The organism is Streptomyces sp. NPDC107517 (assembly GCF_055582645.1).
This window is the reverse complement of sequence record NZ_JBVJPM010000007.1, coordinates 69,397-122,744: the sequence shown is the minus strand read 5'-3', so window position 1 is coordinate 122,744 and position 53,348 is coordinate 69,397. Positions and strand designations below refer to the sequence as shown.

The following is a 53,348-nucleotide window of genomic DNA, read 5'->3' as shown; positions in this document are numbered from 1 at the left end:
CCAATTATGCGCCTGCCCCTATGATTCGGGGCTGGATGTTATCCAGTGGAGGAATGGCTTCAGCTACGAATTCATCTCACTTGCGGAGCCTGAGGCGGCTGGGCAGCGGCGCCGGGTGAGTGCCTCATCGACCTGTCGGTCGTGCCGCTCGTCCGGACCGTCCTGTGCCTGCCGCGCGATATCGTGCGGCAGGCACACAGTGCGTGTCCATCAACCGCGGAAGATGTCCTTCCCCTTCTCCTTGGCCTGGCGCGCGTCCCCCTTGGCCTTCTCCGCGCGACCCTTGGCGGTCATCTCTTCATTGCCTATCGTGCGCCCGGTCGCTTCCTTCAACTTTCCCTTCACTTGCTCCTTCTTGGCTTTGGCCTTCTCGTTCCCAGCCACAGCGCGCTCCCGTCCCAACCCCGTCAAGGCAGTTGTCCTTACTATGAACCTAACCGCCAAGTACCCCTCATAGATATTGTCAAGCCCACCGCGGCGGCTTTTGCATAAGAAATTCAATAACGGGGGCTCGTACCACTACGCTGGGCGAAAGACCGTGCGGGCGACGCGGACCGGCTGCCGCGCCGCCTTGTGCCGATTTCCCGGGATCACGGGCGAGGGTTGATGCACGGCCCAGCACGGCCGGACACCGCCGGCCACCGACGCGCACTGAGAGCTACCGCCGCACCCCATGTGCTGCGCCGCCTGACCACGAACCGGTCCGTCCCCCACGGGCGAGCCACACGTCGCGGTGTGAGACTGCACAGGTACGTATCGGCCCTGGACCAGGATCCGGACGAGGGGTGATGAGGTGACCGTTCCCGAGATCCCTGAGGTCGCCCTAGCCGAGTTCCTCGCCGATCTCGGCAACTCGACACTCGACCTCACCACCGCAATGGCGCGCTGCACCAAGGCCATGGGCCTTCAGCACTCCATCGCCTACCTGGCCGACCTGCAACAACAACAGCTGACACCGCTCAACGATCTGGTGCGGACGCTCCCCATCGACGATTCGCTCGCCGGCTGGACGTACCGCACCCAATCCTTGCGGACCGAGGAGTCCGACTCCGGAGGGATGACGGCCTGGTTGCCGCTCATGGACGGGGCGGAACGCCTCGGCGTCCTCGCGGTACGGGCCCCGGCCCTCGACCCGCTGACACTGCGGCGTGGCAGGACGCTCGCCGCCCTGTTCGCCATGATGATCACCTCCAAGCGGGCGTTCAAGGACTCCTACGTTCGCCAGACCCGTACGGAACCGATGCGGCTGGCGGCCGAGATGCTGCGCGCCTTCCTCCCGCCCCGCACTATCGGCACCACACGCGCCGTCTCGACCGCCGTCCTGGAACCGGCTTACGAGATCGGCGGGGACGCTTTCGACCACGCCCTGACCGACTCGATCCTCCACACGGCGATCCTGGACGCCATGGGACACAATCTGGCTTCGGGGCTGACATCGGTCGTGTCGCTGGCCGCCTGCCGCAACGCGCGTCGCACCGGAGCGGACCTCCCCGAACTCGTGGAGTGCGTCGACGCAGCCCTGTCCAAGTGGCTGCCGGACCAGTTCTGCACCGCGGTCGTCTCCCAACTGAACCTGATCACCGGCAAGCTGCGCTGGATCAACTGCGGACACCCTGCGCCGCTCCTCATCCGTGACCACCGCCTGGTCGCCGGAGCCCTGGACCGCGAAGCCGATCCGCCCATGGGGATGTGTGCCGTCTTCACCCCGACGCCCCGGCGCGTGCATGAGACAGCCCTCGAACCAGGTGATCGAGTGCTGATGTTCACCGATGGCGTCACGGAAGCCCGGACGGTGGACGGCGGCGAGTTCGGTCTCGAACGGTTCGCCGACTATGTCGCCCGGGCCGCCGCGGCAGGCGAACTGGCGCCGGAGACACTGCGGCGCCTCATTCAGGCGACCCTTGACGCCCAGGAAAACCGTCTCCGCGACGACGCGACGATCCTCATGTTCGAATGGCGGGACACGCCCCGGCCGGTCTAGACCAGCCATATCGCCCTTGGCCGGGCCGTCCCTGCCACGCACGGCGCCGAGCCGACGTCCCCTTCGCGATGCTCCGCGACGACACCTTCCGCCAACCACCCACGCCGCACACGTGACCAGGGCTCCGCGAGAGCCGATACTGCCGGGAGTAAGCGGTTGGGAGCGCCGTTCGTCCATCACCACAACTTCATCTGATACTCCGTCAGCAAAGTCAGCACCAGGTCAGCAACAGCCCCGTCGGAACCCGCTTCCAGCCGCCACGGACCGCCAGGATCGATAACCTTCCCAACCAGCCTTGACCAGGTAAGACACTGGTCAGAGGCTCAGATGCTGGGCCCAGTTGGAGGTACCCATGAAGATGCTCATCAACGTGGCCGAGACCGTGGTCGCCGACGCGTTGCGGGGAATGGCCGCGGCCCATCCGGAGCTGCTCGTCGATGTCGAGAACCGGGTGATCGCGCGCCGGGACGCTCCCGTCGAGGGGAAAGTCGCGATCGTCTCCGGTGGCGGGTCGGGGCACGAGCCCTTGCACGGGGGGTTCGTGGGGCACGGGATGCTGTCGGCCGCCTGTCCCGGCGAGGTGTTCACGTCGCCGGTGCCCGACCAGATGGTGCGAGCCGCGGCCGCCGTGGACAGCGGCGCCGGGGTGCTCTTCGTGGTGAAGAACTACACGGGTGACGTGCTGAACTTCGACATGGCCGCGGAACTCGCCGAGGACGAGGGGATCCAGGTCGCCAAGGTCCTCGTCAACGACGACGTGGCCGTCACCGACAGCCTGTACACCGCGGGCCGGCGCGGCACGGGCGCGACCCTGTTCATCGAGAAGATCGCGGGCGCCGCGGCCGAGGAGGGACAGCCGCTGGAGCGCGTGGAGGCGATCGCACGCCAGGTCAACGCGAACGCGCGCAGCTTCGGCGTGGCCCTGAGCGCGTGCGCCACACCCGCCAAGGGCAGCCCGACCTTCGATCTGCCGCCCGGCGAGCTGGAGTTGGGCGTCGGCATCCACGGTGAGCCCGGCCGCGAGCGGCGCGCCATGATGACGTCCCGCGAGATCGCCGACTTCTCCGTGGACGCCGTCCTCGAAGACCTGCAGCCGAGCGACCCGGTACTCGTCCTCGTCAACGGCATGGGCGCGACCCCGCTGCTCGAGCTGTACGGGTTCAACGCCGAGGTCCAGCGCGTGCTGACCGAGCGTGGTGTGCCGGTGGCGCGCACGCTCGTCGGGAACTACGTCACGTCGCTCGACATGGCCGGTGCCTCCGTCACCCTGTGCCAGGTCGACGAGGAAATGCTGCGCCTGTGGGACGCGCCCGTGAGCACGGCGGGCCTGCGCTGGGGCATGTGAGGCAGCCTGTGGTCCGAACCATCACCACCACGCAAGGAGATGACGTGCTCGACGCCGATTTCTTCCGACGCTGGCTCGACGCGGCCACCGCGGCCGTCGACCGGGAGGCGGCCCGGCTCACCGAACTCGACTCGCCGATCGGCGACGCCGACCACGGCAGCAATCTGCAGCGCGGCTTCGTCGCCGTGAGCGCGGTCCTGGAGAAGGAGGAACCGGCCACCCCAGGCGCTGTGCTCACCCTCGCCGGACGTCAGTTGATCTCGACGGTGGGCGGCGCGTCGGGCCCGCTGTACGGGACGCTCCTGCGCCGTACGGGCAAGGCGCTCGGGGACGCCCCCGAGGTGAGTGAGGCGGAGTTCGCGGCGGCGCTGCGGACCGGCGTGGACGCCGTCATGACGCTGGGCGGGGCGGCGCCGGGCGACAAGACCATGATCGACGCGCTGGTGCCCGCGATCGACGCGCTCGACACCTCCTTCGACGCGGCCGCCACCGCCGCCGAGCAGGGCGCGCTCGCGACGACGCCCATGCAGGCGCGCAAGGGGCGGGCGAGCTATCTGGGCGAGCGCAGCATCGGGCATCAGGACCCCGGCGCCACGTCGTCGGCGCTGCTGATCGGGGCCCTGGCCGAGGCGGCCCGCGATGAGTGAGCCGGGGGGCGTGGGCAGCGGGCTCAGTGGTCAGGAGAAAGCCGTCGGGATCGTGCTCGTGTCGCACAGCCGCGCCGTCGCCGAGTCGGTGGCGGAGCTTGCGCAGGAGCTGGCGGGCGGCGGCGCGGCCGTTCCCGTGGCGCCGGCGGGCGGTACCGAGGACGGCGGGCTCGGCACCAGCGCCGAGCTGATCTCCGGGGCCGCGCGGTCGGTCGACCGGGGCGCGGGCATCGCGGTGCTCGCCGATCTGGGCAGCGCGGTGCTCACCGTGAAGGCGCTGCTGGCCGAGGGCGATGAACTCCCGGACGGGGCACGCCTGGTGGACGCCCCCTTCGTCGAGGGGGCCGTGGCCGCGGTGGTCACGGCGTCGGCGGGGGCGGATCTGGACGCGGTCGAGGCGGCGGCCGTCGAGGCGTACACGTACCGGAAGGTGTGAGCGATGCGGGGCGGCGGTTGGTCCGTCGCCCCGACCCGCCACGGTCTTCCTGTCACCCAACGCGCCCTGTTCTACGGCCAGTTGGTGGCGACGGACTTCTTCGCCCGCACCTCGCCCTGACCATGCGGTCCATCGCTCCGGGGCCGGACGTGCGCGACGCTCGCGACACGGCACCTCTTGATGTGACCCCGCCACTCATGGCATACAGGTCTGTACCAATGCTTCCGAACGGAAGGCCCGCCCGTGCGACGCACCCCCGGACGCACCCCTCTGGCCTGCGCGGCCTGCGCCGCCGCGCTCCTGTTCGCCACCTCGTGCGGCCTGCTCGGCGACGACACCCGGCAGGGTCCCCCACTCACGGCCCCCGCCGGCGTCACGGCGCAGGCGGGCAGCGCCACCTCCGTGCACGTGATGTGGAGCCGCCCCGAGGGCGACGCCGACGTCAAGGGCTACACGGTGTACCGGGGCGCCACCAAAGTGAAGGAGGTGCCGGGCGGACAGCACATGGTGGACGTCGTCGGGCTGCGCCCGCGATCCGCGTACACCTTCTCCGTCCGGGCCGAGGACAGCGACGGCACGCTCGGGCCGCTCAGCGCGAAGGTGCCCGTCACCACCCCGGCCGCCGTGGCCGAGGACCGGTCGGCCCCGACCCGGCCGGGAGCGCTGCGCGGCCGGGCGGACGGCGGCCACGCGGCGTCACTGTCATGGGGTGCGTCGAAGGACGACAAGGGCGTCGTCTCGTACGACATCTACCAGGGCGCATCGAAGATCCACAGTGTCGGCGGGGGTGAGACCCGGGCACTGGTCACCGGGCTGCGGCCGGGCACCGCGTACGCGTTCACCGTGAAGGCGCGCGACGCCGCCGACAACACCTCACCCGCGGGCCCGGCCCTGAGGCTCACCACCGCGACGGGCGCCGACGAGGGTCCCGGCACCGCGCCCGCCGACTTCCGCGCCGCGTCCCGCCGGGCCGACGGGGCGTACTACATCGACCTGTCGTGGACGCCCCCGCGCACGGGCGGCACCGTGCCCGCGTACCGCATCTATCTCGACGGCCGGCAGGCGACCACGCTCGTCTGGGGCGACGCCCCGCCCAAGGGCACGGCGCGGAACAGTTTCTACGTGGGCAAGGAGGCCGGCGTCCGGCACCGGGTGCGGATCCGCGCCCAGCTGCCCGACGGGACGTGGGGCGCCTACTCCGCCGAACGGAGCGTCACCACCGGTTCCTGAACAGGGCTCTTGTGACCGCGGGAGCCGGCGGCAGCGCCTGGTGCCGGCGCCGACGTGGGGCGCACCGGCGGATCCGGGTCCGTGGCAACTCTGCGTCCAAGGCCGGGACGCGCCCTTGTCCGGTCCCCTCGAAGCGTCCTACCGTCTCCGGAGCCGCGCGGGAGCGGCCGCACCATCTACGCATCCGCCTTGGGGGCAGTGTGAGTTCGGGGCCGGTCGGTGTCGCCGTCGTCGGAGCGGGCGTCATCAGCGAGCAGTATCTGCGGACGCTGTCCGCCTTTCCCGATCTGCGGGTGGTGGGTGTCGCCGACCTCGACGCGGACCGCGCCACGGCCGTCGCGCGCGAGCACGGCGTGCCGGTCGCCGGCGATGTGGCGACGGTGCTCGCCGTTCCCGAGGTCGAGCTCGTCGTGAACCTCACCGTGCCGGCCGCCCACGCGCAGGTCGCGGCGCAGGCGCTGCGCGCCGGTAAGCACGTGTACGGCGAGAAGCCGATCGCGCTGGCCCCTGGCGAGGCGGAGAAGGTACTCGCCGAGGCGACGGAGCGGGGGCTGCTCGTGGGGAACGCGCCGGACACGTTCCTCGGCGCGGGGCTCCAGTCGGCGCTGCGGGCGGTCGGGGCCGGGCACATCGGTGAGCCGGTGGCGGCGACGACGGCGGTGCAGGGCCTCGGGCCGGAGCGTTGGCACCCCGATCCGGCGTTCTTCTACCAGCCGGGCGCGGGCCCGCTGTTCGATCTCGGGCCCTACTACCTGACGTCCCTGGTGGCGCTGTTCGGCGGGGTGTCGCGGGTCGCGGCCTCGGCGGCACGCGCGCGCGAGGAGCGCGTCGTCGGCTCGGGGCCGAAGGAGGGGCAGGTGTTCCCGGTGGCGGTGCCGACGCATGTGTCGGCGCTCGTCGAGTTCGCGTCGGGGGTGCGGGCGACGTCGGTGTTCAGCTTCGACTCGGCGCTGGGGCGCATCCAGTTCGAGGTCACCGGCACGGAAGGGGTTCTCGCGGTGCCGGACCCCAACACGTTCGGCGGGCCGCTGAGGGTGCGGGCCAACGGTGCGGACGACTGGCGCGAGCTGCCGGTCGCGGGGCGCACCGACGGGCGGGGGCTCGGCGTGCTCGACCTGGCGCGGTCGATCCGCCGGGGCGGTGCGCCGCGTGCGTCGGGGACGCTGGCCCTGCATGTCCTGCAGACGATGACGGCGATCACGCGCTCGGCCGAACACGCCGAGTTCACCCACGTCGCCACCTGTCCCTCGGCGCCGGCGCCCGTACCGGCCGACTGGGACCCGGAGGCGGCGACGCTCGCCTAGACGAAGAGCTCTAGGACGGGTCGAGGCCGAGTTCCTCCAGGGTCTGTTCGAGCCAGCGGGCCCAGCACGTCTCCAGGTCGATGCCCGCGCGCAGCACGACGTGTTGCAGCCGGTCCTCGACGGCGTCGAGGCCGGGCGGGAAGTCGCGCCTCTCGATCTCCTCGTACTGCGCCAACTGCCGCCGGTGCAGTTCGAGATGGCGGCGCAGGTCGGCCTCGATGCCGTCCGTGCCGACGACGGCGGCGGCGCGCAGGCGCAGGAGAAGCGGGTCGCGCAGCGGTTTCGGGTCCTGGCTCGCGGCGGTCCAGCGGGCCAGTTCGGCGCGGCCCTCGGGCAGGACCTCGTACTCCTTCTTCTGGCCGCGCGCGGGCGTCGGCGCGGGCAGGGCCCTGATGTACCCCTCGCGTTCCAGGCGGCCCAGCTCGCGGTAGATCTGCTGGTGCGTGGCCGACCAGAAGTAGCCGATCGACTTGTCGAAGCGGCGCGTCAGTTCGAGGCCCGACGACGGCTTCTCCAGGAGGGCCGTGAGGATCGCGTGCGGGAGTGACATGGCTGCACCTTATGCGGAGGCGGTCACGCGGCCGGCGGGCCCGGCCACGTGACCGCCGGTCTCACAGCGCCGCGGCCAGTTCGGTGCCCTGGCGGATGGCGCGCTTGGCGTCCAGCTCGGCGGCCACGTCGGCGCCGCCGATCAGGTGCGCCTCGCGGCCGGCGGCGAGCAGGTCGTCGTAGAGACCGCGGGCCGGGTCCTGGCCGGTGCACAGCACGACGGTGTCGACGGGGATGACGGTGGAGCTGCCGTCGACGGTGATGTGCAGGCCCGCGTCGTCGATGCGGTCGTAGGTGGCGCCCGCGACCATGGTGACGCCGCGGTGGCGCAGTTCGGTGCGGTGGATCCAGCCGGTGGTCTTGCCGAGTCCGGCGCCCACCTTCGAGGTCTTGCGCTGGAGGAGGTGGACGGCGCGCGGCGGGGCGGGCCGGTCGGGCTTCGCGAGGCCGCCGCGGCCCTGGTAGTCCATGTCGACGCCCCACTGACGGAAGTACGTCGCCGGGTCCTGGCTCGCCTTGTCGCCGCTGTCGGTGAGGTACTCGGCGACGTCGAAGCCGATGCCGCCCGCGCCGACGACGGCGACGCGCTCCCCGACGGGCGCGCCGTCGCGCAGGACGTCGAGGTAGCCGACGACGCTGGGGTGGTCGATTCCCTCGATCTCGGGGGTGCGCGGGGTGACGCCGGTGGCGACGACCACTTCGTCGTACGCGTCCGGGGTGAGGTCGGCGGCGGTGACGGGGGTGTTCAACCGGACGTCCACGTCGTGCAGTTCGAGCTGCGCGCGGTAGTAGCGCAGGGTCTCGTCGAACTCCTCCTTGCCGGGGACCTTGCGGGCGACGTTGAGCTGGCCGCCGACCTCGGACGCGGCGTCGAAGAGGGTGACGGCGTGGCCGCGCTCGGCGGCGGAGACGGCGCAGGCGAGGCCCGCGGGGCCCGCGCCGACGACGGCGACGCGCTTGCGCAGGCGGGTCGGCGCGAGCACCAGCTCGGTCTCGTGGCAGGCGCGCGGGTTGACGAGGCAGGAGGTGATCTTGCCGCTGAACGTGTGGTCCAGGCAGGCCTGGTTGCAGCCGATGCAGGTGTTGATGGTCTCGGAGCGCTCGGCCTGGGCCTTGGCCACGAAGTCCGGGTCGGCGAGCAGGGGCCGCGCGAGGGACACCATGTCGGCGCAGCCGTCGGCGAGCAACTCCTCGGCGATCTCAGGGGTGTTGATGCGGTTCGTGGTGACGAGCGGGATGGAGACCTCGCCCATGACCTTCTTGGTGACGAAGGTGTACGCGCCGCGCGGCACGGAGGTGGCGATGGTCGGGATGCGGGCCTCGTGCCAGCCGATGCCGGTGTTGATGATGGTGGCGCCGGCCGCCTCGATCTCCTTGGCGAGCTGTACCACCTCTTCGAGGGTGGAGCCGCCGGGCACGAGGTCGATCATCGAGAGCCGGTAGATGAGGATGAAGTCCGTGCCGACGCGCTCGCGGACTCGGCGGACGATCTCGACGGGGAAGCGGATGCGGTTCTCGTACGAGCCGCCCCAGCGGTCGGTGCGCCGGTTCGTGGCAGCGACGATGAACTCGTTGATGAGGTAGCCCTCGGAGCCCATGATCTCCACGCCGTCGTAGCCCGCCCGCTGCGCGAGTTCGGCGGCGCGCGCGAAGTCCTCGACGGTCTGCTCGACCTCGGCGTCGGTGAGTTCGTGCGGCGGGAAGGGGCTGATCGGCGCCTGGAGCGGGCTGGGGGCGACGAGGTCCTCGTGATAGGCGTAGCGGCCGAAGTGGAGGATCTGCATCGCGATCTTCCCGCCCGCCGCGTGCACCGCGTCGGTGACCTGGCGGTGTTCGTCGGCCTCGGCCTCGGTGGTCAGCTTCGCGCCGCCGGCCCAGGGGCGCCCCGCCTCGTTGGGGGCGATGCCACCGGTGACCATGAGGCCTACGCCGCCGCGCGCGCGGGCGGCGTAGAACTCCGCCATGCGCGCGAAGCCGTTCTCCGCCTCCTCGAGTCCCACGTGCATGGAGCCCATCAGGACCCGGTTGGGCAGCGTGGTGAATCCGAGGTCGAGCGGGGTGAGCAGGTGCGGGTATCGGCTCATGGTGGCCCTCCGTGCGCGGCGAACGTCGTCACAGTTGTAGACGACGACGGCTCGCTTTTGCAACAAGTTGCATAAGAGAGCTGCGCCACGCCTCACAGCGCCGCCGCACCCCGCCACGGAGGCGGATCGCGGCGCGGCCGGACGGCCGGTCAGTCCGCGGCGACCTCGGCCACCCACCCGTACGGCAGCTCCTCGCCGTCGACGGTCACGGCCTCGACGGAGCGGGTGAGCGGGTCGATCTCCACCTGCACCCCCTCACCCTCGAAGCGCGGATAGCCGGACTCCCCGGACGACCCCGTGGCCTCGACGGGCACCACGCGCAGCGGGTTGCCGTGCACGGGGTGGCCGTCCTTGTCGGCGAGTTGGGGCTTGACCAGGACTGTGTAGCGGGCGGGCACATCACTGGGGTCGCTCATGCTCAGGAGGCTAGCCCCGGGCACGGGAACTCGCCTGCCCGCGGTGCGCCCCACCCATCGGTTGTAGAATGCAACGAGCAGCGGGAGAGGACGGAACGTGACAGACCGCGAGACGGCAGTCGAGACCATTCAGCGCGAGATGACGTCGTTCGCGCGGCGCGCGAGAGCGATGGCCGGACGGATGCACCCCGAGCTGTCCCTCGTGTCGTACACCCTGCTCAGCCATCTGGACGAGAAGGGCGGCTGCCGGGCGACGGACCTCGCCGCGCACTACGCCCTCGACAAGTCGACGGTGAGCCGGCAGGTGTCCGCGCTGGAGCGGGCCGGGCTCGTGATGCGCCGGGTGGACCCGGACGACCACCGCGTCCAAGTCCTCCATCCGACCGAGGCGGGCGCCGACATCCTCGCCCAGGTCACCGTCAGCCGCCGCCAGGCGTTCCGGGAGCGGCTGGCGGACTGGCCCGAGGAGGATCTCGTCCGTTTCGCGGACTACCTCCTGCGCTACAACGCGCAGGTCCCGGAAGAGGACTGAGCCACCCCGAGGACCACGCGCGTCAGCGCTCAGCGGGCGGCGGCGTGGTCGAACTCCGGGACCCGGGCCGTCATGAACTTCGTGGTGCGCCGCAGCCGGAAGCCCAGGGACTCGTAGAGCCTGATCGCGTTCGTGTTGCCCGCCGCCGTGTGCAGGAACGGGGTCTCGCCACGCTCCTTGATCCCCGCCGCGACGGCCAGGACGAGGCGGGCCGCGAGCCCCTGGCCGCGGTGGTCCGGGTCGGTGCAGACGGCGCTGATCTCCGTCCAGCCCGGCGGGTGCAGCCGCTCCCCCGCCATCGCCACGAGCGCGCCCTGCCTGCGGATCCCGAGATACGTGCCGAGCTCGACGGTGCGGGGCAGGAACGGGCCCGGCTGGGTGCGCGCCACGAGGTCCAGCATCTCGGGCACGTCGGCCGCGACGAGGAGCACGGCCTCCCCGTCCGGCGCCGCGGCCACGCCGTCGTCGACGAGCTGCACGCCGTCCATGCTCATCGTGAGTTCCCAGCCCTCGGGCGGCGCCGTGCTCATCCCGAGCAGCGGAACCGTCTCGCCCGGCCCGGCGAGCGCCGCGAGATCCGCCCAGTCCCCGGGTCCGGGCTCGTCCGGCAGCGCGAGCCACGGCGTGACGTCGAGGGGGTACCGCACGATCCGGCCCCGCCACTCGGCGAAGTGCGCGTGCGGGCCGGTGAGCGAGGCGTACGCGGGGTTGTCGAGCGGGTGCGCGGTGGCGGCGGCCGGGACGGACATACGGCGGGCTCCCAGGAGGCGGCGGTGGGCGTTCGGACTGGTGGAGCGACCGTGCCGACCATGGCCGCTCTCTGATGAAAGCCCCTGTCACCGCGGTCTCATTCCCTCGCCGGGGGAATGTTCACGAGTCCGCAACGCTGCGCGTGGCGCGGTGAACGTTGCCGACGCGTGATCCTTCTTGGCATGCTGGCGCGATGCCCTCCGTACCCCTGAGTGACCACGTCGAGGAACTGCTCGCGGGCGAGCACCCGTTGCCGGTCGTGGAGGCGGGCGACCCCGTGCTCCGGTCCCCCGCACAGACCTACGACGGTCAGCTCGAGCCCGCGCTCCTGGAGCGGCTGATCGCCGCGATGCGCGCGTCGATGCACGCCGCCCCCGGCGTCGGGCTCGCCGCACCGCAGATCGGCGTCCCGCTGCGGATCGCCGTCATCGAGGACGCGGCCGAGGTCCCCGACGAGGTGCGGGAGGCGCGCGGCCGGGTGCCGCAGCCGTTCCGCGTCCTGATCAACCCGTCGTACAAGCCCGTGGGGGCCCACCGCGCCGCGTTCTTCGAGGGCTGCCTGAGCGTGCCCGGCCTCCAGGCCGTGGTCTCCCGGCATCAGCACGTGCGGCTGCGAGGGCTCGACGAGCGGGGCCTGCCCGTGAACGAGGAGTTCACGGGGTGGCCCGCCCGGATCGTGCAGCACGAGACGGACCATCTGCACGGCACGCTCTATCTCGACCGGGCGGAGCTGCGCTCGCTGTCCACCCGCAACGCGATGGCCGAGCGCTGGGCACAGCCCACCCCGGAACTGGCCGCGGGCGCGCTCGGCTTCTCGATTCCCTGACGGTTCCGGCCTCAGGTGAGGTCGGGCATCTCACCCTCGGTCGTGCTCGGGTCGATCACCGAGAACGCGGCTCCCTGCGGATCCGTCACCGCCGCGAAGCGGCCGAACGGGGTGTCCATCGGGCCGTAGTGGAGCTTTCCGCCGAGCCTGGTCACCGTGGCGACCGCCGCGTCGCAGTCGTCGACCGCGAAGTAGACGTTGACGTACGACGGGACCTGCGGCGGGAAGTCCTCGGTCATCTTGAAGCGGCCGAGCTGCGGCTGTCCGCCGAGCTGCCAGATGTTGAAGTCGACGTTCTCATCGGCCATCTTCTTGACCTCGTACGGGAAGGCGGCCTCGAAGAACCCGTCCGTCTTCTCGGTGTCACGTGTGGTCACCTCGGCCCAGGCGTACGAACCGGGCTCTCCCACCTTCTCGAACCCGTCGTGCGTGCCCGGCTGCCAGAGGCTGAAGAAGACACCGGCCGGGTCCTGGACGGTGACCATCGTGCCGAAGTCGCCGACCTCCATGGGCTCCGTCACCAGGGTGCCTCCGGCCTCCTTGACGCGGGCCGCGGTGGCGTTGACGTCGGGCGTGGCCAGGTACAGGTTCCAGGCCGGCGGGGTGCCCTCCATGCCCGGCATCTGCGGCGCGAGCGCGCCGACCCGCTTGCCGTCCGACGCCGCCTGGGTGTAGTTGCCGTACTCCTCCTGCCCCTCCTCGAACGTCCAGCCGAGAAGCTCGCCGTAGAAGCGCTTGGCGGCCTCCAGGTCGGGGAACATGGCGTCGGCCCAGATGGGCGCGCCCTCCGGTCGTGCGGCCATGGCGCGAACCCTTCTTCCGAGTGGTGGCGGTGCGGGAGGTGAGGTGTTCCGGGCCGCGCGGGGGCGTTTGGTCCCGGTTACCCCGATTCACGCTAGCCGTGTACGAGCTGCCGCGCGATACCGAAATCCGTTCGCACAAGCCTTACGGAGCCGTGACACATCGGCGGGGAGAGCCCTCCCGGCGCCCGGCCCCGCATAGCGTGGGCGGCATGCGTGTACTGGTCACCGGCGGTGCCGGGTTCATCGGGTCAGCGGTCGTGGACACTCTCTCCGCGCGAGGACATGAGGTCGTCGTGCTCGACGTCCGGCCACCCGGCCCGGACGAAGAGCATCCTTGGGTCGTCGCGGACGTACGCGACCCCGCCGCCGTGGAGACGGCCCTCGCCGGCGTCGACGCCGTGTGTCATCAGGCGGCGAAGGTCGGGCTCGGCAAGGACTTCGCCGACGCCCCCGACTACGTCTCCCGCAACGAGCTCGGCACGGCCGTGCTGCTCGCCGCGATGGCCTCGGCGGGGGTGCGGGATCTGGTGCTCGCCGGGTCGATGGTCGTGTACGGGGAGGGGCGGTACGCGTGCGAGCGCCACGGAGTCGTGCGCCCGGGGCCGCGCGCCGAGGCCGACCTGCGCGCCGGCCGCTTCGAGCCCCCGTGCCCGCAGTGCGGCGCCGCGCTGAGCCCCGGCCTCGTCGGCGAGGACGCCCCCACGGACCCGCGCAACGTGTACGCGACGACGAAGCTCGCCCAGGAACACCTGGCGTCGTCCTGGGCGCGGGCCACCGGGGGCCGCGCGGTGTCTCTGCGCTACCACAACGTGTACGGGCCCGGGATGCCGCGCGACACCCCGTACGCGGGTGTCGCGTCGTTCTTCCGGTCGGCTCTGGCCCGGGGCGAGGCCCCGCGCGTCTTCGAGGACGGCCGCCAGCGGCGGGACTTCGTGCACGTGCACGACGTGGCCGCGGCCAACGCGCTCGCGCTCGAGACGATGAGCGGCCGGCCCTCCGACACCTGCGTCGCGTACAACACGGGCAGCGGGGACCCGCACACGGTGGGCGAGATGGCCCACGCCCTCGCCGCCGCTCACGGCGGGCCGATGCCGGTGGTGACGGGCGAGTACCGGCTCGGCGACGTACGGCACATCACGGCGGACCCGGCCCGGCTCAGGGCCGAGCTGGGCTGGCGAGCCGAGGTGGGGTTCGAGGAGGGGATGACGGAGTTCGCCAAGGCCGAGCTGGGGTGAGGTGGGCGAGGTGACGGCCCCGGCGAAGTGGCACCTGCGGGCTACACCCCCGCCGCCGGGAGCGTCACCTCGAAGCAGCAGCCGCCGGCCACGTTGCGCACGGCGGCGCTGCCCCGGTGGGCCTCGACGATTCCTCTGACGATGGCGAGCCCGAGGCCCGCGCCCGACGGAGGCGTACGGGCATGGCTGCCGCGCCAGCCCGTGTCGAAGACGCGGGGCAGATCCTGCTCGGGGATGCCGCCGCAGCCGTCCGTGACCGTGAGGACCACGCCGTGCGTCGAGCCCGCCGCCGCCACGGCGACCGTGCCGTCGGCCGGGGTGCGCCGGATCGCGTTGACGAGGAGGTTGCCGAGGACGCGGCTCATCTCCTTGCCGTCGACCTCGACGGGAATCCTGTCGACCCGGTCACCGACGAGGCGTACACCGTGTTCGCGGGCGAGCGGGTCGGCGCCCGCGAGCGCGTCCCCCACGAGGTCGTGGAGGGAGATCCTCGACGGGCTCAGGACGAGGGTCCCCGCGTGGATGCGCGACAGTTCGAAGAGGTCGCCCACCATGTCGTTCATGCGCTCGACCTCGGTGCGGATCTGGCGCAGATAGCGGCCCGGGTCGGCCGCCATGCCGTCCTCCAGCGCCTCGGACATCGCGCGGAGCCCGGCGAGCGGGGTGCGCAGATCGTGCGAGATCCAGGCGACCAGCTCGCGACGCGAGGTCTCCAGGGCGCGCTCGCGGTCTCTGGACGCGGCCAGCTTGGCGCTGGTGGCCTCCAACTCCCTCGAGAGCGCGGCGAGCTCCGCCGTCGCGGGGGCGAGGGGCGCCGCGAAGCTGCCGCCGTCACCGAAGGAGCGGGCGGCGAGGGTGAGTGCCCTGCTGCGGGCCACGACCCAGCGGCCGAGGAGCAGCGCGGTCGCGAGCGACACGGTGGCGGCCATCGCGGCGACGGTCGTCACGACGGACAGGTCGTGCGGGGACAGGAACATCGCCCAGGCCACGACGAGTGTTCCGGCGAGCATCGCCGTCACGGCGACGGCCGCGACGACGGTGAGCGACACCGTCAGGGAGCGGCGGCGCAGCACGAACAGGGCGAGTGCGCCCAGCAGACCGGCGCCGACGGCACCGAGGAACGCGTAGAGGGCGATGAGGAGCATGTCATGCACGGGGTTCGGTCCAGTCTGCCGATGCGCGGTCGGGCCGCGCGGCGTCGCTGTGCGGGCCGCCGGGGTCCAGGCGGTAGCCGACGCCCCAGACCGTCTGGATGAGGCGCGGTGCCGCCGGGTCGTCCTCGATCTTGCCGCGCAGCCGGCGGACGTGGACCGTGACGGTCGACAGGTCGCCGAAGTCCCAGCCCCACACCTGCTGCATGAGCTCCTCACGGGAGAAGGCGCGGCCCGGGTGGCGCAGGAAGAAGGCGAGGAGGTCGAACTCCCTGATAGTCAGGGCGAGTTCGTCCCCCGACTTGGTGGCGCGCCGGGCCGCCGGGTCGATGGTGAGGGCGGCCGCGCGCAGCGGTCCCGACGGCTTGGGTGCCGTGGCCGCGCGGGCCCGGCGCAGCACCGACTCGACGCGCAGGACCAGCTCGCGCGGGCTGAACGGCTTGGTCACGTAGTCGTCCGCGCCGACCTCGAGGCCGAGGATGCGCTCGTCCTCGTCGCCGCGCGCCGTCAGCATGATCACGGGGACGGGGCCGCGTGCCCGGAGCCTGCGGCACACCTCGAGGCCGTCCATGCCGGGCAGCATCAGGTCGAGGACGACCAGGTCGGGCCCGTGCGCGGCGGCGCGGTCGAGGGCGGCCGGGCCGTCGGCCGCGCGGTCGACGTCGTAGCCGGCGCGGTCCAGGTAGCCCGCGACGACCTCGGCGACGGTCGGGTCGTCGTCGACGACGAGGACGCGGCCGAGCGGTGGTGTCTGCATCCCACCAGCGTCGCACCCGAGGCCGCCGATCGGAGTCACCGGAGGGGCCGTCCGCGTCCGACGTCCGCGTTTCGTAAGGAGCTGAGGACCGGAATGTCCGGTTTGGATTCGTAGGGTGACACTGTGATGCCCCCTGACTTCCCCTCCCTCCGCGACCTGGCCCCCTCGGTCGATGTCGTGCTGCCCTGCCTCGACGAGGCCGCCGCGCTGCCGTGGGTGCTGGCCCGCATCCCGGACGGCTGGCGGGCAATCGTCGTGGACAACGGGTCCACCGACGGCTCCCCCGACATCGCCCGTTCCCTGGGCGCGACCGTGGTGACGGAGCCCCGGCGCGGCTTCGGGGCCGCCTGCCACGCGGGCCTGCTGGCGTCCGACGCGGAAGTGGTCTGCTTCTGCGACTGCGACGCGTCGCTCGATCCGGCTCTGCTGACGACGTTCGTCGAGGACGTCATAGAGGGCCGGGCCGATCTCGTGCTCGGCCGGCGCAGGCCGCAGGGCCGTGGTGCCTTCCCCGTGCACGCACGCGCCGGAAACCTCGCGCTGGCGGGGATGCTGCGCCGGCGCACCGGGCTGCGGCTGCACGACCTGGGCCCGCTGCGGGCCGCGCGCCGCACGTCCCTGCTCGGCCTGGACCTCACGGACCGCCGCAGCGGCTACCCCCTCCAGATGGTCGTCCGGGCCGCCGACGCGGGCTGGCACATCGAGGAGCGCCCGGTGCCCTACCGGCCCCGTACGGGAAAGTCCAAGGTCACGGGCACCTGGAGGGGCACCTGGCAGGCGGTGCGTGACATGCGGGGGGTCCTCGCGGAGAAGCCGCGGACGGCGCTGTGCGCACGCGGAGAGGCGGCGTCGCGGTGACCGCCGGCGGATCGCCCGCAGCGCGGCGGCACGACACCACGCTCCTCGTCATCGCCAAGTCGCCGGTGCCAGGGCGGGTCAAGACGCGGCTCACGCCGCCGTTCACGCCCGAGGAGGCCGCGCTCCTGGCCGAGGCCTCGCTCGTCGACACGCTCCAGGCAGCGCTCGCCACGCCCGCGCGGCGTCGCGTCCTGGTCCTCGACGGGGCGCCCGGAGCGTGGCTGCCGCCGGGGATCGACGTGGTCCCGCAGTGCGGCGGAGGCCTGGACGAGCGGCTCGCGGCGGCGTTCGCCGGGTGTACCGGGCCGGCCGTCCTGATCGGGATGGACACACCTCAGGTGACGCCCGCGCTGCTCGCGCCCGCGCTCGGGCCCGACGCCTGGCGGGGCTGCGACGCATGGTTCGGGCCGGCCGACGACGGCGGGTTCTGGGCGCTCGGGCTCGCCGAGCCCGATCCGGAGCTGCTGCGGGGTGTGCCGATGTCGACGGCGCACACGGGTGCGGCGCAGCGGGCCCGGCTCACGGACGCGGGGCTGCGCGTACGGGACCTGCCGGTCCTGCGGGACGTCGACACGGCCCACGACGCCGCCCTGGTGGCGGCTGAAGCGCCGGACGGCCGGTTCGCCGCCGAGCACGCGCGGCTGACGCGGGTGGTCCGCTCATGACCACGGCGCGCGAGGCGGCACCGGCCTGGTGCACGGACCCCTACGCCGACGCCGTGCGCAACGAGCGAGGCCCCCTCTTCCTGCGGCGCGCCGACGGATGGCTGCTGCCGCTCGAGGTGGAGCGCTGGTGCGCGGTCGCCGACGCCGCCGACCTGTCGGCGCTGCGCCGCTGCGAGGGCGCTGTCCTCGACATCGGCTGCGGCCCCGGCCGAATCGTCGCCGCACTCGCAGCGGCCGGGCACCGCGCGCTCGGCATCGACGTGAGCGAGGCCGCGGTCGCGCGGACGGTCCGCCTCGGCGGCGCCGCTCTGCAGCGGTCCGTCTTCGACTCCCTGCCCGGCGAGGGACGTTGGGGGACGGCACTCCTTCTCGACGGCAACATCGGCATCGGCGGCGACCCGGGGGGCCTGCTGTCCCGGGTCGCCGAACTCACCGCCCCCGGTGGGCTGCTGATCGCCGAGACGGCTCCGCTCGACATAGACGAGCGGGTGGAGGTACGGGTGGACGACGGGCAGGGCACCGCGGGCTCGCTGTTCCCGTGGGCCCGGGTGGGCACGCGCGCGCTGCTGCGCGACGCGCGCCCGCTCGGCTGGCAGCCGGTCGCTCAGTGGTCCGAGGGCGGGCGTTCCTTCGTCTCCTTGCGCCGCTGACGCTCCCGTTCACGCTCCCGCGCCCGCTGCTCACGGCGCGCCCTGCGCGCCTGCCTCCAGGGCGACGCGGGAGCAAGGAACGTCACGGACACGAACCACAGGGCCGACGCGGCGAACAGTGCTGCCGTCAGCAGCAGCCACCGCGGCAGGAACGCTTCCCCCGAATGCCCCGTCACGAGGACGTAGTGGTCCTCTCGCGCGCGCGTGATCAGCGGGAACCACACCAGGAGTAGCAGCCCCGACAGGAACGCGGGGACGCGCACGTAGATCATGGCCGTGCGGCTCCGGTCGCCGAGCGCCGTCTGCGCCGCGCGGTCGGCGATCGAGTACACCGGCACGAGCACCAGGTCGTGGACGAGGGCCGCGCCGACGAACCAGATCGCCACGGCCCACACGTCGCCTTGGAGCAGCCGCACGCCCGCGTATCCCGCGAGGGCGAACGAGGCGGCCAGGAGCAGCAGCTGGAGCGGGCTCTCGCCGTACCAACGACTCAGTCGGTTCATCACAGCGCTCCGAACGTCATGCGGGCGACCCACTTCGTGTTCAGGACGCCCGGCGCCGCGGGCACGATGACGCGGGCCGGGTAGCCGTGGTCAGCGGTGAGGTCGGCTCCGTTGACGCGCAGGGCCAGCAGGGAGCGCGGGTCGTGGACCTGGTTGTGCCGCAGGGCCGCCTTGCGGAACGCGCCGCGCTGTTGCAGGGACTCGACGAGAACGTCGGTGTCGCCGTCGGTCCCGGCGAGGACGGCGAGGTCCCGCAGCCGTACACCGCTCCACTGCTGGTCGTCCGTGGACCAGCCTTCGACGCAGGCGATGGGCAACGACGAGGTGTGCTGCGGGAGTCGGAGCAGGTCGTCGCGGGTGAGCCGGTGGACGGAGCCTTTCGGGCCGGTGACCACGAGCCGCCACTGCTCACCCATGTCGGCGGTACGGATGCCCGCCACCGCGGCGGTCTTGTTGATCTGGAAGCGGCCGGGGCCCGTGCCCGGGTCGGCGCCGCCGTGCGGGGCGAACAGGGCGGTGCGGCGCCACACCCCGCCGATGCTCTGACCGGCCGTCGTGACGAGCAGCAGGAGCGAACCCCCGCCGACCATGGCGAGCGCCCCGCGCCGCGACACGGTGGGCTCGGCGGGCTTCGCCGCCACCAGGTCCCCTGTCTCGGGCAGGCCGGCCTTCCGCTCGCGCATCACACGCAGCGCCTGCGGTACGCGCAGCACGGCGTGCACGACGAACGCGCCGATGAACACCCAGGCGCCGTAGAAGTGCAGCGTGTAGAAGGAGCCGGGGAACAGGTAGTCGAGTTGCACGTTGAGGATGCCGGTCACGAACTCGAAGAGCGCGCCGCCCACGAGCAGGAGCAGCGAAAGACGCTCCAGGGCGTGGCCGATGGAGCGTACGGGTGGCATCTCGAACAGTTTGGGCACGACCGACCACAGCTTGGCGAGCAGCACGGGTACGAGCGTGATGCCCACGGTGACGTGCAGTCCCTGGGTGAGGCGGTACAGCCAGTGCGGGTCCGTCGGCCAGGAGAACAGATAGAAGCCGAGCAGCCCCTTGTCGGGGGTCTTGTCGTTGACCGCCGCGAGGTTCGGGTTGTACGCGGCGTAGGACAGGAGGCCGGTCACGAAGAGCAGGGTCATCCCGACGAGCAGGACGAGGCCGAGTACCGCGGTGAAGCGGGGGCCGCGCAGGGGGCTGCGCCAGGGATCGGGGAGAGTGCGGGGGAAGTCGCCCATGCGGTTCCTTCAGGCTGTGCGCGGCGGGGGGCCCGCCGACCTGGTCCGACCGTATTGCGCAATGTCCGCGGATCGGCGCAGAAAGATCTGACGGTTCGGTGACGCAACCCCGCGGTGCCGACCGATCGGCGGTGCGGGCGCTTAGCGTTCCGGATGTGAAGGTCGAAGCTCCCCCCGCCGCCCCCAGCACCGCGCCACCCTCCAGCGGGACGCGCCGTGACCTGTCTGCCGCCGCTGCCGCGGTGGCCCTGGTCACGGCGGCCGTCCTCGTGGGCCGGTACATCCAGGACCACTACGGCACTCTGCACGTCAACTGGGCTCCCCTGTACGCCCATTGGGAACCGCACGTGGGCCCGGGGACCCCGGCGGCGATCTCGGTCGCCGTACTGGTCGTCGCGTACGGGCCCGTGGTGGCCGACCGGCTGCGGTGGCGGCTGCTGCTGCCCGCCGTGTGGGCCGCGTCGGCGGCGTGGACGTTCTCGCTCGCGCTGATCGACGGCTGGCAGCGGGGCATCGCCGGGCGCCTCACAACCTCGTACGAGTATCTGCAGGTCATCGACCGGTTCGACGACGTCGGCGCGATGCTGCGCGACTTCACGCGGCACATCCTGCTGCAGTCCCCCGGCCACTGGCCGCCGCATGTCGCGGGGCATCCGCCCGCGGCGACCCTGACCTTCGTCGGCCTGGACCGGATCGGGCTCGGTGGCGGCGCGTGGGCCGGGGTGTGGTGCATCACGGTGGGGTGCACGGCGGCGCTCGCCGTCCTCGTCACCGTCCGCGCGCTCGCCGACGAGCGGACGGCGCGCCGCGCCTCGCCGTTCCTGGCGCTCGCGCCGGCCGCGGTCTGGATGGGCACATCGGCCGACGGCTACTTCGCTGCGGTCGCCGCGTGGTCGGTGGCGCTCCTCGCGCTGGCGGCCACCCGCGGCAGCCGCTGGGCGGCCCTCGGCAGCGGACTGCTGTTCGGGCTCACCTGCTATCTGTCGTACGGGCTGACGCTGATCGCCCTCGTCGCGGCGGCCGTGCTGCTCACCGCGCGGACGGTGCGGCCGCTGCCGCTGTTCGCCGTGGGAGCGGCCGTCGTGCCCGTCGCGTTCACTCTCGTCGGGTTCAACTGGTGGGAGGCGTACCACCTGCTGACGGAGCGCTATTACCAGGGTGCGGGCGGGATCCGGCCGTACGGCTACTGGATCTGGGCCAACCCCGCGTGCACCGTGCTGATCGTCGGCCTTGCCACGGCGGCGGGGCTGAGCCGGGTACCTGGACGTGTCCTGCGTGACCGGGCGGAGCCGGAGGGGCGGCTCGCCCTTGTCGTCCTCGGCGCGGCGCTCGCTCTTCTGGCCGCCGATCTGTCGGGCATGAGCAAGGCGGAGACGGAGCGCATCTGGCTCCCGTTCGCCGCCTGGCTCCTCGCGGCCACCGCTCTGCTGCCGGAGCGGTGGCGTCGCGGGTGGCTGACCGCGCAGGCCGTGCTCGCCCTGCTGATCAACCACCTGCTGGTCACGGGATGGTGACCTCCACCGGCTGCGGCTTCTCCCCGCGGGCGGCGGGCCGGCTCCTGAGCAGCTGACGCAGCCGCTCCGCGGGGCGCGGCAGGACGACGAACGCCTCCGCCTGGAGGCAGGCCCAGCTGATCCTCGGCAGGTCGCGCACCGTGGGATAGACGACGAAGCGCGGCTCCCACTCCGGGCGGAACTTCGCGTTGAAGCGGTACAGGGACTCGATCTGGAACCAGCGCGACAGGAACACGAGCAGCCCCCGCCACACCCGCAGCACCGGTCCCGCGCCGAGGCGTTCGCCACGGGCGAGAGCGGCCCGGAAGACCGCGAAGTTCAGCGACACACGGCGCACTCCGAGCCCGGGCGCGCCCCGCAGGGCGGCCACGATGAGGAGTTCGTTCAGGCCGGGTTCGGCCGTGCGGTCCCGGCGCATCAGGTCGAGGGAGAGACCGTCCTCGCCCCAGGGCACGAAGTGGAGCAGGGCGCGCACGCGGTCGTTGCCCGCCTCGTCGTCCTGGTGCGCGGTGACGACGACGCAGTCCCCGTCGTCGGGGTCGCCGAACCGGCCGAGCGCCATCGAGAACCCGCGTTCGGTGGCACTGCCCCGCCACGCGGCGGCGGCCTCGCGCAGCCGCTTCTTCTCCTCGTCGGGCAGATCGCGTACGCGCCGCATGCGGCAGGAGTAGCCGGCGCGTTCGATGCGGTTGACCATCTGCCGGACGTTGCGCATGGAGCGCCCGGAGAGGCTGAAGGCCGCGCAGTCGACGATGGCCTCGTCGCCCAGCTCCAGTGCCTTGAGGCCGCCCTCGCGGATCCACACCTGTCCGCCGAGTTCACTGCACCCCATCACGGCCGGGGTCCAGGCGTGCAGGGCGCACTGCCGCAGGAACTCCTTGATGGCGCCGGGCCAGGCCTCGTGGTCGCCGATGGGGTCGCCACCGGCCAGGGCGACGCCGGACACCACGCGGTAGGCGACGGCGGCCTTGCCGGACGGCGAGAAGAGGACGCTCTTGTCGCCGCGCAGCGCGAAGTAGCCGAGCGAGTCGCGCCGGCCCTCGTCGGCCAGGAGGGCACGCAGCCGTTCGTCACTGTCGGCGGGGCGCAGGGTGACGGGCCGCAGGGCGAGATAGACGCTGGTTGCGGCGGTGACCACACCGAGCGCGAGCAACGAGAACTGGACGATGTCGGCGGCCCTGTCGCTGCTGTACGCGATGGGGCCCGACGCACCGACCAGGCCGTAGGCGACCTCCTGGACCCGTTCGGTGAACACGATGGAGTGGCCCGCCTCCTGGTGCGCGCGCACGCCGACGACGAGGAGCCCGAGCCCGAAACTGCTGCCGCCGAGGACGACGAGGTTCCACAGGGCTCGCGTTCTGCCGCGCGGGTCGCCGAGCGCGTAGAACTCCTCGCGGTGGGCGACGAGCGCGACGCACAGGACGGCCGAGACCAGCGCGGGGATCAGGGCATGGTGGCGCACGCCCTGGACGAGCGCGCTGACCGCGAGCAGCGCCACGGCCGCCTCCCAGGCGCGCCGTTTACGGCGGCGCAGGCCCCTGGCGAGTATGACGAGCAGCAGCCCCGCGGCGAGCGCGGCGGCACGCGCCGCCTCCTCGGCGAGGCCGGGCACGTAGGGCGCGATGCGCTCTATGCGGGTCTCGTGCATGTGCGGGGAGATCGCCGACGCGATGTCCAGCATTCCGATGATCAGGCACGTGTGACCTGCCACGGCGGCGGGGCGTTGTTTCACAGGGAACGAGCGTAGGAGCGCTCCACGTCGCTGGAGTAAGAGCGGCACAACAGCACGGTAAGAACGCGGTGGCCGGCAAACCTTCATCGGCCGTCGCGCCTCTTTCCCGGTGAAAACTGCCGAACACCGCAGATGACGGCTGAAAGTTGAGGAAACCATGGGCCTGACGAGCCGGGCACTCGAATACGCGACGGTGCTGGCCGCCCTGGTGTGTGTGGCGCTCACGGTCTGGGTGTGGCCGCGGCTCGCCCGGCGCGGGCCCGCCGCCGTGCTCGGCCGACTCGGCATGATCGGCGCGACCCAGCTCACGATCCTCACCGCGTTCGCCGTCGCCGTGAACGCGAACTTCGAGTTCTACGGCTCGTGGGACGAGCTGCTCGGCCGGGTCGACACGGCGCCCGCCGAGGTCACGGCGCTCGGCCACGGCGGCATCTACACCACGGTCGGCGCGGTGCGCGGCGGTCTGGTGCAGCCCGCCGGGCCGCAGGGCCTCGATCAGGTGAGGGGGATTCCGCACGGACCCGCGGCGCAGGTCGGCCGGGTCGAGTCGGTCAAGATCGTCGGACGGCGCAGCCGGGCCGTGAACCCGGCCTTCGTGTATCTGCCGCCGCAGTACTTCCAGAAGCAGTTCTACCGCCAGCGCTTCCCCGTGATGGTCGCGATCAGCGGCTACCCGGGCGGCATCATGAACCTCGCCCGGTACCTCCAGGTCCCCCAGACCGCGGACCGGCTGCTGCGGGCGGACAGGATGCAGCCGACGGTGATCGTGATGGTGCGCCCGACGATCGCGCCGCCCCGGGACACGGAGTGCGTGGACGTGCCGGGCGGTCCGCGGGCCGAGACGTTCTTCACGAAGGACCTGCCGGAGGCGCTCAAGCGGTCGTACCGCGTGGGCCACGACCCGAGCGCGTGGGGCGCCCTCGGGTACTCGTCGGGCGGCACGTGCGCACTGCAGCTCACCCTGCGCCACCCCGATGTGTACACGTCGGCGGCCGCGCTGTCGGCGGACTACAGGATCGGCGACGACCTGACGACCGGCAGCCTCTTCGGTTCGGGTCCCGACGCCGCCCGGCGACAGCGCGAGCACGACCTGATCTGGCGCCTGGAGAACCTGCCCGTGCCGCGCGTGTCCGTCCTCGCCGCCAGCAGCAGGTCGGGCGAGAAGGACTACGGCGACACGATGAGGTTCCTGCACGCGGTCAGGCCGCCCATGACGTCGGCCCGGATCATCCTGCCGCGCGGCAGCCACCACTTCACGACATGGCAGCGGGAGATCGCGCCGGCCATGCAGTGGATGAGCGGCCAGCTGACGTTTCCGCAGGACACGACGTCCTCACCGCACCGCCCGCCCATGCCACAGGCCGCGAGCCGGCCGCACTCCTAGGACCGGCGCCGGTGTCCCGCCGCCTGGCCCGTCGCTCCGGCCCGACCGGTCGCCCGTCACCGACGACCCGTTACGGTGGCCTGGCATCCGCGTCGCCCCGGCGCGCCTCCCCCGTCCGACCTGGAGCGTCCCTCATGCCCGAGTCCGCCGTGTCCGCCCGCCCCGCACTGGCCAGGCCGGGCGCGGCGCCCGGCGACGTGGCCGCCGTCTGGTCCGTGGTGACCGGCATGTACGAGGCGTACGCCACCGGGGACCGCGCCCAGATCGACGCCCGGCTCGACCCGGAGGCGACGATCTGGGACCCGGCCGCCGAGCCGCTGCTGCTCGGCAAGCCGGACCTGGACCGGGTGCGGGACGAGCGGCCCGAGTCCGAGGACGGGCCCGTGGGGAGCGGGCTTCGCCCGTACGACCCGGTCGTCGACGTCTTCGGTGACACAGCGGTCCTGCGCTACTGGCTTCGCGTCGCCTACGCGCCCGGCCCGGACGGCACTCCGCTCCGTCCCGAGCTGCTGCGGAACACGGCGGTCCTGCGCAAGGACCCCGCGGCAGGCCGCTGGCTGATCGTGCATCTCCACGAGGATGTACGGCAGGCGGGCGGGGCGCCCGAGACCGCCGTCTAGGGTCTTTCGTCCGGGTCGGGCCGGACCAGGGAGCGGGGCCATGGGGGTCCCTCCTGTTCGAGCGAAGCCGAGAGCTCGGGGGAGCCGGCGTACGACGACAGCGCCGCGAGGCGCGGTGCCAGGCCCTGCGAGCCCGGCACGATCCGAACGAAAGGCCCTGAACGAAAGGCCCTAGCGGGGCGCGCCGGTCTTCGTGGCCACCAGGAGGCGGCACCGGGGGCTGCCGTCGGAGCGCTCGCCGAATTCGGGCAGCGCCTGGAGCTCCACAACGAAACCGGCCGCGGCCAGCTCACTGCGTACGTCGCCGAGGCGGAAGCCGCGGTAGTACATGACGAAGGGCGGCCGCCACAGCGCGTTGCGGACCCGCATCGCGCCGTCGAAGGCCAGCATCGACCAGTAGCCGAGGGAGCCGGGCCGCGCGGGCGCCGGCACCGGGAACGCGAAGCGCCCGCCCGGCCTCAGCACGGAGTGGACCTGGGCGAACAGCGCGGGCCGCTGCCGTGGCAGGAAGTGGCCGAACGCCCCGAAGCTGACGACCAGGTCGAAGGCCGGCCCGAAAGGCAGCGCGAGGGCGTCGGCGCGCACCAGGTCCGCGCCGCTCGTGTGGGCCGCGCGGGCCGCCGTGAGCATGCCCGCGCTGATGTCGGCCCCGACGGGCCGCTCGCGGCACACCTGCCGCAGCACGCCGAACCCCGCGCCGGTCCCGCAGCACAGGTCGAGTCCGCGCTCGAAGGGGCCCATGCGGCGCAGGGCACGGGTGACCGGTGCGAGGACCGACCGGGGCGTGCGGAACGGCGTGCGGTCGAACTTGGGGGCGAGCAGGTCGTAGCCGTGCTCCACGGAGGACAGCGCCTGGACGGCGAGCTCGCGGACGGTGGGGCCTTCGGGGGCGAACATCGTGGCTCAGCATAGGCCGCGCCCGGGGCCACAGGGGCTGTGGTGAAGGGTTCGAGCCGGGCTTCCGGGCCGGTTTGGCACCGCGGCCCGTGACGTAAGCCCTTGCGGGACGGCGCCGACATGGTGTTACAGTGCGAGTGGCACGTGTGCTAGCCGCCTTTTCGGCGCCGGTGCCAGTCTCCCTCTCCGAATCACCGCTCCAGCGGGATTCGTCGAATCGATGTCAGCGATGCGCCAGGCGGCGCCGACGCGCCGTACCCCGCATCGCTTCTTCCCGGCCACAGGCTTCTCCGGGTTTTCACGGGCCTCTTCGCCCGCCCGCCTCGCGGGGCGTGCAGTCACCGCCCCGATCCCGCCGGATCCCACCTCATTCATGCTCTCGTGCGAACGTCCTCGAAAGGACCGATTCCGATGACCACCACACTCGAACCCCCCACCACCACAAAGGCGTTCACGACGCAGCCGAAGGAGGCCGCGGTCCAGGCCGCGGGCGTCCTCGACACCTCGGGCAACGGTCCCGGGTTCCTGCGCCTCGCCGACCTCCTGCCGACGTCGCACGACGTCCAGGTGCCGACCGCCCTGATCCGCCGACTCGGCCTGCGCAAGGGCGACTTGATCCAGGGGACGTGCGGCAGGCCCCGCGTCCTCACCGAGGTCGAGCGCGTCAACGGGCACCCCGTGCGGGAGCTGCGCGGGCGGCCCGAGTTCGGCGACCTCACTCCCCTGCACCCGCGGCAGCGCCTGCGTCTCGAAACCGCGAAGGGCGGCGTGACGCCTCGCGTCGTCGACCTGTTCACCCCCATCGGCAAGGGGCAGCGCGGGCTGATCGTGGCGCCGCCCAAGACCGGCAAGACGGTGCTGCTCCAGCAGCTCGCCGCGTCCGTCGCCACGAACCACCCCGAGGCCCATCTGATGGTGGTGCTCCTCGACGAACGTCCGGAGGAGGTCACCGACATGCGGCGCTCGGTGCGCGGCGAGGTCTTCGCCTCGACCTTCGACCAGCCTGCGAAGGCACATGTCGCGCTGGCCGAACTCGCCGTCGAGCGCGCCAAGCGGCTCGTCGAGGACGGGCGTGACGTGGTGATCCTCCTGGACTCCCTGACGCGCCTGTGCCGCGCCCACAACAACACGGCCTCGTCCGGCGGCCGCACGCTCAGCGGCGGTGTCGACTCCTCCGCGCTGATCGGCCCCAAGCGGTTCTTCGGCGCGGCGAGGCTCGCCGAGGAGGGCGGCTCGCTCACCATCCTCGCCACCGCGCTCGTCGACACCGGCTCCCGCGCCGACGACTACTTCTTCGAGGAGCTCAAGAGCACGGGCAACATGGAGATCCGTCTCGACCGCAGCCTCGCCGAGCGCCGGGTCCACCCCGCCGTCGACCTCGCCCAGTCCGGCACGCGCCGCGAGGAACTCCTCCTGACCGAGGCCGAGTTGACGGTCGTACGCGGTCTGCGGCGGGCGCTTCGGTCGCGGGACGGACACGCGGGGCTCGAGACGCTCGTCGAGCGGATCCGGCAGACACCGGACAACGCGACGTTCCTGCGGCAGGTGCAGTCCACCGTTCCCACCGCGTGAGCCGGCAGGCACCGCCCCGGGTCGATCGGCGCGACAGGATGCGTAATACTCTCACTATGACTTCGAGCATTACCGCCACGGAGAGCGCGGGGGACGGCGGGACGATCCGGGTGCGCCGGGCGACCGCCCGTGACGCCAAGCGGCTGACCCGGCTCGTCCGCACGTCGCGCGCCTACGAGGCCCCGTACGCGTCGATGGTGGCCGGCTACCGGGTGGGGCCCGACTACATCGAGGCCCATCGTGTCTTCGTCGCGGTCGGCACCGATGACCTGGTGCTCGGTTTCTACGCGCTCACGCTGGTGCCGCCGGAGCTCGACCTGATGTTCGTCGCCGACGCGGCGCAGGGACTCGGCATCGGGCGGCTGCTCGTCACCCATATGAAGGACGAGGCGCGCGCGGCAGGGCTCACCTCGGTCCGCGTGGTCTCGCACCCGCCCGCCGAGGGCTTCTACCGCAGCGTGGGAGCCGTACTCACCGGCACGGCCGCCGCCGACCCGCCCGCCGTGATGTGGGACAGGCCCGAATTGGAGTTCCCGATCGGCTGACGCGCCCGCACTCCCGGGAGGACACTCGGGGTGGACGAGGAGGCTGGCTTGGACAACGAGGTCCGACACACCGACGCAGCCCACGGCACCGACGCGGTCCACGCGTTCGACGTCACCGTGGAGATCCCCCAAGGCTCCCGCAACAAGTACGAGATGGACCATTCCGTCGGCCGGATAAGACTCGACCGGATGCTGTTCACCTCCACCCAGTACCCCGCGGACTACGGATACATCGAGGGCACGCTGGGGCGCGACGGCGATCCGCTCGACGCGCTCGTCCTGGTGGGCGATCCGACGTTCCCCGGCTGCACCGTCGAGTGCCGCGCCATCGGCATGTTCGTGATGCGGGACGAGAAGGGCATGGACGAGAAGGTCCTGTGCGTGCCCGCGCACGATCCGCGCCATACCTCCGTGCAGGACATCGAGGACATCCCCGAGTTCGACCGCCTGGAGATCACGCACTTCTTCGAGGTCTACAAGGACCTGGAGCCCGGCAAGTCCGCCGAGGGCTCGCACTGGGAGGGGCGCGACCTCACGTACGCGGAGATCACCGCCGCGCGCCGCCGGGCCGACGGCCGACAGGACTGAAGGACGGAGCGGCAGGCCACGACGGCGCGCACGTGTCAGTGCGCGCCGTCCGTCGCGCAGTGCTTGAGAAGGTCCGCGGTCGCCGCGTCGACGACGCGGTAGCGCACGATCCTGCCCTCCTTCTCCCCCTCGACCACTCCGGCCGCGCGCAGCAGCCGCAGCGCCTGTGAGACCGCCGGGTCGTTCATGCCCGTCGCGACGGCGAGATCCGACACGGCCAGCGGCCCCGCCCGGTACAGCGCGAGGAGCAGCGCGAGGCGGCGGGGATCGGCGAGCAGCGAGAACCGGTCGGCCCAGGCGCGGACATGTCCTGGCTCACCGATGGCGGCGATGGCTTCGCAGACCCGGTGGCCGTCGATCGTGCGGCGGTCGGCGCGCTCGGCAGGGACGAGATGCATGGCCCCATCCTCGCAGCCACCGATGTGATCTTGAATACCCGCGCACACCTACGCAGCTGTGCAGCCTTGCAGGCGTCACCGACCGGCCTCTACTGTGGGCGGGCCGTGGTGCTCGGGAATTCGGTGACGGTCCCTCAAAAGACCCAGACCGAAGCGGCCCTCGCCACTGTGATCGGGCCCCGGGTCCCTCGGCAACGAGACGACTCGGGACGCCTCGCCCCACCACGCCACTGGCTGCCGCGCGCAGCTGGGAAGGCCGGGGCGGACGCGGACACCCGTCAGCCAGGAGACCGGCCACGGCATCTCACGAAGTGATTCCACGAGGTGTTGGAGCGTGACCGCATGACCCTGCCCGTAAAGTCCCCGGCGACCGGACGCGACGCGTTCCACTGGCGGCGCGAGGACACCGTCCGCACCGCCGGGCTCCTCGCGGTGATCGCCGCACTCCATGTCGTCGCGTTCGGCGTGCTGTTCCTGCTCGTCGTGCCGGAGCACTACGAGGTGGGGTCGAAGGCCTTCGGCATCGGCCTCGGCGTCACCGCGTACACCCTGGGGATGCGGCACGCGTTCGACGCGGACCACATCGCCGCGATCGACAACACCACCCGCAAGCTGATGGCCGACGGCAAGCGCCCGGTGTCGGTGGGGTTCTGGTTCGCGCTCGGCCACTCCAGCGTGGTGGTCGTGCTCGCCGCGCTGATCGCCGGCGGCACCCAGCTCGCCGGGCGGATCATGAACGAGGGGTCCGCCACCCATCAGACGCTCGGCGTCATGGGCACCACCATCTCCGGGTCCTTCCTCTACCTCATCGCGGCGCTCAACCTCGTCGCCCTGGTGGGGATCCTGCGGGTGTTCCGGGCGATGCGCGCGGGCTCGTACGACGAGGCCGAGCTCGAACAGCACCTGGATTCACGGGGGTTCATGAACCGGATCCTCGGCCGGTTCACCAAGTCCATCACCCGCCCGGGCCAGATGTACCCGCTCGGCTTCCTCTTCGGCCTCGGCTTCGACACGGCGACCGAGGTGACGCTGATGGTGATGGCGGGCAGCGGCGCGGCGGCCGGACTGCCCTGGTACGCGATCCTGTGCCTGCCGCTCCTGTTCGCCGCCGGTATGAGCCTGTTCGACACCCTGGACGGGACGTTCATGAACTTCGCGTACCAGTGGGCGTTCTCGAACCCGGTGCGCAAGGTGTTCTACAACCTGGCCATCACCGGCCTCTCGATCGCCGTCGCGTTCCTGATCGGCACCATCGAGCTCGTGGGCGTCCTGCACGACAAGCTCGACCTGCGGGACTCGGTGACCGGCTGGATAGCGGGGCTCGACCTGGACAACGTCGGGTTCATCATCGTGGGCCTGTTCGTCGTCGTCTGGGCGGCCGCCATCGGATACTGGCGGCTCGCGAAGGTCGAGGAACGGTGGGCCGTGCGGACCTGATCCGGCGAGCCCCCGGGACCTGGACTCCGTAAGGTCGTGCGGGTGAGTGAAGCCAGCGTTCCACCGGCGGAGCCCGCGCCCGTGCCACGCAGGTCCGCCCTCCCCACGGCCCTCACGGTCCTCACGGTCGTGAGCGGCTTCGTCGACGCGGTCAGCTATCTGGGCCTCGGCCGCGTCTTCGCGTCGAACATGACCGGCAACGTCCTCGTCATCGGCTTCGCCGCGGCGGGCGCTCCAGGGTTCTCCGTCCTCGGGTCGCTCACCTCCCTCGGCGCGTTCCTCATGGGGGCCGCGTGCGCCGGGCGGCTGACCGGAGCGTTCGCCGGGCGGGCGCGGGCGGCCTGGGTGCGGTCGGTGTTCGTCACCGAGGCGGTCCTGCTCGCCGTGGCGACGTCCGTCGCGTTCGCGTGGCCGGGCAAGGCGACGTACGCGCTCATCGCCGTCCTCGCCGGGGCGATGGGTCTGCGCAACGCGACCGTCCGCAAACTCGGGTTCGCGGACATGACCACGACGGTCCTCACGATGACGCTGACCGGTCTCGCCTCGGAGTCCTCGCTCGCGGGGGGCTCCGATCCGCGGGCGGGGCGTCGGATCGTCTCCGTGGTGGCCATGCCGGCGGGCGCCGCGCTCGGCGCGCTGCTCGTGCTGCACCACGGCCTCGGCTGGCCGCTCCTCGTCGGCACCCTGCTCGTGGCGGCCGCCGCGGTCGGATATCGCGAACCGGCCGCCGACGGGGACGACCTCCGATCGGCCTAGTCCTACGGGCGCCACCCGCCTGGGCTCACTAGCGTCCTGACCAGGACCGCAGCTCCCCCTGCCGCTGCGGCACAGGGACCGGAGACGCCTCATGTTCTGCCCGATAGCCACCGTCATCACGACAACCGCCTGCCTGACCGCGCTCGCGCCCGGCTCGGTGAGCGCGCACGAGCCCGTCACGGCGCCCGCCTCGGTGACCGCACCCGGCGAGGTGGGCCGGACCGACTCGGCGGGCCGGGCCGACCCCTTGCGCCGCGCCGACTCGGACGACGGGTCCCGCGACCAGGGATCGGACGACGGGACCAGGGACCCGGGCTCGTACGACGGAACCCGCGACCAGGGATCCGACGACGGGACGAGGGACCCGGGCTCGTACGACGGGACCCGGGACCAGGGTTCGGGTGACGGGTCCCGCGACCGGGGCTCGGGTGACGGGTCCCGCGACCGGGGCTCGGGCGACGGGTCCCGCGACCGGGGCTCGGGCGACGGGTCCCGCGACCGGGGCTCGGGCGACGGGTCCCGCGACCGGGGCTCGTCGGGCCGCGACTCCTACGCGGAGGCGCGCCTCTCGCGGTCCACGGTGGGGGCCTCGTCCACCGCTGAGATCACGGTCTACTGCGCCGGCGGCGGGCGTAGCTCCATCACGGCCCGCTCCCAGGCCTTCTCCGGCGGCTCCATCACGCTCCCCCAGTACGGCGGCGGGGTCGGGCAGGACGGCCGCACGCAGTACCGGGGCACGGCACGCCTCGCCGGCGAGGCCGGGGCCAGGTCGCAGGTGAACGTGCAGGGAGCATGCCCCGACGGCAGGCAGTGGAGCACCCCGATCAACCTGAACCGCGACGACTACGGCGGCGCACGCGCGGGAGTCGGCAGCACCGCGGACGGCGGCGTGGACCTGGGCAGGATCGGCTTCGGCGCGGCGCTCACGGGCGGGGCCGGCTACCTGCTGTGGCGCAGGACGCGCGCCCCGCACGAGGACTGACCGGTCCATCCGCCAACCGTCATGTTCGAGGCAAGTGCGCCGTACGTCCGTTCCACCCCCAGGCCAACCGTGCGTTGCCGACAATCGACCGCATTCCGGGCGGCCGAGCGGCGCTCTCCCCGGCTCCCCATCGCTGACACGTCACCGCGAATCCGGCTGGGGTTGGCTGAAAACAGCCCCCGACAGTAACGCGGGAGACGCACCGGAGGGCGGTTCATCGGCTCACTCGCCGGTGAACGCCGCCCGGACTGAGTCCACTCGCCCCGAGGCGCGCCCAACAACCGTACGCCTGTCCCTATTTGACGCGCCCTCTCGGGCGAGATCCGCTACCACGGTCCCCTGACAGGCTGGCGACTTCGCGACGAACTTTCCCGGCGGGCGCTCTGCGTCCATTGTCCCGGTTCTCTCACCGCACGCGGTGGCTAGCATGAGCGCCACATACGTGCCGGAAGATCACCATCCCGTTGGTGGGACCGGCCGTGCGGCCGACCCGAGCCGATCGGCCACGACCTTCCCGCACGCAAGCACCGATGGGACCGCGGAATGCCAGTGCCTGCCCGCCCGAGGCCGCGCCGAACACCCACGTCGCCACGCTCCACGCTCGCTGTCCCCCTCGCCGTCCTCGTGGTGGCCGGAGCGGCCGTCGGCGCGGTGACCGCCGCGGCTCCGCAAGCCGCCCGGACCTGGGTGCTCGTCGCGCTCCTGATCAGCTGGCTCTGCGTCGCCGCCTCCCTCATCACGGCCGCCCTGCGCCAGCAGCGGGCCCGTGCCGCCGTGGACGCCGCACAGAGTGAATCGCAGGCGCTCCAGCAGCAGTTGACGCAGTGTGGGGCCGAGGCCGCCCATCTCGTGAACGTCACACTTCCCACCATGTCGAAGCGGCTGCGGGACGGCACGGGTGCCGAGGAGGCGCTCGCAGCCACAGCACCGCCTGCCGATCCCCAACTACGCCTGATGCTCAGGGCGTTCACCGCCGAACTGGACGACGCCGTACGACGCGAGGCATCCGCCGTCGCCACCGGGCAGGACGCGGCGCACCGGATCGCCCGGACCGACCGCGACCTGGTCGAGCTGACCACGGCAACCCTGCCGGCCGCCGTCGCGGCGCTGCGCGAGGGCTCCACCGCCGACGCGGTCCTGTCGGGCCCCGGCCTCCCCGACAACGCGCACCTGCGCACCCTGGCCGAGTCCTTCGTGCGGGAACTCGCCACCAGCGAGAGGCGGGCAGCGGCCGCCCAGGCCGCCAGCGCCAAGGCCCTCAGCCGGGTGCAGGCCAAGTCGGTCAGCATGCTCGCCGATCTGCGCGAGATGCAGGACCGGCACGGCGAAGAGGTCTTCGGCGATCTGCTCCGCCTCGACCACAACACATCCCAACTCGGCCTGCTCACCGACCGGCTGGCCCTCCTCATGGGCGGCCGCGCCAGCCGCGCGTGGAACAAGCCCATCGTCATGGAGAGCGTCCTGCGCGGCGCGGTCGGCCGGATCGCCGCCTACCAGCGGGTCAGGCTCCACTGCGCCACGAACGCCGCGGTCGCCGGCTTCGCCGCCGAGGGCGTCATGCACCTCCTGGCCGAACTGATGGACAACGCGGCGAACTTCTCGCCGCCCATCGACGAGGTCCACGTCTACGTCGAGGAACGCAGCGCCGGGATCGTCGTGACGATCGAGGACAGCGGCCTGAAGATGGCCGACGCGGCCATGCGCCGGGCCGAGGCCGCGGTGTCGGGCCGCGAGACGGACCTGGCCTCGCTCCAGGGCACCCGGCTCGGCCTCGCCGTGGTCGGCCGCCTCGCCGCCAAGTACCGCGTCAGCGTGAACTTCCGGCCGTCGTCCCGCGGCGGCACGGGCGTCGTGGTCCTCCTTCCGCCGCAGCTGCTCGCCCAGCAGCGCGACCCCGCCCCACAGCAGCCTCCGGTCCGCCGCGCCGCAGCCCCCGCCCCCATGGCGGCCGCGGACCCCGCTCCGCAGGCGTCCGACGACACCACGCCCGGGATTCCCGCCCAGGCGGAACCGCCGTCCGCGACGCCGGGCGGCCTGCCCGTACGGGCGCCGGGGCGCACCATGGCCTCGGCGGAACGCGACCGCAAGGACCGCGCGCCCGCCGAAGGGGGCGGGCCCGCTGAGGAACCGGTGCGTGCGCCGCGCAACGCCGGTGCGCAGTTCGGCGCCTTCCACCGCGCGCGGCGTGCCCGCGACGAAACGCCCGGCGCCTCGCCCGAGGTGCCCGGCCAGGCCGACGAGCCGCCGGCCGAGTAGCCCGCCCCGCTCCCCGCACGCGCCCGGGCACCGGCGCCCCCATCCCCCGTACGAGAACGTTTGATTGGAGGCACGGGCTGGTGAACCGGTTCGCCGGGCACAACCCGCCCCACACGCCATGCGGACCACTGACAACAGCCTGACCTGGCTCCTGGAGAGCCTGCTGGACCGAACGCCCGGGACGCGCCACGCCCTGGTGCTCTCCCGGGACGGTCTGAAGCTGTGCTGGAGCGAGCATCTGACCCTCGACCAGGCCGACCAGCTCGCGGCCATATGCTCCGGCATCCAGGCGCTCGCCCAGGGCGCCTCGGTGGAGTTCGGCGACGGGACGGGCGGCGTGCGGCACTCGATGACCGAGTTCCACGGCGGTCTGCTGTTCATCGTCGAGGCGGGCGAGGGCGCGCACCTCGCGGTGATCGCCGAGGACGGCGCCGACCCGGGTGTGGTCGGCCACCAGATGAGCGAGCTGGTCGAGCAGATCGGCGAGCACCTGCGGGCCGAGCCACGGACAGCCGACGGCGAGAGCGCGTCCTCATGACGCGCCGGCCCGTCGACACCGGCGCCCCGGACCGGCTGTACACGGTCACGGGTGGCCGCAGCCGGGCCGACGACGACACCTTCGACCTGGTCACCCTGGTCGTCGCCGAGTGTGAGCCCACGCCGGGGATGCAGTCGGAACACGTCCGCATCCTCGACCTGTGCCGGCATCCGGCGGCCGTGGTCGAGATCGCCGCCGAGATGAAGCTGCCGATCACGGTGGTCCGGATCCTGCTCGGCGATCTCCTCGCGACGGGCCGTATCACCGCCCGGCACCCGCGCGCGGCGCGGTCCGTCGCCTCGCTCCCCGACTCCGCCCTTCTCAAGGAGGTGCTGCATGGACTCCGCAACCTCTGAGCTGCCCTCCCGTACGCCGCTCGCCGACGTCGCCGAGACCGGGCTCAAGATCGTCATCGTGGGCGGGTTCGGCGTCGGCAAGACGACCCTCGTCCGGTCCGTCAGCGAGATCCGGCCGCTGAACACGGAAGAGGTCATGACCCAGGCCGGCGTCGGCGTCGACGAGCCGGCCGGGGTCGCCTCGAAGACCACGACGACCGTGGCGTTCGACTTCGGGCGCATCAGCCTCACCCAGCGGATGGTGCTCTATCTGTTCGGCGCCCCCGGGCAGGAGCGCTTCTGGTTCCTGTGGGACCGGCTGTTCTCGGGGACGCTCGGCGCGGTCGTGCTCGTCGACACGCGGCGGATGAGCGACTCCTGGTACGCCATCGACCGCCTGGAGCACCACAGGACGCCGTTCGTGGTCGCCGTGAACCGGTTCGACGACGACGGGACGCGGTTCTCCCTCGACGAGATCCGCCAGGCGCTCACGCTGCCCGAGCACGTGCCGCTGATCGACTGCGACGCGCGCGTCAGGTCGTCCGGCAAGCACGTCCTGATCACCCTCGTCGACCACCTCTACGAACTGGCCATGGCCCGGGAGAAGACACCATGACCGACGCGACCCCGCCGCCCGGCTGCCCCGCCCACTCCGGCGCGGTGGCCCTCAGCGGCTTGGAGTACCAGCAGACCCCCTCGGAGCTCTACCGGTCCCTGCGCAGGGAGCACGGCGCGATCGCGCCCGTCCTGCTCGACGGGGACATCCCCGCCTGGCTGGTCCTCGGCTATCCCGAGGTCACGTATGTCACCAGCCACGACGAGCTGTTCGCCCGGGACTCCCGGCGCTGGAACCAGTGGGAGCACATCCCGGCCGACTGGCCGCTGATGCCGTTCGTCGGCTATCAGCCGTCGGTCCTGTTCACGGAGGGCGCCGAGCACCAGCGGCGCGCGGGCGTCATCACCGAGGCCCTCGAAGCGGTCGACCAGTTCGAGCTCGCCCGCGACTGCGAGCGCATCGCCGACCAGCTCATCGACGCGTTCGCCGGCAGCGGCCGGGCCGAGCTGATGGGCGCGTTCGCGCACGCCCTGCCGATGCGGGCGGCGGTGCAGTTCTGCGGGATGCCCGCGGGCAGCACCGACACCGAGCAGCTGGTGGACGATCTGCGGATCTCCCTGGACGCGGCGGAGGGCGACGACCCGGTGGCCGCGTACGGCCGGGTGGGCGCGCGGATCCAGCAACTGGTCAAGGAGAAGCGGGAGTCGCCCGGTCCTGACGTCACGTCACGGATGCTGGCGCACCCGGCGGGACTCACCGACGAGGAGGTCGTCCAGGACCTGATCTCCGTCATCGCGGCGGCGCAGCAGCCGACGGCCAACTGGATCTGCAACACGCTGCGTCTGCTGCTGACCGACGAGCGGTTCGCCCTCAACGTCTCCGGCGGGCGGCTCAGTGTCGGTCAGGCGCTGAACGAGGTGCTGTGGCTGGACACACCCACGCAGAACTTCATCGGCCGGTGGGCGGTGCGCGACACACAGCTGGGCGGGCGGCAGATCCGGGCGGGCGACTGCCTGGTCCTCGGCCTCGCGGCGGCCAACACCGATCCGCAGATCTGGCCCGAGTCGCAGGTGGGCGCGGAGAACTCGGCGCATCTGTCGTTCAGCAACGGCGAGCACCGCTGCCCGTACCCCGCGCCTCTCCTCGCGGACGTCATCGCCCGTACGGCGGTGGAGACGCTGCTGGAACGGCTCCCCGACCTGGTGCTCGCCGTGGAACCGAGCGAGCTGACCTGGCGCCCGTCGATCTGGATGCGAGGGCTGACCGCGCTGCCGGTGCAGTTCACTCCCGTGTCGCACTGAGACCTGCGCGGACAACGCGTCCGGGACCGGTCAACTGCCGGTCCCGGACGCCTGGTTCACGCCGTGACGGGGGTGAACTGCACCGGCAGGGACTGCGGGCCGCGGGTGAACACCCCTTGTTCCACCGGGTCGAAGCCGTCGGCGAGCCGCAGTTCGGGCATCGCGTCGAGGAGCTGGCCGACGCCGATCTCGACCTCGGCCTTGGCGAGCAGCGCGCCGACGCAGAAGTGCCGTCCGAGCGCGAAGGCGAGATGGTCGGCCGCCGCCGAGAACGCGTTCGTCGCGGTGAGGTCCTCACGGAAGATGTCGAAGCGGTCGGGCTCCGCGTAGCGGTCCGCGTCGCGGTTGGCGGCGCCGATCAGACAGGTGACGGTCGCTCCCGCGGGGATCGTGCCGCCGCTCACCTCCACGTCGGTCGCCGACTGGCGCATGATCATGTGGACCGGCGGGGTGTAGCGCAGTGTCTCGGCGAAGGCGCGGGCGATCAGCGTGCGGTCCTTGCGGACGGCGTCGAGCTGCTCGGGGTGCGTGAGCAGGTTGGCGAAGATGCTGGCGATGGCCTTGTCGGTGGTCTCGCCGCCGGCCGCGAGGAGCAGGCTGCAGAACGCCTTGATGTCCTCGTCGCTCATGCGGACGCCGTCGACCTCGGCGGCGCAGAGCGCGGAGAGCAGGTCGTCGCCGAGGTTGTCCCGGCGCTGCCGGATGATCGGGATCATGTACTCGGCGAACTCGACGCGGGTGCGCTCGCCGGCCGCCGCGACGTCCTTGTCGCCGGACAGGTTGCCGAGGAACGCGATGACGGTGGTGTACCAGCCGTGGAACCGCGCGTGGTCCGCCTTGTCGAGGCCCAGCATGTCGGCGATCACGTTGACGGGGAAGCGGGTGGCGTACGCGTCCACGAGGTCTACGGAGCCGGTGGCGCGGAAGGTGTCGATCAGTTCGCGGGAGTTGCGCTCGATGACGGGCAGGAACTTCTCCTGGAGGTCGCTGCCGCGGAACGCCGGTGCGACGAGGGCTCGGCGGACCGCGTGCTCACGCCCGCTGAGCTGGAGGATCGTCTTGCCGTGGACGGGCTCGATCTGCCAGTTGTAGTTGTCGGTCGTGAACTGCGACTCCTTGTCCTTGAAGACGCGCTCGACATCGGCGTACCGCGAGATGACGTAGCTCTGCGTGGCCTCGTGCCAGATGAGCGGAGAGTGCTCACGCATGGCCGCGTAGGCCGGGTACGGATTCTCGGCGAACTCCGGCGACAGTATGTCGGGGACCTGTGCGGTGGACATGAAGCTCCCTCGGTAGTAACAGGCAACGCCCACCAGGTTATTGATCATCCGTCGGCGGAGACAGACCCCCCTCGGGATTCCCGGTGATTGCGGTGTGCCGGGCCGGGGCGCTCAGGCGTCCGAGCGGCAGATGATGAAGTCGGGGAAGACGTGCCGGCCGGGCCGGTCGCCGATTTCCCCGATCGCGCGGCTGATGTCCCGCAGTTGCCCGACCGTCATCTCCAGCGGCGGCTCGTCCGGCTGACAGGTCGTCAGGACCGGGTAGTCGACGCCCGGTTTGCGGCTCATCTCGATGTGGCAGCCCAAGACGTGGGTGACCGTACGGGTGCCGGCGAACTCGAGCATGCGGTCGATGGACTCGGCGAACGCCGCCCAGTCCTCGACGTACAGCCGCCCCGGATACACCGTGTCACCGGTGAGCAGAAAACCGGTGTGCGGGTCGTAGTAGGTGACGGCCGCCGCATGGTGGCCCGGCGCGGCCAGGCACTCCAGCACGCGGCCGCCCAGGTCGAGGCGGGACACCTGGCCCTCGTCGTCCGCGAACCCGAAGAACTCCCAGGCGCTGCCACGGTCCGCCCCGACGACGCGCGTGTGGGGCCGGTCGGCGAACTGGATGTCTCCCGCGACATGGTCCCCGTGGGCGTGCGTATGCAGGACAAGGAGTTCGTACGTGTCCCTGGGGTGCTCGGCCAGCCAGCCCTCGATGAGCTCGTCGACGACCCGGCGCAGGGGAAAGTACTGGTCGGAGGCGGTGGCTCCCGTGTCGATGAGTACGGCGCGCGCGTTGCCGAACAGGAGATACAGGAACGGCGCCTCGTAATGCACGGCCATGTTCTGCCGCAGGACGACCGTGTGCTCGTCATAGGCGTGCACCTGGATGTCCGGGTCGGTGTTGTGCTTCGCCGACACCGACCCGTGGATCCAGCGGACACCCAGCGCGTGCGACTCGGGCCCTTCGGTCACGAAGTCGACCTGCCGCGCGGTTCCACCCATTCCGCTCCTCCAAGAGAGTCGCCCTTCGAGGGCGTGATCGTGGCCTGTGGGCCGGGCTGGGCGCGTGACGTGGGTAACGCGGGCGGGTCTGGGGCTGTGAGGCGGCCCATAGGGGCCAGATCACATACTAGGGGTGGTAGTGGTCCGTGGGGTCGTCTGGCGGCTCAAGGAAGCCATCCTAGGCCACTCTATTCGGCCATTTCGGACATTTCTCCGATGTGGGGTAGTACGTCACATCCTTGCGCCCCCGTTCCGCCATCGCTAACTATGGCTGTCGTCCCGGTGAGCGGGTCGGAGCACGAGCCAGACGCTCGCTTCGAACCCCCCAGGACAGGGCGCGGAACACCGATTCCGCTCCCAGCGCCACCGCACCGGCCGGCGCCGCACGATGTCCCCGAGCATGAAGAGGTAATCCCGTATGACCTTCTCCGCCCCGATCACCGCTGCTGCCCGCCCCACCGTCTTCAAGCGCGCCACCGTCACGGTCCTGGCCGCCGCCGGTCTCGCGGGCGCTGCGCTGACGTTCGCCGGGTCGCCGGCGCAGGCCGCCGAGCCGACCGCGGCGGTGAAGGCCGCTTCTTCGGTCTCCGCGAAGAAGGCCACGGACGGGAACAACGTGGATGCCTGGATCAATGAGGCGCTCAAGGTCATGAAGGCCAAGGGCATCCCCGGCTCCTACGAGGGTCTGCACCGCAACATCATGCGTGAGTCCTCCGGTAACCCGAACGCGGTGAACGGCTATGACGTGAACGCGGCCAAGGGCACCCCGTCCAAGGGCCTGCTGCAGGTGATCCAGCCGACCTTCGACGCCTACCACGTCGACGGCACCTCCAAGAGCCTGACGGACCCGGTCGCCAACATCACCGCGGCCGCCAACTACGCCGCCGACCGCTACGGCTCGATCGACAACGTCAACTCCGCGTACTGAGACGCCGTCACCACACGCCATACCTGCTCCACGGCACGCCGTACCCAGCGAACGGAGGGCAGTCCTTGATGTCGCACCACAGTGCAGACGACGGGCGCGCGTCCTCGGCAGACGCCCTTGACCAGATCGGCTACGGGCCCCCGAATCTGCACCGCTCACGCGGCAGGTCCCGCACGAAGCGACTGCGCGTGATCACTTTCACCGCGCTCGGCGCCGTCCTTGTCGGCGCCGGTGGTGTCGCCTACGTGTGGTCGCACCTGAACGGGAACCTCAAGGGCACGGACATCAACGCCGTGCTGGGCAGCGACCGCCCGGCCGCGGGCCACGACGGGGCGATGAACATCCTGCTCCTGGGCTCCGACTCGCGCGCCGGCACACACGGTACTTACGGCACGGGCGTCACCGGCGCCCGCTCGGACACCGCCATGGTGCTGCACGTCGACAAGAGCCACACCATGGCCTCCGTCGTGAGCATCCCCCGCGACACGCTGGTCGACCGGCCGCAGTGCGCGAAGCCGTCGGGCGGCACGGCGCCGGGCGAGAAGCAGTCGATGTTCAACGCCGCCTACCAGGTGGGCGGTCCGGCCTGCGCCGTGAAGACGGTGGAGAAGATGTCGGGTGTGCGCATGGACCACTATCTCGAGGTCGACTTCACGGGCTTTGAGAAGTTCGTCGACGAGCTCGGTGGTGTCGACATCCACACCCAGCGGGCCATCAAGGACCCCGGCAGCCACCTGTCGCTGAGCGCCGGGAAGCACACCCTCAAGGGTGAACAGGCCCTCGCGCTCGTGCGGACCCGGCACGCCGTCGGTGACGGCAGCGACCTGGGCCGCATCCAGCTCCAGCAGACGTTCATCAAGGCCCTGATCCACCGCGCCGAATCGATCGACGTGCTGTCCCACCCCGCCCGGGCCTACGCGCTGGCCGACACCGCGACCAAGACCGTGAGCGCCGACACCGCTCTGGCCTCCGCGGACAAACTCCTCGGCCTGGCCAAGGACCTCAAGGGCATCAGCCCCGACCACATGAACATGATCACCCTGCCCGTCCGCTACGACGCCCAGGACACCGGCCGCGTCCTGCCACTGCCCAACGCGTCCCACCAGGTCTGGCAGGCCCTGCACGACGACCGCCCCATCCCCACATCCGCGACCCACAACTCGGTCGCCGCACGAACCGACTCACCGGTCTCCGCCGACACCTAAGGCGTTCCGTTCGGATCAGGCCGGGCCAGGGAGCGCCGCCGGGCCCCGCGAGCCCGGCGTGATCGAGACGCGAAGCCCTGGTCCCGTGCGTCACGGCAGATCGGTGCGGCCCAGCCAGGCCGGCTTCACCGGCACCCCGTCCTCGAACCGGTCCACGGTGGGACCCGAGGGTGCCGGAGGAGTGTCCTCGGGCGGCGCGGCGGGCGGAGGCGCGGCGTCCTCGGGTGTCGGCAATGGCGTCGGCTGCGGCTCGGGCCGCGGCGCGGCACTGTCCTTCACCAGCTCCGCGACCGTGAACCGGGAACTGAAGGACTGCCAGGCGCCGTCGACGACGAGCAGGAATCCGTCGGCGGTGCGGAAGACGCGGCTGCGCTTCGGACTGCGGGGATGCTCCGGCGTGTAGCGCCCGATCCGCTCCCCCAGCTCCGCCAGGGCCTCCTCGCGTGAGCCCTCCACATGCGCGAGGACGGACGCCTCGACGTGCTTGCGCTCCCCCGACCCCACGGTCATCTCGACGATCAGCCCCCAAGTGGCCATGTGCCGCCCCCTTTTCCGCCCGTTCGGCTCACCCACAGCGTAGGGCGCTGCCCACCTGGGCGATCAGCGGTGGCGGGCCGGAACACCCCCTCGTAGCTTCGCCATATGACAAAGCGCCAGATTGCGTACCTCGCATGCACCGCGGCCGTCGTCGTGTCGGGGGTGGGGGCCGCGGCCCCGTCGCTCGACTGCCGGTCGGTGCACCGGGTGAACCCGGGCGGGTCGATCCAGAAAGCCGTGAACACGGCTAAGCCGGGAGACGTCATCGTCCTCTCCCCCGGCACCTACCACGAGAGCGTCAGCATCACCGTGTCCGGAGTGACGCTGCGGGGCGCGAGCGCCCGGTCCACCGTCATCGTCCCTTCCAAGGCGTCCACCGGCAGCGCCTGCGCCAAGGCCGGCAACGGCATCTGCGTCACCGGGACCAAGAGCAAGCCCGTCAAGAACGTCACCGTGGGTTCCCTGACCCTTCGCGGTTTCAAGAAGACCGGTCTGTGGGCGACCGGGACCGATCACCTCCGGGTCGAGGGAGTGACCTCCGAGAAGAACGGCCAGTGGGGCATCGCCCAGGAGAGGTCCGTGCGCGGGGTGTTCCGCCACGACATCGTCGAGGCCAACGGTGACGCCGGCCTCTTCGTGGCCAACACGGTCGACGCCGAGGAGGGAGCCCCGAACTCCCAGGCGGTGATCAGCCACAACCGTCTGCTCGGCAACCGGATCGGCCTCACCGTGCGGCGGCTGCGGAACGTGACCGTCGATGACAACGAGGCGACCGGCAACTGCACCGCGATGTTCCTCGTGGGTGACGAGAACAAGCCGAGCCCCGCGGGGCTGAAGGTGCGGGACAACTACATCCACGACAACAACAAGTACTGCGCCGCGACCGCGCGTCTGCCCTTCCTCCAGGGGTCGGGCATCATCCTCACCGGCGTCGTGGACTCGCTGGTGGCGGGGAACAGCGTCGAGGACAACGTGGGCAAGGCCCCGATGTCGGGCGGCATCGTGCTCGCCAGGAACTTCAAGGGTGCCCTCAACCAGCGCAACGAGATCCGCGACAACCTCGTGATGGGCAACGGCACCGCCGACCTGGCCAGCCAGGACAAGGGCAAGGGCAACACGTTCCGCGACAACGCGTGTGTGGCCTCCGTGCCCGCCGGAATGTGCTGAGGGCCGGCGCCATGTCCGCACACACATCACGCCAGCAGAAGCGAGGCAACAGATGACGACCGTTGATGAGGCCACCCAGTCACCCATGCGCCTGCGGGAGTTGGTGTTCGGGGCCGCGTGCGCCGCCGCCGTACGCGCGGCCGCCCGCCTGGGTGTCGCCGACGCCCTGGACGACACGCCCATGAGCGCGGAGGACCTGGCGGCTGCGGTGAAGACCCAGCCCGTGACACTGCGCCGGCTGCTGCGCGCACTGTCCAGCCAGGGCGTCTTCACCGAACTCCCGGACGGCAGGTTCGCGCACACGGACATGTCCCGGCTCCTGCGCGAGGACGACCCGCACAGCCTGCGCTACATCGCGCTGTGGTGCACCGAGCCGTGGACCTGGAACGTCTGGCCGAAGCTCGACGAGGCGGTGCGCCACGGCCGCAACGTCTTCGAGGACGTGTACGACAGCGAGTTCTTCACCTATCTCAACCAGGAGGCTCCCGAGTCGGCGCACGTGTTCAACCGCGCCATGACGACGTCCAGCGAGCAGTCCGCGCGTGACGTCGCCAACCTCCTCGACCTGACGGGCGTGGCCTCGGTCGCGGACATCGGCGGCGGTCACGGGCAGGTCGTGGCCAGCCTGCTGGAGAAGCACCCCGGCATGCACGGCACCCTGCTCGACCTGCCGGGCGTGGTCGAGAACGCCGATCCGCGCCTGCGCGACGGCGGTTCGCTGGCCTCACGGGTGCGCATCGTCGCCGGTGACTGCCGCGAGGACATCCCGGTCCAGGCGGATGTCTACATCATCAAGAACATCCTGGAGTGGGACGACGACAGCACCCGCAGGGCGCTGGCCAACGTCCGCAAGGCGGCGCGGCCCGGTGCCCGCGTCATCGTCATCGAGAACCTCGTCGACGACACCCCGTCGATGAAGTTCACGACGTCCATGGACCTGCTGCTGCTCCTCAACGTCGGCGGCGCGAAGCACACCCGGCTGAGCATGGTCGAGCGGCTGACGGACGCGGGTCTCGTCCTCGGCGAGGTCCGTCCCGTCAACGCGTATCTGCACGCCTTCGAGTGCACCGTCCCCGCCTGACCGGGACATCGTCTCGAGGCTCCGGACACAAACCCGAGGCCGCCGGCTCCGCGTCTTACGCGGGACCGGCGGCCTCGGGTTTGTGTCGTGCCCTCGCTCAGGAGGGGTTGTTCCGGTCCCAGTGGTAGAAGCGGTGCGCCATGGCGTCCTTGGGGCTGCGCCATGTCTCGGGGTCGTACGCGCTGACGTACGCCGACAGCTGATCGCTGACACTGCGGAACTCGGGGTGCCCGGCCACCTTCGCGATGACGGGCGCCGGGTCCTCGTCGGACTCGATGAGGTGCAGGTACACGTCACCGAACTGGAAGAGGCTGCGTCGGTTGACACCGATCAGGTGCGGCAGCTCACCTCGGTCGGAGGCGGCGAACACGTCGGAGATCGCCGGCGCCGAACCGGGCGCCATGCGGGCGACGATCAGGGCGTGATGCATCGGGTTTCCTTCCGGGCGGGCGATCAGCGGGGGACGGCGGCGGTCTGGCGGTCACGGGCGACGCGCTCGATCCGGTCGCGGATGAGGCCCATCTGCGTGACGGAGTTGCGGTTGATGTTGTCCGTCATCCAGGCGTCGTCGACCGGTGCCTCGGGCTTCATCGCGAAGTCCTGCACCCAGTCCATACGGGTGCCCTCCGGGGTCTCCGTGTAGTCCCACCGGATGTCCATGTGCGCGAAGGGCCCGGTCTCCACGCGACGGGCACGCACGGACCGCTTGGCGCGGTCCATGGTCCGCTCCGAGACCCAGCTCCACACCTTGCCGTTGTCGTCCGGGTGCATGGTCAGGCGGAAGGTCGTCGTGTCGCCCTCGCGGGAGAGGACTTCGAGGGACGCGTACTCGCTGAAGAGCTGCGGCCAGTTCTCGATGTCGTTGGTGATGTCCCAGACGAGGTCGATGGGAGCGTCGATGGTGATGCTGTTCTCCGTGTGTCCGGACATGTCAGGCTCCAGCCTTGAGAGTGCTGTTGACGAGGTCGAGGAACTCGCGGGGCGTCTTGCAGCGCTCCGAGTCCGGGGGAAGCGGCTGGCCTGACCGGTTCTCGAGCTCGCCCACGATGCCGAGCAGGCCGAGCGAGTCGAGGCCGACGGAGTCGAACGGGGAGTCCGGCGAAGCCTCGAGCTGATGAGGGTCCACGGTGACTCCGGCCGCCTGCTTCATCAGGCGGGCCAGTTCGTCGAAGGTCAGTTCTGCGGTGATCATGCGGGTGTTCTCCTTCCCGCCCGGTCGTTACCGGGCAGAGTCGCCACCGCGGCGCACTACCAGCGCCGCGTTGGAGCCCATGAGTCCCCTGCTGAGGACCAGGGCCGTGCGCAGCTCGGCGGGGCGAGCGCGAGACATCACCAGGTCGAGGTCGTGGCAGATGTCGAACACGTTGGGGGTGGGGGGTACGAGGCCGTTCTCCATGGCGAAGACGGCGGAGACGACGTCCAGGACGGGCGCCGCGCAGTAGGCCCGCCCCGTACCGGTCTTGGGTGCCGTGACGGGTACACGCCTGCCGTGCGCACCCAGGACGTCGGCGATGGCCAGTGCCTCGGCGCGGTCCGCCGCCGGGACGCCCATGGCGTCGGCGAAGACGACGTCGATCTCCTCGGGGGCGCAGCGCGCCTCGTCGAGGGCGCCCCTGATCGCGCGGGCGAGCCCCTCGCGGGACTCCTCCCACTGGGAGGCGCCGGTGAAGGTGGCCGCGTGGCCGGCCACCACGGCCCGGATGTCCGACCCCCGCTCGCGGGCGCGGGTCTCGTCCTCGACGACGAGCATCGCGCCGCCCTCGGCGGGCGCGAATCCGCGGGCTCCCGAGGTGAAGGGCAGGTAGGCCCGGTCGGGGTCCTCGGCGGTGCTGAGCTCGGGGTAGCCGAGCTGGCACACCATCGAGTACGGGGCGAGGGGTGCCTCGGCGGATCCGACCACCATGGCGCCGGTGCCGCGCCGTACGGTGCGGGCCGCGTGCGCGATGGCGTCCAGGCCGCCCGCCTCGTCGCTCGCGACCACTCCGCACGGCCCCTTGAAGCCGCTCCAGATGGAGATCTGTCCGGTGCTGGCCGCGTAGAACCAGGCGATGGACTGGTAGGGGCCCACGAACTTGGAGCCCTGACCCCACAGCTTCTGGAGCTCCCGCTGCCCGAACTCGCCGCCGCCGGAACCGGCCGCGGTGACCACGCCGATGGAGTACGGCTCCGCGGGGTCACCGCGGCCGAGGCCCGCGTCGTCGAGAGCGAGCGCCGCGGCGGCCATACCGAAGTGGGTGAACCGGTCCGTCTGGACGAGGAACCGCTCCTCGATGAGGCCCGCGGGATCGAAGCCGCGGACCTCACCACCGATGCGGAGCGGCAGGTTCTCGCATCCTTCACGCGTGATCCGGTCCAGGGCGCCGAGGCCCTCCCGGACGGATTTCCAGTACGCCTCGGCGTGCAGTCCGTTGGGCGCCACCACACCGATCCCGGTGATGGCCGCGCCGCGGGCGCTTTCCGTTCTCATCGTGTCCTCCCACCTGCCTCAGTCAGGAGCACCGCGGACTGGAATCCGCCGAATCCGCTGCCGACGGAGAGAACGTTCCGCAGCTTTCGCGGACGTGCGGTGCGCGGTACGTAGTCCAGGTCGCACTCGGGGTCGGGGGTCTCGTAGTTCGCCGTGGGCGGCACCACCTGGTGCTTCATGGCAAGCACGCAGGCGACCACCTCTATCGCGCCGATCGCGCCCAAGGAGTGACCCACCATGGATTTGATGGAACTCATGGGTGTCTCGTAGGCGTGAGCTCCCAGGGACACCTTGACCGCGGCCGTCTCGTGCCGGTCGTTCTGTCTGGTGCCCGAACCGTGGGCGTTGACGTAGTCGATCAGCGTGGGGTCGAGACGGGCCTGGCCGAGCGCGTTGTCGATCGCCCGGGCCATTTCCAGGCCTTCGCTGGTGAGACCGGTCATGTGGTAGGCGTTGCCGTAGGTGGCGTAGCCGCTGAGCTCGCAGTAGATGTGCGCACCTCGCGCACGGGCGTGCTCGTAGTCCTCCAGGACGAGCACCGCGGCGCCCTCGCCCATCACGAAGCCGTTGCGCTCGGCGTCGAAGGGGCGGGAGGCGTGCTCGGGATCGTCGTTGTTGGGCGACGTCGCCTTGATGGCGTCGAAGCACGCCATCGTGATCGGGGAGATCGGCGAGTCCGACGCCCCGGCGATGCAGATGTCGGCGCGGCCTTCCTCGATGGTGTGGAAGGCGTAACCGACCGCGTCGAGCCCGGAGGTGCAGCCGGTGGACACCGTCTGCACCGGGCCCTGAGCACCGAACTCCTCGGCGACGACCGAGGCGAGTGTGCTCGGCGAGAACGCCATGTGGAGTTTCGGTTCGGCCGCGCGGTGGTCCACGTCCCACCGCTTCCCGCCCTCGCTGACTCGCACGTAGTCGCGCTCCAGGCGGGTGGTGCCGCCGATGGCGCTGCCGAGCGAGACTCCGATGCGCCAGGGGTCCTCGACTCCGGTGTCGATTCCGGAGTCCTTGACGGCTTCGCCGGCGGCGATGACGGCGAACTGAATGTACCGGTCCGCGTGTTCGACGAGCTCCGGGTCGAGCCCGTGTGCGAGCGGGTCCAGGTCGCATTCGGCGGCGATGCGTGAGCGCAGGCCCACCGGGTCGAAGAGCGTGATGCCGCGGGTCGCGGTACGGCCGTTGGCGAGAAGGTCCCAGAACGCGCTCGCCCCGATACCGCCCGGGGCGACTACACCGACACCGGTGACCGCCACCCGCCGGGTCACGTTATGGCCCCACTACGCTCTGACGGCTGCCCGTGTTCCGGCGCGGACAGGTCCGGGCCACCGGTGATGAACCCGGGTCCGGATCCGGCGCCCTCGGTCACCTCCGTGTCGACGTGGCCGAGGCTGGGGCGCGGGGCGAGCGGGCCGAGGTGGAAGACCATACGGGCCTCCACGTCGCCGACGTTGCGGAAGCGATGGCGCATGTTGATCGGGATCAACAGGCCCTGATCCGGGCGGAGTTCATAGGTCACGTCGTCCAGGTCAACTTCGAGGCTGCCGTTGACGACGTAGACGAACTCCTCCGAGTACGGGTGGTAGTGCTCGCCGATGCGCTCGCCGGGCTGGACGAGGGCCAGGCCCATGAAGCCACTGGTGGAGCCGACCGTCGCGGGCGTGAGCATGGCCCGCAGATCACCTCCTCGCCGGCGGTTGGGCTCCGTCTCGCTCAGGTCCACGATGCGTGGATTCTTGATCACGTTTGATACCTCCGGGTGCGGCGGTGGCGTCCGGGTCCCTTGCCCACGGACACCCCGCGGTTGTCCGTCAGGAACCCGCCGAGCTGCGGTCGGTGATGGGCATCATGTCGGCGTGCGACAGAAGCCGGTTGATGTTGCGCTCCGTCTGCAGGGAGCCCTCGACGCCGATGGCGGCGCCGTCGAGGAGCTTCTCGAGCTCCGCGCACTTCTTCGCGCCGTTGAGGCCGAGGGAGGCGACGGGGTCGGCGTCGAGCTCACCCGTGATGTCGATGAGACGCACCACGATGTCGTCGCGCTGGAAGACGGTGCTGCCGTACACCGGGTTGCCCGGGGTGTCCGCAGCGGCCGCGTCCTGCTCGGCGAGCAGCCGGGCCAGGTCCATCCCGCGGCCCTTCTTGGCCGGGTAGTACAGGGCGTGACGCCGCAGGTCGGCCGGTACCGGAACGTCGGACACGACATGGTGGACGGCCGGGAGCGCGGCCCGGGTGAAGAACACGCGCGCCGAATCCTCGTCGGTCAGGTCCCGGTGCTGCTCGAGGTAGGGGTTGATGGCTTCCTCCACCGCCCGCACCTCGGGCTGACGGGCGACGTGGCGCAGCGCGGCGGGGAGGTCACCCTCGACCTCCACGGCCCGCACGACGCGGTTGCCGTGCATGAAGAGCGAGGTGCGGCGCAGGCGCGTGTTGTCGTCGACCTGGGCCTGGGGCGACTCGTACCCGGCCAGGATCTCCGCGACCTTCGACTCGGAGCCAGGCTTGACGGTGAAGGTGAGGGCGTGGCGCGCAGCGCCGTCGCCCACCCGGGCCGCCACCGCGTTCGCAGCCGCCGGCGCCGGCTTGACCGGCTCGGCGGGGTTGGTCTCCCGGAGGATGCTGTAGCGCATCGACCGGGTGTCCTTGACGCAGCTGTGCATCGGCCTGACGGTCTCGACGTGCTCCTCGCTGTTCACCCACGCGAGGAAGGGCGGGGCGCTCTCCCACTCGCTGGTGATGAGCCACTGCGAGGGGTTCTCGATCGACTGGCAGAGCTGGTCACTGAGGTGGCCGGGCACGGACGCGACCTGATTGCGCATGTGCTCGTACGCGTCCAGGAACTGCTGCTGGGCTCCCTCGTACAGATCGAGCAGAAGGATCACTCGCAGCCTGGAACCGTCGAAGGCCGACTGCGATATACGTCCTGAGATCGGGGTCATACGGCACACCTCTCCTCTTCTTCTCAAAAGGTCAGGAACGACCACCGCGTCCGAAATGCCGGTGTCGCATGAGCCGATCGTTGAACGGCCCCCCGGCGGGCGCGATCCCCAAGCGCCGTACGGGTGAGCGGAGCACCCGTCCGGGTGCTCCGGGGGGCGAAGCGGCACGGGGAGGCATGGACTGTGATCCCAACCACCGACCCAGGTCGCCGCTGCGGCTGGAGGCAGAAATGAACCGATCGGAAGAGGCACCGGAGGGCACTCAGCAGGTGCCGGTGCTCATAGTCGGCGGCTCTCTGGTGGGCTTGTCGACCTCGCTGTTCCTGGGGCGTCTCGGCGTCCCGCACATGCTCGTTGAGCGCCACGCGGGCACATCGATCCATCCACGCGGGCGCGGCAACAACGTGCGGACCATGGAGCTGTTCCGGGTCGCCGGAGTCCAGCAGCGCATCGAGAACGCCGCGTCGGTCCTGGCCGACAACCACGGCATCCTGCAGACGCCGACCCTGGTGGGTGACGCCGGAGAGTGGCTGTTCAAGGAGATCGACCCCGGTGGCGGGCTCGCCCGCTTCAGCCCCGGCGGATGGTGCCTGTGCAGCCAGAACGACCTCGAACCCGTACTCCTCAAGAGCGCGCGGGAGCTGGGCGGGGACCTGCGGTTCCACACGGAACTGATGTCCTTCGAGCAGGACGCCGAGGGCGTGACCGCACACCTCAAGAGCCGCGACACAGGTGAACACACCACCGTCCGGGCGAAGTACCTCGTCGCGGCGGACGGGCCGCGCAGCCCCATCCGCGAGCGGCTCGCCATCGGGCAGAGCGGCCCGGGCGACCTGTTCCACAACGTGAGCGTCACGTTCACCTCGCGCCGCCTCGCGGACTTCGTCGGCGACCGGCGCTTCATCGTGTGCTACCTCACGAACCCGGAGGCCGACGGCGCGCTCCTGCCGGTCGACAACCGTGAGCACTGGGTGTTCCACGCTCCCTGGCACCCCGAGCACGGGGAGACGCTCGAGGAGTTCACCGACGAGCGGTGCACGGAACACATCAGGCGCGCCACCGGAGTCCCGGACCTCGACGTGCAGATCACCGGCAGGGCCGCCTGGCACGCCGCCGAGCGGGTCGCCGAACGGTACTCGGACGGGCGGGTGTTCCTCGCCGGCGACTCGGCCCACGAGATGTCCCCCACCGGGGCGTTCGGGTCCAACACCGGTATCCAGGACGCGCACAACCTCGCCTGGAAGCTGGCCGCAGTGTTGGGCGGCTGGGCAGGTCCCGGTCTGCTGGAGTCCTATGACCTGGAGCGCCGGCCGGTCGCGGAGGCGACGAGCGCCCGCGCCTCGTCGCGATCGGTCGAGCACAGCCACCCGGGATACACCCCCGGCCCGGAATCCGGCGGCGCCGGTGGTCCCGGCGGCCCCGGCGGCGGCCCTGGCGGCAAGAAGGGCGGCATCCTCAATGTGGCGCTGGGCTACCGCTATCCGCGCGGCGCGGTCCTCGGCGTCGAGCCGTCGACGCCGGTCGTACCCGAGGGACTGCGGCTGACGGGCGAACCCGGGAGCCGCGCGCCCCACATGTGGCTGCACCGCGCCGGCACCCGGATCTCCAGCCTCGACCTGTACGAGAGGTCGATGGTGCTCCTGAGCTCCGGGGACGGCGCGTGGCACACCGCGGGGACGGCCGTCGCACAGAGGCTGGCCGTCCCTCTCGACTCGTACCGCATCGGCAGTGGGCCCGACGCGGAGCTGACCCCCGTGGGCGACGTGGACTGGGCCGAGGTCCATGGCGTCGCCCCGGGCGGTGCGGTCCTCGTCCGCCCTGACGGGTTCGTCGCGTGGCGGTCCGAAGGACCGTCGGCGGACCCCGGGAAGGAACTGCGGGACGCTCTCACGGGAGTCCTTGACCGGGACTGACAACTCCCAACGGCCTCAGACAAGATGAGCGAAGACCACCAGGTTGTCGGTGTAGTCCTTCTTGCCGTGGTCGTACGCCCCGGCGCAGGTGATCAGCCGGACCTGGGCCCGGGGCGTGTCCCCGTACACGCGCTTGTCGGGGAAGTTGTCCTTCGCGAACATCTCGACGCTGTCGACCACGAAGGACGCCGTGCTCAAGTCGTCCCTCTTGACGCTGAAGTGGTCCCCCTTCTTCAGGGCGCTGAGCCCGACGAACACCGCGGCGGACGTCTTCGTGTCGACATGCCCGGCGATGATCGCGGTACCGGTCTCGCCCGGGGACACGCCGTCGGCCTGCCAGCCGACCAGGTTCGTGTTGGCGGCGGGCGGGGGCTGGAGCTGGCCCGTGGGGCCGATGGCGAGGGGGGTGAAGGGGGCGTCCACGCCGATCTTCGGAATGAGCAGTCGCGTGGGATTCGCCCGTGGCAGATGCTTTCCGACGGGTACCACGGGCGCTTCGGGCGCCGCGGGCTCTGCGGGCTCCACGGGCTCCACGGGCTCCACGGGCGCTTCGAGCGGAGCGGGCTGCGAGGACGGCGCGAGGGCCGTCGCGGGACGCGAAGCACCGGAGGAATCGGAGATGTCGGACGTCTCCTCTTGGCCGCCGAACAGGCTCACCAGCAGGACGACGATTCCGACGGACCACACGATCCACGGGCCGCGGCGGGAGCGTCGCTCGGGCGGCGCGGACTCGGTCTGATTGGGGGAAGGCATCCGGTCTGCCATCTGGCACCACCTCACTGGGACGAGCAGATCTGGAACAGCGCAAGAAGATCGGAAACAGCAAAAGACTCCGGCACCAGCGCCGGCCGGTCCGGGACCGTGCGCATGGTCGGGAGCTTCAAGAGAGATCGGGAGCTTCAGGAGAGAACTGGGCAAAAAAAGAAAGCCACCCGGGCCGCCGCGGCGTGCTGACGCGGCGGCCCCGGCCGCTATGACGGGCACCGGTCAGGACGCGCTGTTGGACGCGCTCCTGCGGCGCAACGCGAAGGCGCCGGCCGCGGCGACCCCGAGGACCGCAATACCGCCCGCCGTGACACCCGGCGTGGCGAGCCCGCCGCCACCGGTGTGCATGCCGCCCCTGGGCTTCTCGCGCCCGGAGTCGGAGCCCCACGAGCCCTTGCCCTCGTCGTCGCCGTCGTTCTTGTAGCTCTCCGGGTCGTACTTCTCCTTGTCCTGGGTCCAGTCGTCGTCGTTCAGTGCAGTGAGGGCGCCACCGCCGGCGTGGACGCCACCACGCGGCTTGCCGTGGCCCGAGCCGTAACCACCGTCGCCCTTGCCGTAACCACCCTCGTTCTTGCCGTAACCACCCTCGTTCTTGCCCGAGCCGTGGTCACCCTTGCCGGAGCCGTGATCGTCGCCGCGCTCGTCCGAGTCACCCTTCTCGTTCTCGTCCTTGCTCCAGTCGTCACCCTTCACCATGGAGAGGGCGCCACCACC

General features: G+C 71.5%; 54 protein-coding genes, 2 pseudogenes and 1 riboswitch. Of the genes and pseudogenes, 31 read left to right on the top strand and 25 right to left on the bottom strand.

What is annotated here, in order from left to right; all coding sequences use genetic code 11:
- Positions 1 to 210: 210 nt before the first annotated feature.
- Complete coding sequence (locus tag ACZ67T_RS18505; protein WP_469985192.1) at positions 211 to 384, bottom strand: CsbD family protein; 174 nt, start codon at positions 382 to 384, stop codon at positions 211 to 213.
- Between the two features lie 409 nt (positions 385 to 793).
- Here ACZ67T_RS18505 and ACZ67T_RS18500 point away from each other — a divergent pair, with 409 nt between their 5' ends.
- The 6 genes from ACZ67T_RS18500 to ACZ67T_RS18475 all read left to right on the top strand — a co-directional run bounded on the left by ACZ67T_RS18500 (position 794) and on the right by ACZ67T_RS18475 (position 6,943).
- On the top strand, positions 794 to 1,981 hold the full coding sequence (locus ACZ67T_RS18500; RefSeq protein ID WP_469985190.1) for a PP2C family protein-serine/threonine phosphatase: 1,188 nt from the start codon (positions 794 to 796) through the stop codon (positions 1,979 to 1,981).
- Positions 1,982 to 2,333: 352 nt separating this feature from the next.
- Positions 2,334 to 3,326 carry a dihydroxyacetone kinase subunit DhaK gene (gene dhaK / locus ACZ67T_RS18495; protein WP_469985188.1) on the top strand — a complete coding sequence of 331 codons (993 nt, stop codon included), beginning with the start codon at positions 2,334 to 2,336 and terminating at the stop codon, positions 3,324 to 3,326.
- 44 nt (positions 3,327 to 3,370) lie between these two features.
- A complete protein-coding gene (gene dhaL, locus ACZ67T_RS18490) occupies positions 3,371 to 3,973 on the top strand; it encodes a dihydroxyacetone kinase subunit DhaL (RefSeq protein WP_469985187.1) in 603 nt (200 codons plus the stop codon).
- Positions 3,966 to 4,409 (top strand): dihydroxyacetone kinase phosphoryl donor subunit DhaM, encoded by a 444-nt coding sequence (gene dhaM / locus ACZ67T_RS18485; protein WP_469985186.1) that lies wholly within the window; start codon positions 3,966 to 3,968, stop codon positions 4,407 to 4,409. The genes dhaL and dhaM overlap by 8 nt, the downstream gene beginning before the upstream one ends.
- A 243-nt stretch (positions 4,410 to 4,652) precedes the next feature.
- The gene (locus tag ACZ67T_RS18480) at positions 4,653 to 5,639 is read left to right on the top strand and encodes a fibronectin type III domain-containing protein (RefSeq protein WP_469985185.1); all 987 of its coding nucleotides are present in this window, start codon (positions 4,653 to 4,655) and stop codon (positions 5,637 to 5,639) included.
- 200 nt (positions 5,640 to 5,839) lie between these two features.
- A complete protein-coding gene (locus tag ACZ67T_RS18475; RefSeq protein WP_469985183.1) occupies positions 5,840 to 6,943 on the top strand; it encodes a Gfo/Idh/MocA family protein in 1,104 nt (367 codons plus the stop codon).
- A gap of 10 nt (positions 6,944 to 6,953) precedes the next feature.
- On the opposite strand, the gene ACZ67T_RS18470 is transcribed toward ACZ67T_RS18475, so the two are convergent.
- The 3 genes from ACZ67T_RS18470 to ACZ67T_RS18460 all read right to left on the bottom strand — a co-directional run bounded on the left by ACZ67T_RS18470 (position 6,954) and on the right by ACZ67T_RS18460 (position 9,992).
- Complete coding sequence (locus tag ACZ67T_RS18470) at positions 6,954 to 7,493, bottom strand: PadR family transcriptional regulator (RefSeq protein ID WP_469985181.1); 540 nt, start codon at positions 7,491 to 7,493, stop codon at positions 6,954 to 6,956.
- A gap of 61 nt (positions 7,494 to 7,554) precedes the next feature.
- Positions 7,555 to 9,576: an oxidoreductase gene (locus ACZ67T_RS18465; protein ID WP_469985180.1), complete on the bottom strand. Its 2,022-nt coding sequence runs from the start codon at positions 9,574 to 9,576 to the stop codon at positions 7,555 to 7,557.
- 149 nt (positions 9,577 to 9,725) lie between these two features.
- Entirely contained in the window at positions 9,726 to 9,992 is a 267-nt protein-coding gene (locus ACZ67T_RS18460) for a hypothetical protein (RefSeq protein ID WP_469961857.1), read from the bottom strand.
- Positions 9,993 to 10,131: 139 nt separating this feature from the next.
- Between ACZ67T_RS18460 and ACZ67T_RS18455 the strand changes: the two genes are divergently transcribed.
- On the top strand, positions 10,132 to 10,524 hold the full coding sequence (locus tag ACZ67T_RS18455) for a MarR family winged helix-turn-helix transcriptional regulator (protein WP_469985519.1): 393 nt from the start codon (positions 10,132 to 10,134) through the stop codon (positions 10,522 to 10,524).
- Between the two features lie 29 nt (positions 10,525 to 10,553).
- On the opposite strand, the gene ACZ67T_RS18450 is transcribed toward ACZ67T_RS18455, so the two are convergent.
- Positions 10,554 to 11,273: a GNAT family N-acetyltransferase gene (locus ACZ67T_RS18450; protein WP_469985178.1), complete on the bottom strand. Its 720-nt coding sequence runs from the start codon at positions 11,271 to 11,273 to the stop codon at positions 10,554 to 10,556.
- A gap of 194 nt (positions 11,274 to 11,467) precedes the next feature.
- On the opposite strand from ACZ67T_RS18450, the gene ACZ67T_RS18445 reads away from it, so the two are divergent.
- Positions 11,468 to 12,100, top strand: coding sequence for a peptide deformylase (locus tag ACZ67T_RS18445; protein ID WP_469985177.1), 633 nt, complete (start codon positions 11,468 to 11,470; stop codon positions 12,098 to 12,100).
- 11 nt (positions 12,101 to 12,111) lie between these two features.
- Here ACZ67T_RS18445 and ACZ67T_RS18440 read toward each other — a convergent pair whose 3' ends face one another.
- Positions 12,112 to 12,903, bottom strand: coding sequence for a VOC family protein (locus ACZ67T_RS18440; protein ID WP_469985175.1), 792 nt, complete (start codon positions 12,901 to 12,903; stop codon positions 12,112 to 12,114).
- A 209-nt stretch (positions 12,904 to 13,112) separates the two neighbouring features.
- Between ACZ67T_RS18440 and ACZ67T_RS18435 the strand changes: the two genes are divergently transcribed.
- Entirely contained in the window at positions 13,113 to 14,138 is a 1,026-nt protein-coding gene (locus tag ACZ67T_RS18435; RefSeq protein WP_469985173.1) for an NAD-dependent epimerase/dehydratase family protein, read from the top strand.
- Between the two features lie 41 nt (positions 14,139 to 14,179).
- On the opposite strand, the gene ACZ67T_RS18430 is transcribed toward ACZ67T_RS18435, so the two are convergent.
- Entirely contained in the window at positions 14,180 to 15,292 is a 1,113-nt protein-coding gene (locus ACZ67T_RS18430) for a sensor histidine kinase (protein ID WP_469985171.1), read from the bottom strand.
- Complete coding sequence (locus ACZ67T_RS18425) at positions 15,285 to 16,046, bottom strand: response regulator transcription factor (protein ID WP_469985170.1); 762 nt, start codon at positions 16,044 to 16,046, stop codon at positions 15,285 to 15,287. The genes ACZ67T_RS18430 and ACZ67T_RS18425 overlap by 8 nt, the downstream gene beginning before the upstream one ends.
- A 126-nt stretch (positions 16,047 to 16,172) precedes the next feature.
- Between ACZ67T_RS18425 and ACZ67T_RS18420 the strand changes: the two genes are divergently transcribed.
- From ACZ67T_RS18420 to ACZ67T_RS18410, 3 genes and pseudogenes are all read left to right on the top strand, one after another.
- Entirely contained in the window at positions 16,173 to 16,904 is a 732-nt protein-coding gene (locus tag ACZ67T_RS18420; protein ID WP_469985168.1) for a glycosyltransferase family 2 protein, read from the top strand.
- Positions 16,901 to 17,569: a TIGR04282 family arsenosugar biosynthesis glycosyltransferase gene (locus ACZ67T_RS18415; protein WP_469985518.1), complete on the top strand. Its 669-nt coding sequence runs from the start codon at positions 16,901 to 16,903 to the stop codon at positions 17,567 to 17,569. The genes ACZ67T_RS18420 and ACZ67T_RS18415 overlap by 4 nt, the downstream gene beginning before the upstream one ends.
- A pseudogene (locus ACZ67T_RS18410) lies at positions 17,566 to 18,216 on the top strand (class I SAM-dependent methyltransferase); the annotation flags it as partial. The gene ACZ67T_RS18415 and the pseudogene ACZ67T_RS18410, both read left to right, overlap by 4 nt.
- Here ACZ67T_RS18410 and ACZ67T_RS18405 read toward each other — a convergent pair.
- Complete coding sequence (locus ACZ67T_RS18405; RefSeq protein WP_469985166.1) at positions 18,174 to 18,722, bottom strand: hypothetical protein; 549 nt, start codon at positions 18,720 to 18,722, stop codon at positions 18,174 to 18,176. The pseudogene ACZ67T_RS18410 and the gene ACZ67T_RS18405 overlap by 43 nt on opposite strands.
- Entirely contained in the window at positions 18,722 to 19,954 is a 1,233-nt protein-coding gene (locus tag ACZ67T_RS18400) for a molybdopterin-dependent oxidoreductase (RefSeq protein ID WP_469985164.1), read from the bottom strand. Before ACZ67T_RS18400 ends, ACZ67T_RS18405 begins: the two co-directional genes overlap by 1 nt.
- A 155-nt stretch (positions 19,955 to 20,109) precedes the next feature.
- On the opposite strand from ACZ67T_RS18400, the gene ACZ67T_RS18395 reads away from it, so the two are divergent.
- Entirely contained in the window at positions 20,110 to 21,468 is a 1,359-nt protein-coding gene (locus ACZ67T_RS18395; RefSeq protein WP_469985162.1) for a hypothetical protein, read from the top strand.
- On the opposite strand, the gene ACZ67T_RS18390 is transcribed toward ACZ67T_RS18395, so the two are convergent.
- Positions 21,455 to 23,149, bottom strand: a complete 1,695-nt coding sequence (locus tag ACZ67T_RS18390) for a phosphatidylglycerol lysyltransferase domain-containing protein (RefSeq protein ID WP_469985517.1) — start codon at positions 23,147 to 23,149, stop codon at positions 21,455 to 21,457. The two genes, ACZ67T_RS18395 and ACZ67T_RS18390, sit on opposite strands and share 14 nt — an antisense overlap.
- A 208-nt stretch (positions 23,150 to 23,357) precedes the next feature.
- On the opposite strand from ACZ67T_RS18390, the gene ACZ67T_RS18385 reads away from it, so the two are divergent.
- Complete coding sequence (locus ACZ67T_RS18385) at positions 23,358 to 24,584, top strand: alpha/beta hydrolase (protein ID WP_469985160.1); 1,227 nt, start codon at positions 23,358 to 23,360, stop codon at positions 24,582 to 24,584.
- Positions 24,585 to 24,718: 134 nt separating this feature from the next.
- Positions 24,719 to 25,204: a DUF4440 domain-containing protein gene (locus ACZ67T_RS18380; protein ID WP_326777225.1), complete on the top strand. Its 486-nt coding sequence runs from the start codon at positions 24,719 to 24,721 to the stop codon at positions 25,202 to 25,204.
- A gap of 171 nt (positions 25,205 to 25,375) precedes the next feature.
- Here the strand turns inward: ACZ67T_RS18380 and ACZ67T_RS18375 are convergent, their stop codons facing one another.
- On the bottom strand, positions 25,376 to 26,101 hold the full coding sequence (locus tag ACZ67T_RS18375; RefSeq protein WP_469985158.1) for a class I SAM-dependent methyltransferase: 726 nt from the start codon (positions 26,099 to 26,101) through the stop codon (positions 25,376 to 25,378).
- 411 nt (positions 26,102 to 26,512) lie between these two features.
- Between ACZ67T_RS18375 and rho the strand changes: the two genes are divergently transcribed.
- From rho to ACZ67T_RS18360, 3 genes are read left to right on the top strand one after another with little or no spacing between them, the layout of a single operon-like run.
- A complete protein-coding gene (rho, locus tag ACZ67T_RS18370) occupies positions 26,513 to 27,673 on the top strand; it encodes a transcription termination factor Rho (protein WP_469985156.1) in 1,161 nt (386 codons plus the stop codon).
- Between the two features lie 56 nt (positions 27,674 to 27,729).
- Positions 27,730 to 28,218 (top strand): GNAT family N-acetyltransferase, encoded by a 489-nt coding sequence (locus ACZ67T_RS18365; protein WP_469985155.1) that lies wholly within the window; start codon positions 27,730 to 27,732, stop codon positions 28,216 to 28,218.
- Positions 28,219 to 28,266: 48 nt separating this feature from the next.
- Positions 28,267 to 28,806: an inorganic diphosphatase gene (locus tag ACZ67T_RS18360; RefSeq protein WP_469985154.1), complete on the top strand. Its 540-nt coding sequence runs from the start codon at positions 28,267 to 28,269 to the stop codon at positions 28,804 to 28,806.
- Positions 28,807 to 28,841: 35 nt separating this feature from the next.
- Here ACZ67T_RS18360 and ACZ67T_RS18355 read toward each other — a convergent pair whose 3' ends face one another.
- Positions 28,842 to 29,204, bottom strand: a complete 363-nt coding sequence (locus ACZ67T_RS18355; protein ID WP_406109020.1) for an ArsR/SmtB family transcription factor — start codon at positions 29,202 to 29,204, stop codon at positions 28,842 to 28,844.
- 89 nt (positions 29,205 to 29,293) lie between these two features.
- Positions 29,294 to 29,517: riboswitch (cobalamin riboswitch) on the top strand.
- A gap of 29 nt (positions 29,518 to 29,546) precedes the next feature.
- On the opposite strand from ACZ67T_RS18355, the gene nicT reads away from it, so the two are divergent.
- The 8 genes from nicT to ACZ67T_RS18315 all read left to right on the top strand — a co-directional run bounded on the left by nicT (position 29,547) and on the right by ACZ67T_RS18315 (position 37,365).
- Positions 29,547 to 30,641 (top strand): Nickel transporter NicT, encoded by a 1,095-nt coding sequence (gene nicT / locus ACZ67T_RS18350; RefSeq protein ID WP_469985152.1) that lies wholly within the window; start codon positions 29,547 to 29,549, stop codon positions 30,639 to 30,641.
- Positions 30,642 to 30,683: 42 nt separating this feature from the next.
- Positions 30,684 to 31,397 (top strand): YoaK family protein, encoded by a 714-nt coding sequence (locus tag ACZ67T_RS18345; RefSeq protein WP_469985151.1) that lies wholly within the window; start codon positions 30,684 to 30,686, stop codon positions 31,395 to 31,397.
- A 91-nt stretch (positions 31,398 to 31,488) separates the two neighbouring features.
- Complete coding sequence (locus ACZ67T_RS18340) at positions 31,489 to 32,379, top strand: hypothetical protein (protein WP_469985149.1); 891 nt, start codon at positions 31,489 to 31,491, stop codon at positions 32,377 to 32,379.
- 543 nt (positions 32,380 to 32,922) lie between these two features.
- Positions 32,923 to 34,635 (top strand): sensor histidine kinase, encoded by a 1,713-nt coding sequence (locus ACZ67T_RS18335; RefSeq protein WP_469985147.1) that lies wholly within the window; start codon positions 32,923 to 32,925, stop codon positions 34,633 to 34,635.
- Between the two features lie 118 nt (positions 34,636 to 34,753).
- The gene (locus tag ACZ67T_RS18330) at positions 34,754 to 35,173 is read left to right on the top strand and encodes a roadblock/LC7 domain-containing protein (protein WP_399972425.1); all 420 of its coding nucleotides are present in this window, start codon (positions 34,754 to 34,756) and stop codon (positions 35,171 to 35,173) included.
- Positions 35,170 to 35,529, top strand: a complete 360-nt coding sequence (locus tag ACZ67T_RS18325; protein WP_469985146.1) for a DUF742 domain-containing protein — start codon at positions 35,170 to 35,172, stop codon at positions 35,527 to 35,529. The genes ACZ67T_RS18330 and ACZ67T_RS18325 overlap by 4 nt, the downstream gene beginning before the upstream one ends.
- The gene (locus ACZ67T_RS18320) at positions 35,510 to 36,124 is read left to right on the top strand and encodes a GTP-binding protein (RefSeq protein ID WP_469985144.1); all 615 of its coding nucleotides are present in this window, start codon (positions 35,510 to 35,512) and stop codon (positions 36,122 to 36,124) included. The genes ACZ67T_RS18325 and ACZ67T_RS18320 overlap by 20 nt, the downstream gene beginning before the upstream one ends.
- Positions 36,121 to 37,365, top strand: a complete 1,245-nt coding sequence (locus ACZ67T_RS18315) for a cytochrome P450 (RefSeq protein WP_100597278.1) — start codon at positions 36,121 to 36,123, stop codon at positions 37,363 to 37,365. The genes ACZ67T_RS18320 and ACZ67T_RS18315 overlap by 4 nt, the downstream gene beginning before the upstream one ends.
- 56 nt (positions 37,366 to 37,421) lie before the next feature.
- On the opposite strand, the gene ACZ67T_RS18310 is transcribed toward ACZ67T_RS18315, so the two are convergent.
- Together ACZ67T_RS18310 and ACZ67T_RS18305 are read right to left on the bottom strand one after the other, a co-directional pair.
- Complete coding sequence (locus ACZ67T_RS18310; protein WP_469985142.1) at positions 37,422 to 38,645, bottom strand: cytochrome P450; 1,224 nt, start codon at positions 38,643 to 38,645, stop codon at positions 37,422 to 37,424.
- Between the two features lie 111 nt (positions 38,646 to 38,756).
- A complete protein-coding gene (locus ACZ67T_RS18305; protein ID WP_469985141.1) occupies positions 38,757 to 39,638 on the bottom strand; it encodes an MBL fold metallo-hydrolase in 882 nt (293 codons plus the stop codon).
- Positions 39,639 to 40,056: 418 nt separating this feature from the next.
- On the opposite strand from ACZ67T_RS18305, the gene ACZ67T_RS18300 reads away from it, so the two are divergent.
- Positions 40,057 to 40,566: a transglycosylase SLT domain-containing protein gene (locus ACZ67T_RS18300; RefSeq protein WP_469985139.1), complete on the top strand. Its 510-nt coding sequence runs from the start codon at positions 40,057 to 40,059 to the stop codon at positions 40,564 to 40,566.
- Positions 40,567 to 40,634: 68 nt separating this feature from the next.
- On the top strand, positions 40,635 to 41,771 hold the full coding sequence (locus ACZ67T_RS18295) for an LCP family protein (protein ID WP_469985137.1): 1,137 nt from the start codon (positions 40,635 to 40,637) through the stop codon (positions 41,769 to 41,771).
- A gap of 90 nt (positions 41,772 to 41,861) precedes the next feature.
- Here the strand turns inward: ACZ67T_RS18295 and ACZ67T_RS18290 are convergent, their stop codons facing one another.
- The gene (locus ACZ67T_RS18290) at positions 41,862 to 42,308 is read right to left on the bottom strand and encodes a hypothetical protein (protein ID WP_469985135.1); all 447 of its coding nucleotides are present in this window, start codon (positions 42,306 to 42,308) and stop codon (positions 41,862 to 41,864) included.
- Positions 42,309 to 42,413: 105 nt separating this feature from the next.
- On the opposite strand from ACZ67T_RS18290, the gene ACZ67T_RS18285 reads away from it, so the two are divergent.
- Both ACZ67T_RS18285 and ACZ67T_RS18280 read left to right on the top strand, forming a co-directional pair.
- The gene (locus tag ACZ67T_RS18285; RefSeq protein ID WP_469985134.1) at positions 42,414 to 43,475 is read left to right on the top strand and encodes a right-handed parallel beta-helix repeat-containing protein; all 1,062 of its coding nucleotides are present in this window, start codon (positions 42,414 to 42,416) and stop codon (positions 43,473 to 43,475) included.
- Positions 43,476 to 43,527: 52 nt separating this feature from the next.
- The gene (locus ACZ67T_RS18280) at positions 43,528 to 44,556 is read left to right on the top strand and encodes a methyltransferase (RefSeq protein ID WP_469985132.1); all 1,029 of its coding nucleotides are present in this window, start codon (positions 43,528 to 43,530) and stop codon (positions 44,554 to 44,556) included.
- A 97-nt stretch (positions 44,557 to 44,653) separates the two neighbouring features.
- On the opposite strand, the gene ACZ67T_RS18275 is transcribed toward ACZ67T_RS18280, so the two are convergent.
- The 7 genes from ACZ67T_RS18275 to ACZ67T_RS18245 all read right to left on the bottom strand — a co-directional run bounded on the left by ACZ67T_RS18275 (position 44,654) and on the right by ACZ67T_RS18245 (position 49,956).
- Positions 44,654 to 44,986, bottom strand: a complete 333-nt coding sequence (locus ACZ67T_RS18275; RefSeq protein ID WP_100598572.1) for a TcmI family type II polyketide cyclase — start codon at positions 44,984 to 44,986, stop codon at positions 44,654 to 44,656.
- 23 nt (positions 44,987 to 45,009) lie between these two features.
- On the bottom strand, positions 45,010 to 45,486 hold the full coding sequence (locus ACZ67T_RS18270; RefSeq protein ID WP_469985131.1) for an SRPBCC family protein: 477 nt from the start codon (positions 45,484 to 45,486) through the stop codon (positions 45,010 to 45,012).
- A 1-nt stretch (position 45,487) separates the two neighbouring features.
- Positions 45,488 to 45,748 carry an acyl carrier protein gene (locus ACZ67T_RS18265; RefSeq protein ID WP_469985130.1) on the bottom strand — a complete coding sequence of 87 codons (261 nt, stop codon included), beginning with the start codon at positions 45,746 to 45,748 and terminating at the stop codon, positions 45,488 to 45,490.
- Positions 45,749 to 45,775: 27 nt separating this feature from the next.
- The gene (locus ACZ67T_RS18260) at positions 45,776 to 47,023 is read right to left on the bottom strand and encodes a ketosynthase chain-length factor (protein WP_469985128.1); all 1,248 of its coding nucleotides are present in this window, start codon (positions 47,021 to 47,023) and stop codon (positions 45,776 to 45,778) included.
- Complete coding sequence (locus ACZ67T_RS18255; RefSeq protein WP_469985126.1) at positions 47,020 to 48,288, bottom strand: beta-ketoacyl-[acyl-carrier-protein] synthase family protein; 1,269 nt, start codon at positions 48,286 to 48,288, stop codon at positions 47,020 to 47,022. The genes ACZ67T_RS18260 and ACZ67T_RS18255 overlap by 4 nt, the downstream gene beginning before the upstream one ends.
- A complete protein-coding gene (locus tag ACZ67T_RS18250; RefSeq protein ID WP_469985125.1) occupies positions 48,285 to 48,764 on the bottom strand; it encodes a cupin domain-containing protein in 480 nt (159 codons plus the stop codon). Before ACZ67T_RS18250 ends, ACZ67T_RS18255 begins: the two co-directional genes overlap by 4 nt.
- Positions 48,765 to 48,831: 67 nt before the next feature.
- Entirely contained in the window at positions 48,832 to 49,956 is a 1,125-nt protein-coding gene (locus ACZ67T_RS18245; protein ID WP_469985124.1) for a SchA/CurD-like domain-containing protein, read from the bottom strand.
- A 230-nt stretch (positions 49,957 to 50,186) separates the two neighbouring features.
- Here ACZ67T_RS18245 and ACZ67T_RS18240 point away from each other — a divergent pair, with 230 nt between their 5' ends.
- Positions 50,187 to 51,869 carry an FAD-dependent oxidoreductase gene (locus ACZ67T_RS18240; RefSeq protein ID WP_469985123.1) on the top strand — a complete coding sequence of 561 codons (1,683 nt, stop codon included), beginning with the start codon at positions 50,187 to 50,189 and terminating at the stop codon, positions 51,867 to 51,869.
- A gap of 15 nt (positions 51,870 to 51,884) precedes the next feature.
- On the opposite strand, the gene ACZ67T_RS18235 is transcribed toward ACZ67T_RS18240, so the two are convergent.
- Both ACZ67T_RS18235 and ACZ67T_RS18230 read right to left on the bottom strand, forming a co-directional pair.
- On the bottom strand, positions 51,885 to 52,634 hold the full coding sequence (locus ACZ67T_RS18235; protein WP_469985122.1) for a class F sortase: 750 nt from the start codon (positions 52,632 to 52,634) through the stop codon (positions 51,885 to 51,887).
- Between the two features lie 222 nt (positions 52,635 to 52,856).
- Positions 52,857 to 53,348: pseudogene (locus tag ACZ67T_RS18230) on the bottom strand (DNA primase); the annotation flags it as partial.

What these genes read in the sequence shown, in the direction of transcription:
- dhaK (WP_469985188.1), top strand. Translation starts at nt 2,334, where the DNA reads ATGAAGATGCTCATCAACGTGGCCGAGACCGTGGTCGCCGACGCGTTG.
- dhaM (WP_469985186.1), top strand. Translation starts at nt 3,966, where the DNA reads ATGAGTGAGCCGGGGGGCGTGGGCAGCGGGCTCAGTGGTCAGGAGAAA.
- ACZ67T_RS18470 (WP_469985181.1), bottom strand. Translation starts at nt 7,493, where the DNA reads ATGTCACTCCCGCACGCGATCCTCACGGCCCTCCTGGAGAAGCCGTCG.
- ACZ67T_RS18465 (WP_469985180.1), bottom strand. Translation starts at nt 9,576, where the DNA reads ATGAGCCGATACCCGCACCTGCTCACCCCGCTCGACCTCGGATTCACC.
- ACZ67T_RS18460 (WP_469961857.1), bottom strand. Translation starts at nt 9,992, where the DNA reads ATGAGCGACCCCAGTGATGTGCCCGCCCGCTACACAGTCCTGGTCAAG.
- ACZ67T_RS18455 (WP_469985519.1), top strand. Translation starts at nt 10,132, where the DNA reads ATGACGTCGTTCGCGCGGCGCGCGAGAGCGATGGCCGGACGGATGCAC.
- ACZ67T_RS18450 (WP_469985178.1), bottom strand. Translation starts at nt 11,273, where the DNA reads ATGTCCGTCCCGGCCGCCGCCACCGCGCACCCGCTCGACAACCCCGCG.
- ACZ67T_RS18445 (WP_469985177.1), top strand. Translation starts at nt 11,468, where the DNA reads ATGCCCTCCGTACCCCTGAGTGACCACGTCGAGGAACTGCTCGCGGGC.
- ACZ67T_RS18440 (WP_469985175.1), bottom strand. Translation starts at nt 12,903, where the DNA reads ATGGCCGCACGACCGGAGGGCGCGCCCATCTGGGCCGACGCCATGTTC.
- ACZ67T_RS18435 (WP_469985173.1), top strand. Translation starts at nt 13,113, where the DNA reads ATGCGTGTACTGGTCACCGGCGGTGCCGGGTTCATCGGGTCAGCGGTC.
- ACZ67T_RS18425 (WP_469985170.1), bottom strand. Translation starts at nt 16,046, where the DNA reads ATGCAGACACCACCGCTCGGCCGCGTCCTCGTCGTCGACGACGACCCG.
- ACZ67T_RS18420 (WP_469985168.1), top strand. Translation starts at nt 16,173, where the DNA reads ATGCCCCCTGACTTCCCCTCCCTCCGCGACCTGGCCCCCTCGGTCGAT.
- ACZ67T_RS18405 (WP_469985166.1), bottom strand. Translation starts at nt 18,722, where the DNA reads ATGAACCGACTGAGTCGTTGGTACGGCGAGAGCCCGCTCCAGCTGCTG.
- ACZ67T_RS18400 (WP_469985164.1), bottom strand. Translation starts at nt 19,954, where the DNA reads ATGGGCGACTTCCCCCGCACTCTCCCCGATCCCTGGCGCAGCCCCCTG.
- ACZ67T_RS18390 (WP_469985517.1), bottom strand. Translation starts at nt 23,149, where the DNA reads ATGCTGGACATCGCGTCGGCGATCTCCCCGCACATGCACGAGACCCGC.
- ACZ67T_RS18385 (WP_469985160.1), top strand. Translation starts at nt 23,358, where the DNA reads ATGGGCCTGACGAGCCGGGCACTCGAATACGCGACGGTGCTGGCCGCC.
- ACZ67T_RS18380 (WP_326777225.1), top strand. Translation starts at nt 24,719, where the DNA reads ATGCCCGAGTCCGCCGTGTCCGCCCGCCCCGCACTGGCCAGGCCGGGC.
- ACZ67T_RS18375 (WP_469985158.1), bottom strand. Translation starts at nt 26,101, where the DNA reads ATGTTCGCCCCCGAAGGCCCCACCGTCCGCGAGCTCGCCGTCCAGGCG.
- rho (WP_469985156.1), top strand. Translation starts at nt 26,513, where the DNA reads ATGACCACCACACTCGAACCCCCCACCACCACAAAGGCGTTCACGACG.
- ACZ67T_RS18365 (WP_469985155.1), top strand. Translation starts at nt 27,730, where the DNA reads ATGACTTCGAGCATTACCGCCACGGAGAGCGCGGGGGACGGCGGGACG.
- ACZ67T_RS18355 (WP_406109020.1), bottom strand. Translation starts at nt 29,204, where the DNA reads ATGCATCTCGTCCCTGCCGAGCGCGCCGACCGCCGCACGATCGACGGC.
- nicT (WP_469985152.1), top strand. Translation starts at nt 29,547, where the DNA reads ATGACCCTGCCCGTAAAGTCCCCGGCGACCGGACGCGACGCGTTCCAC.
- ACZ67T_RS18340 (WP_469985149.1), top strand. Translation starts at nt 31,489, where the DNA reads ATGTTCTGCCCGATAGCCACCGTCATCACGACAACCGCCTGCCTGACC.
- ACZ67T_RS18335 (WP_469985147.1), top strand. Translation starts at nt 32,923, where the DNA reads ATGCCAGTGCCTGCCCGCCCGAGGCCGCGCCGAACACCCACGTCGCCA.
- ACZ67T_RS18330 (WP_399972425.1), top strand. Translation starts at nt 34,754, where the DNA reads ATGCGGACCACTGACAACAGCCTGACCTGGCTCCTGGAGAGCCTGCTG.
- ACZ67T_RS18325 (WP_469985146.1), top strand. Translation starts at nt 35,170, where the DNA reads ATGACGCGCCGGCCCGTCGACACCGGCGCCCCGGACCGGCTGTACACG.
- ACZ67T_RS18320 (WP_469985144.1), top strand. Translation starts at nt 35,510, where the DNA reads ATGGACTCCGCAACCTCTGAGCTGCCCTCCCGTACGCCGCTCGCCGAC.
- ACZ67T_RS18315 (WP_100597278.1), top strand. Translation starts at nt 36,121, where the DNA reads ATGACCGACGCGACCCCGCCGCCCGGCTGCCCCGCCCACTCCGGCGCG.
- ACZ67T_RS18310 (WP_469985142.1), bottom strand. Translation starts at nt 38,645, where the DNA reads ATGTCCACCGCACAGGTCCCCGACATACTGTCGCCGGAGTTCGCCGAG.
- ACZ67T_RS18305 (WP_469985141.1), bottom strand. Translation starts at nt 39,638, where the DNA reads ATGGGTGGAACCGCGCGGCAGGTCGACTTCGTGACCGAAGGGCCCGAG.
- ACZ67T_RS18300 (WP_469985139.1), top strand. Translation starts at nt 40,057, where the DNA reads ATGACCTTCTCCGCCCCGATCACCGCTGCTGCCCGCCCCACCGTCTTC.
- ACZ67T_RS18295 (WP_469985137.1), top strand. Translation starts at nt 40,635, where the DNA reads ATGTCGCACCACAGTGCAGACGACGGGCGCGCGTCCTCGGCAGACGCC.
- ACZ67T_RS18290 (WP_469985135.1), bottom strand. Translation starts at nt 42,308, where the DNA reads ATGGCCACTTGGGGGCTGATCGTCGAGATGACCGTGGGGTCGGGGGAG.
- ACZ67T_RS18285 (WP_469985134.1), top strand. Translation starts at nt 42,414, where the DNA reads ATGACAAAGCGCCAGATTGCGTACCTCGCATGCACCGCGGCCGTCGTC.
- ACZ67T_RS18280 (WP_469985132.1), top strand. Translation starts at nt 43,528, where the DNA reads ATGACGACCGTTGATGAGGCCACCCAGTCACCCATGCGCCTGCGGGAG.
- ACZ67T_RS18275 (WP_100598572.1), bottom strand. Translation starts at nt 44,986, where the DNA reads ATGCATCACGCCCTGATCGTCGCCCGCATGGCGCCCGGTTCGGCGCCG.
- ACZ67T_RS18270 (WP_469985131.1), bottom strand. Translation starts at nt 45,486, where the DNA reads ATGTCCGGACACACGGAGAACAGCATCACCATCGACGCTCCCATCGAC.
- ACZ67T_RS18265 (WP_469985130.1), bottom strand. Translation starts at nt 45,748, where the DNA reads ATGATCACCGCAGAACTGACCTTCGACGAACTGGCCCGCCTGATGAAG.
- ACZ67T_RS18260 (WP_469985128.1), bottom strand. Translation starts at nt 47,023, where the DNA reads ATGAGAACGGAAAGCGCCCGCGGCGCGGCCATCACCGGGATCGGTGTG.
- ACZ67T_RS18245 (WP_469985124.1), bottom strand. Translation starts at nt 49,956, where the DNA reads ATGACCCCGATCTCAGGACGTATATCGCAGTCGGCCTTCGACGGTTCC.
- ACZ67T_RS18240 (WP_469985123.1), top strand. Translation starts at nt 50,187, where the DNA reads ATGAACCGATCGGAAGAGGCACCGGAGGGCACTCAGCAGGTGCCGGTG.
- ACZ67T_RS18235 (WP_469985122.1), bottom strand. Translation starts at nt 52,634, where the DNA reads ATGGCAGACCGGATGCCTTCCCCCAATCAGACCGAGTCCGCGCCGCCC.